56 protein-coding genes and 2 pseudogenes (2 of these 58 running past the window's edge) are annotated in these 57,136 nt (G+C 40.9%); 39 read left to right on the top strand and 19 right to left on the bottom strand.

Going from position 1 to position 57,136, the window contains the following annotated elements; genetic code table 11:
• The 4 genes from HWX15_RS04290 to HWX15_RS04275 all read right to left on the bottom strand — a co-directional run.
• Positions 1-170 carry the 5' end (the start) of a DUF1700 domain-containing protein gene (locus tag HWX15_RS04290; protein ID WP_175880372.1) on the bottom strand. The gene continues 424 nt to the left of window position 1, outside the view, so 170 of the gene's 594 nt are visible here — the first part of the coding sequence; it begins with the start codon at positions 168-170; its stop codon lies off the left edge, out of view.
• On the bottom strand, positions 157-483 hold the full coding sequence (locus HWX15_RS04285) for a PadR family transcriptional regulator (protein ID WP_057487947.1): 327 nt from the start codon (positions 481-483) through the stop codon (positions 157-159). The genes HWX15_RS04290 and HWX15_RS04285 overlap by 14 nt, the downstream gene beginning before the upstream one ends.
• Positions 484-642: 159 nt before the next feature.
• Entirely contained in the window at positions 643-2,988 is a 2,346-nt protein-coding gene (locus HWX15_RS09880) for a sbcc family protein (protein ID WP_254867337.1), read from the bottom strand.
• 203 nt (positions 2,989-3,191) lie between these two features.
• The gene (locus HWX15_RS04275; protein WP_175880371.1) at positions 3,192-4,358 is read right to left on the bottom strand and encodes a CynX/NimT family MFS transporter; all 1,167 of its coding nucleotides are present in this window, start codon (positions 4,356-4,358) and stop codon (positions 3,192-3,194) included.
• Between the two features lie 154 nt (positions 4,359-4,512).
• Here HWX15_RS04275 and HWX15_RS04270 point away from each other — a divergent pair, with 154 nt between their 5' ends.
• Together HWX15_RS04270 and HWX15_RS04265 are read left to right on the top strand one after the other, a co-directional pair.
• Entirely contained in the window at positions 4,513-5,343 is an 831-nt protein-coding gene (locus tag HWX15_RS04270) for a glycosyltransferase (RefSeq protein ID WP_173307362.1), read from the top strand.
• A gap of 85 nt (positions 5,344-5,428) precedes the next feature.
• Positions 5,429-7,279 carry a polysaccharide biosynthesis protein gene (locus HWX15_RS04265; RefSeq protein ID WP_175880370.1) on the top strand — a complete coding sequence of 617 codons (1,851 nt, stop codon included), beginning with the start codon at positions 5,429-5,431 and terminating at the stop codon, positions 7,277-7,279.
• Positions 7,280-7,391: 112 nt separating this feature from the next.
• On the opposite strand, the gene HWX15_RS04260 is transcribed toward HWX15_RS04265, so the two are convergent.
• From HWX15_RS04260 to sdaAB, 3 genes are read right to left on the bottom strand one after another with little or no spacing between them, the layout of a single operon-like run.
• Positions 7,392-8,024 carry an HAD family hydrolase gene (locus HWX15_RS04260; RefSeq protein ID WP_175880369.1) on the bottom strand — a complete coding sequence of 211 codons (633 nt, stop codon included), beginning with the start codon at positions 8,022-8,024 and terminating at the stop codon, positions 7,392-7,394.
• A gap of 21 nt (positions 8,025-8,045) precedes the next feature.
• On the bottom strand, positions 8,046-8,918 hold the full coding sequence (sdaAA, locus tag HWX15_RS04255) for an L-serine ammonia-lyase, iron-sulfur-dependent, subunit alpha (protein WP_000500041.1): 873 nt from the start codon (positions 8,916-8,918) through the stop codon (positions 8,046-8,048).
• An 8-nt stretch (positions 8,919-8,926) separates the two neighbouring features.
• Positions 8,927-9,598 (bottom strand): L-serine ammonia-lyase, iron-sulfur-dependent subunit beta, encoded by a 672-nt coding sequence (gene sdaAB / locus HWX15_RS04250; protein WP_000838912.1) that lies wholly within the window; start codon positions 9,596-9,598, stop codon positions 8,927-8,929.
• Between the two features lie 241 nt (positions 9,599-9,839).
• Between sdaAB and apf the strand changes: the two genes are divergently transcribed.
• From apf to HWX15_RS04235, 3 genes are all read left to right on the top strand, one after another.
• Positions 9,840-10,463 (top strand): aggregation-promoting factor, encoded by a 624-nt coding sequence (gene apf, locus HWX15_RS04245; RefSeq protein ID WP_175880368.1) that lies wholly within the window; start codon positions 9,840-9,842, stop codon positions 10,461-10,463.
• Positions 10,464-10,600: 137 nt separating this feature from the next.
• Complete coding sequence (locus tag HWX15_RS04240) at positions 10,601-11,473, top strand: helix-turn-helix domain-containing protein (RefSeq protein ID WP_173307358.1); 873 nt, start codon at positions 10,601-10,603, stop codon at positions 11,471-11,473.
• A gap of 417 nt (positions 11,474-11,890) precedes the next feature.
• Positions 11,891-12,472 carry a hypothetical protein gene (locus tag HWX15_RS04235; protein ID WP_050252532.1) on the top strand — a complete coding sequence of 194 codons (582 nt, stop codon included), beginning with the start codon at positions 11,891-11,893 and terminating at the stop codon, positions 12,470-12,472.
• Between the two features lie 397 nt (positions 12,473-12,869).
• Here the strand turns inward: HWX15_RS04235 and HWX15_RS04230 are convergent, their stop codons facing one another.
• A complete protein-coding gene (locus HWX15_RS04230; RefSeq protein WP_175880367.1) occupies positions 12,870-13,733 on the bottom strand; it encodes a helix-turn-helix domain-containing protein in 864 nt (287 codons plus the stop codon).
• 322 nt (positions 13,734-14,055) lie between these two features.
• Between HWX15_RS04230 and HWX15_RS04225 the strand changes: the two genes are divergently transcribed.
• The 9 genes from HWX15_RS04225 to mnmG all read left to right on the top strand — a co-directional run bounded on the left by HWX15_RS04225 (position 14,056) and on the right by mnmG (position 25,334).
• The gene (locus tag HWX15_RS04225; protein ID WP_175880366.1) at positions 14,056-14,643 is read left to right on the top strand and encodes a hypothetical protein; all 588 of its coding nucleotides are present in this window, start codon (positions 14,056-14,058) and stop codon (positions 14,641-14,643) included.
• A gap of 284 nt (positions 14,644-14,927) precedes the next feature.
• Positions 14,928-17,036, top strand: coding sequence for a bacteriocin-associated integral membrane family protein (locus HWX15_RS04220; RefSeq protein ID WP_175880365.1), 2,109 nt, complete (start codon positions 14,928-14,930; stop codon positions 17,034-17,036).
• On the top strand, positions 17,033-17,674 hold the full coding sequence (locus HWX15_RS04215; protein ID WP_175880364.1) for an ABC transporter ATP-binding protein: 642 nt from the start codon (positions 17,033-17,035) through the stop codon (positions 17,672-17,674). Before HWX15_RS04220 ends, HWX15_RS04215 begins: the two co-directional genes overlap by 4 nt.
• 206 nt (positions 17,675-17,880) lie before the next feature.
• On the top strand, positions 17,881-18,687 hold the full coding sequence (locus HWX15_RS04210; RefSeq protein ID WP_175880363.1) for an ABC transporter substrate-binding protein: 807 nt from the start codon (positions 17,881-17,883) through the stop codon (positions 18,685-18,687).
• 16 nt (positions 18,688-18,703) lie between these two features.
• Entirely contained in the window at positions 18,704-19,900 is a 1,197-nt protein-coding gene (locus HWX15_RS04205; RefSeq protein WP_004242043.1) for an argininosuccinate synthase, read from the top strand.
• 28 nt (positions 19,901-19,928) lie between these two features.
• Positions 19,929-21,320 (top strand): argininosuccinate lyase, encoded by a 1,392-nt coding sequence (gene argH / locus HWX15_RS04200; protein WP_175880362.1) that lies wholly within the window; start codon positions 19,929-19,931, stop codon positions 21,318-21,320.
• Positions 21,321-21,693: 373 nt separating this feature from the next.
• The gene (gene mnmA, locus HWX15_RS04195) at positions 21,694-22,815 is read left to right on the top strand and encodes a tRNA 2-thiouridine(34) synthase MnmA (protein ID WP_175880361.1); all 1,122 of its coding nucleotides are present in this window, start codon (positions 21,694-21,696) and stop codon (positions 22,813-22,815) included.
• Between the two features lie 140 nt (positions 22,816-22,955).
• Positions 22,956-23,411, top strand: coding sequence for an NUDIX hydrolase (locus HWX15_RS04190; protein WP_175880360.1), 456 nt, complete (start codon positions 22,956-22,958; stop codon positions 23,409-23,411).
• A 9-nt stretch (positions 23,412-23,420) separates the two neighbouring features.
• A complete protein-coding gene (mnmG, locus tag HWX15_RS04185; protein WP_175880359.1) occupies positions 23,421-25,334 on the top strand; it encodes a tRNA uridine-5-carboxymethylaminomethyl(34) synthesis enzyme MnmG in 1,914 nt (637 codons plus the stop codon).
• 199 nt (positions 25,335-25,533) lie between these two features.
• Here the strand turns inward: mnmG and rnjA are convergent, their stop codons facing one another.
• Both rnjA and HWX15_RS04175 read right to left on the bottom strand, forming a co-directional pair.
• On the bottom strand, positions 25,534-27,213 hold the full coding sequence (rnjA, locus tag HWX15_RS04180; RefSeq protein ID WP_101782088.1) for a ribonuclease J1: 1,680 nt from the start codon (positions 27,211-27,213) through the stop codon (positions 25,534-25,536).
• Between the two features lies 1 nt (position 27,214).
• A complete protein-coding gene (locus HWX15_RS04175; RefSeq protein WP_000639572.1) occupies positions 27,215-27,448 on the bottom strand; it encodes a DNA-dependent RNA polymerase subunit epsilon in 234 nt (77 codons plus the stop codon).
• A 280-nt stretch (positions 27,449-27,728) separates the two neighbouring features.
• Here HWX15_RS04175 and HWX15_RS04170 point away from each other — a divergent pair, with 280 nt between their 5' ends.
• The 10 genes from HWX15_RS04170 (at position 27,729) to HWX15_RS04125 (ending at position 35,194) form a co-directional block, all read left to right on the top strand.
• Positions 27,729-27,944, top strand: coding sequence for a hypothetical protein (locus HWX15_RS04170; RefSeq protein ID WP_175880358.1), 216 nt, complete (start codon positions 27,729-27,731; stop codon positions 27,942-27,944).
• Between the two features lie 503 nt (positions 27,945-28,447).
• Positions 28,448-29,131, top strand: coding sequence for a tRNA (adenosine(37)-N6)-threonylcarbamoyltransferase complex dimerization subunit type 1 TsaB (tsaB, locus tag HWX15_RS04165; protein ID WP_175880357.1), 684 nt, complete (start codon positions 28,448-28,450; stop codon positions 29,129-29,131).
• Positions 29,128-29,565 (top strand): ribosomal protein S18-alanine N-acetyltransferase, encoded by a 438-nt coding sequence (gene rimI, locus HWX15_RS04160; protein ID WP_175880356.1) that lies wholly within the window; start codon positions 29,128-29,130, stop codon positions 29,563-29,565. The genes tsaB and rimI overlap by 4 nt, the downstream gene beginning before the upstream one ends.
• Complete coding sequence (gene tsaD / locus HWX15_RS04155; RefSeq protein WP_175880355.1) at positions 29,555-30,565, top strand: tRNA (adenosine(37)-N6)-threonylcarbamoyltransferase complex transferase subunit TsaD; 1,011 nt, start codon at positions 29,555-29,557, stop codon at positions 30,563-30,565. Before rimI ends, tsaD begins: the two co-directional genes overlap by 11 nt.
• Before the next feature lie 103 nt (positions 30,566-30,668).
• Complete coding sequence (locus HWX15_RS04150; protein ID WP_175880354.1) at positions 30,669-31,532, top strand: XRE/MutR family transcriptional regulator; 864 nt, start codon at positions 30,669-30,671, stop codon at positions 31,530-31,532.
• Positions 31,533-31,895: 363 nt separating this feature from the next.
• Positions 31,896-32,237, top strand: a complete 342-nt coding sequence (locus HWX15_RS04145) for a hypothetical protein (RefSeq protein WP_050242651.1) — start codon at positions 31,896-31,898, stop codon at positions 32,235-32,237.
• A 13-nt stretch (positions 32,238-32,250) separates the two neighbouring features.
• A complete protein-coding gene (locus HWX15_RS04140) occupies positions 32,251-32,535 on the top strand; it encodes a bacteriocin immunity family protein (protein ID WP_175880353.1) in 285 nt (94 codons plus the stop codon).
• Between the two features lie 150 nt (positions 32,536-32,685).
• Positions 32,686-33,912 (top strand): MFS transporter, encoded by a 1,227-nt coding sequence (locus HWX15_RS04135; protein WP_175880352.1) that lies wholly within the window; start codon positions 32,686-32,688, stop codon positions 33,910-33,912.
• 273 nt (positions 33,913-34,185) lie between these two features.
• Entirely contained in the window at positions 34,186-34,881 is a 696-nt protein-coding gene (locus tag HWX15_RS04130) for an AzlC family ABC transporter permease (RefSeq protein WP_175880351.1), read from the top strand.
• Positions 34,871-35,194, top strand: a complete 324-nt coding sequence (locus tag HWX15_RS04125; protein WP_049513063.1) for an AzlD domain-containing protein — start codon at positions 34,871-34,873, stop codon at positions 35,192-35,194. The genes HWX15_RS04130 and HWX15_RS04125 overlap by 11 nt, the downstream gene beginning before the upstream one ends.
• A gap of 18 nt (positions 35,195-35,212) precedes the next feature.
• Here HWX15_RS04125 and HWX15_RS04120 read toward each other — a convergent pair whose 3' ends face one another.
• Positions 35,213-35,356, bottom strand: a complete 144-nt coding sequence (locus HWX15_RS04120) for a hypothetical protein (protein WP_153299911.1) — start codon at positions 35,354-35,356, stop codon at positions 35,213-35,215.
• Between the two features lie 94 nt (positions 35,357-35,450).
• On the opposite strand from HWX15_RS04120, the gene HWX15_RS04115 reads away from it, so the two are divergent.
• The 8 genes and pseudogenes from HWX15_RS04115 to HWX15_RS04080 all read left to right on the top strand — a co-directional run.
• Complete coding sequence (locus HWX15_RS04115) at positions 35,451-36,281, top strand: amino acid ABC transporter substrate-binding protein (RefSeq protein ID WP_000724930.1); 831 nt, start codon at positions 35,451-35,453, stop codon at positions 36,279-36,281.
• A gap of 153 nt (positions 36,282-36,434) precedes the next feature.
• Positions 36,435-37,289 carry a MetQ/NlpA family ABC transporter substrate-binding protein gene (locus HWX15_RS04110; protein WP_050207619.1) on the top strand — a complete coding sequence of 285 codons (855 nt, stop codon included), beginning with the start codon at positions 36,435-36,437 and terminating at the stop codon, positions 37,287-37,289.
• A 96-nt stretch (positions 37,290-37,385) separates the two neighbouring features.
• The gene (locus HWX15_RS04105; RefSeq protein ID WP_000231811.1) at positions 37,386-38,759 is read left to right on the top strand and encodes a M20 family metallopeptidase; all 1,374 of its coding nucleotides are present in this window, start codon (positions 37,386-37,388) and stop codon (positions 38,757-38,759) included.
• Positions 38,752-39,813 carry a methionine ABC transporter ATP-binding protein gene (locus HWX15_RS04100; protein ID WP_069288539.1) on the top strand — a complete coding sequence of 354 codons (1,062 nt, stop codon included), beginning with the start codon at positions 38,752-38,754 and terminating at the stop codon, positions 39,811-39,813. Before HWX15_RS04105 ends, HWX15_RS04100 begins: the two co-directional genes overlap by 8 nt.
• Position 39,814: 1 nt before the next feature.
• On the top strand, positions 39,815-40,507 hold the full coding sequence (locus tag HWX15_RS04095) for a methionine ABC transporter permease (RefSeq protein WP_175880350.1): 693 nt from the start codon (positions 39,815-39,817) through the stop codon (positions 40,505-40,507).
• A gap of 261 nt (positions 40,508-40,768) precedes the next feature.
• Positions 40,769-41,506 carry an Rgg family transcriptional regulator gene (locus tag HWX15_RS04090; protein WP_254867336.1) on the top strand — a complete coding sequence of 246 codons (738 nt, stop codon included), beginning with the start codon at positions 40,769-40,771 and terminating at the stop codon, positions 41,504-41,506.
• Positions 41,507-41,690: 184 nt separating this feature from the next.
• Positions 41,691-42,935, top strand: a complete 1,245-nt coding sequence (locus HWX15_RS04085; protein ID WP_175880348.1) for an MFS transporter — start codon at positions 41,691-41,693, stop codon at positions 42,933-42,935.
• Positions 42,936-42,952: 17 nt separating this feature from the next.
• Positions 42,953-43,191, top strand: a pseudogene (locus tag HWX15_RS04080) (ABC transporter permease); the annotation flags it as partial.
• 29 nt (positions 43,192-43,220) lie between these two features.
• Here HWX15_RS04080 and HWX15_RS04075 read toward each other — a convergent pair.
• On the bottom strand, positions 43,221-43,790 hold the full coding sequence (locus HWX15_RS04075; protein WP_175880347.1) for an MptD family putative ECF transporter S component: 570 nt from the start codon (positions 43,788-43,790) through the stop codon (positions 43,221-43,223).
• A gap of 154 nt (positions 43,791-43,944) precedes the next feature.
• Here HWX15_RS04075 and HWX15_RS04070 point away from each other — a divergent pair.
• The 3 genes and pseudogenes from HWX15_RS04070 to nrdI all read left to right on the top strand — a co-directional run.
• Positions 43,945-44,145: pseudogene (locus HWX15_RS04070) on the top strand (helix-turn-helix domain-containing protein); the annotation flags it as partial.
• Between the two features lie 60 nt (positions 44,146-44,205).
• Entirely contained in the window at positions 44,206-44,739 is a 534-nt protein-coding gene (locus HWX15_RS04065) for an ABC transporter permease (RefSeq protein WP_175880346.1), read from the top strand.
• A 77-nt stretch (positions 44,740-44,816) separates the two neighbouring features.
• A complete protein-coding gene (nrdI, locus tag HWX15_RS04060; protein ID WP_175880345.1) occupies positions 44,817-45,287 on the top strand; it encodes a class Ib ribonucleoside-diphosphate reductase assembly flavoprotein NrdI in 471 nt (156 codons plus the stop codon).
• Between the two features lie 284 nt (positions 45,288-45,571).
• Here nrdI and HWX15_RS04055 read toward each other — a convergent pair whose 3' ends face one another.
• From HWX15_RS04055 to HWX15_RS04045, 3 genes are all read right to left on the bottom strand, one after another.
• Entirely contained in the window at positions 45,572-46,834 is a 1,263-nt protein-coding gene (locus HWX15_RS04055; RefSeq protein ID WP_175880344.1) for an NRAMP family divalent metal transporter, read from the bottom strand.
• Positions 46,835-47,049: 215 nt separating this feature from the next.
• A complete protein-coding gene (locus tag HWX15_RS04050; protein ID WP_175880343.1) occupies positions 47,050-47,508 on the bottom strand; it encodes a DUF3021 domain-containing protein in 459 nt (152 codons plus the stop codon).
• Positions 47,505-47,945, bottom strand: a complete 441-nt coding sequence (locus HWX15_RS04045) for a LytTR family DNA-binding domain-containing protein (RefSeq protein ID WP_175880342.1) — start codon at positions 47,943-47,945, stop codon at positions 47,505-47,507. The genes HWX15_RS04050 and HWX15_RS04045 overlap by 4 nt, the downstream gene beginning before the upstream one ends.
• A gap of 206 nt (positions 47,946-48,151) precedes the next feature.
• Between HWX15_RS04045 and mutL the strand changes: the two genes are divergently transcribed.
• The 3 genes from mutL to HWX15_RS04030 are packed head-to-tail and all read left to right on the top strand — an operon-like array spanning position 48,152 to position 51,283.
• Positions 48,152-50,101, top strand: coding sequence for a DNA mismatch repair endonuclease MutL (gene mutL, locus HWX15_RS04040; RefSeq protein ID WP_175880341.1), 1,950 nt, complete (start codon positions 48,152-48,154; stop codon positions 50,099-50,101).
• A gap of 15 nt (positions 50,102-50,116) precedes the next feature.
• Complete coding sequence (gene ruvA / locus HWX15_RS04035) at positions 50,117-50,710, top strand: Holliday junction branch migration protein RuvA (RefSeq protein ID WP_049525129.1); 594 nt, start codon at positions 50,117-50,119, stop codon at positions 50,708-50,710.
• Positions 50,711-50,719: 9 nt separating this feature from the next.
• A complete protein-coding gene (locus HWX15_RS04030; RefSeq protein ID WP_175880340.1) occupies positions 50,720-51,283 on the top strand; it encodes a DNA-3-methyladenine glycosylase I in 564 nt (187 codons plus the stop codon).
• An 84-nt stretch (positions 51,284-51,367) separates the two neighbouring features.
• On the opposite strand, the gene HWX15_RS04025 is transcribed toward HWX15_RS04030, so the two are convergent.
• The 4 genes from HWX15_RS04025 to HWX15_RS04010 form a co-directional block, all read right to left on the bottom strand.
• Positions 51,368-51,631 (bottom strand): SemiSWEET family transporter, encoded by a 264-nt coding sequence (locus HWX15_RS04025; RefSeq protein WP_000166114.1) that lies wholly within the window; start codon positions 51,629-51,631, stop codon positions 51,368-51,370.
• Between the two features lie 105 nt (positions 51,632-51,736).
• A complete protein-coding gene (locus tag HWX15_RS04020) occupies positions 51,737-52,771 on the bottom strand; it encodes a S66 family peptidase (RefSeq protein WP_175880339.1) in 1,035 nt (344 codons plus the stop codon).
• A 142-nt stretch (positions 52,772-52,913) separates the two neighbouring features.
• Positions 52,914-53,591 (bottom strand): DUF1129 domain-containing protein, encoded by a 678-nt coding sequence (locus HWX15_RS04015; protein ID WP_175880338.1) that lies wholly within the window; start codon positions 53,589-53,591, stop codon positions 52,914-52,916.
• Between the two features lie 11 nt (positions 53,592-53,602).
• Entirely contained in the window at positions 53,603-54,547 is a 945-nt protein-coding gene (locus HWX15_RS04010) for a magnesium transporter CorA family protein (RefSeq protein WP_000815623.1), read from the bottom strand.
• 131 nt (positions 54,548-54,678) lie between these two features.
• Here HWX15_RS04010 and uvrA point away from each other — a divergent pair, with 131 nt between their 5' ends.
• Positions 54,679-57,136, top strand: partial view of an excinuclease ABC subunit UvrA gene (gene uvrA, locus HWX15_RS04005; protein ID WP_175880337.1) — the 5' portion only. It continues 374 nt past the right edge of the window; only the first 2,458 of its 2,832 coding nucleotides appear in the window; it begins with the start codon at positions 54,679-54,681; its stop codon lies beyond the right edge, outside the window.

Below are 57,136 nucleotides of genomic sequence, written 5' to 3'. Positions count from 1 at the left end.
TCGTGGGCTGCTTCTTTGGGAGTTCCCAAACTGGCGATGAGTTCTTCTTCTCCTTCGACTCCAGCATCGTCAAAGAGCTCTCTGAAATAGTCCATGGCTTCGATACGGTCAGCTTCAGGTAGTTTCTTGAGATAAAGTTCTAGCTGAGTCAGGTATTCAGTTCTTGTCATGGCGGATACTCCCTTCTATGATGCCATTGATGGTGTCTGTATAGAGTGTCCATTCATCTTTTAGGGTAAAGAGCTGCTCTATACCACCATTTGTCAAGGAGTAGTATTTGCGCATGCGACCTTGGAACTCTCTAGAATAGGTTGTCAGAAAGCTATTGCCTTCCAATTTTTTGAGAATGGGATAGAGTGTGGATTCTTTGATATTAGCGATCAGCTTAATGGTCTGGCTAATCTCATAACCATAAGAATCCCCTTTTTCCAGTACGGCCAAGATGAGAAATTCAATCAAGGCAGAGGATGTTGGAAAGTACATGGGAAACCTCCTTTTCTAATGTGTAGGATTTTTATATATAATTTTTCTACACATACATTGTACATCTAAAAGAAAGCCCTGTCAAGAGAAATGTGTAAAATTTTTATATATAAAAAAACTTCTAGGAAAAACTAGAAGTTTAGAGGATTTTATCCGTCTTTATCTAAACTTTATCGTAGATTTTTTATAATCAATATTTTCATCCAATAGTTTTAGTAAAGGAGTTACATACTCAGGATTCGGAAACTTGGGACCGAAAATGACTTCACCGATTTGAATTGAATTTTTTCGTTCTATATAAAGTTTACCTACTCCAGAGGATTTGTCAATTTTGATTTCCTTATTACTTGGGTCTAGATTAGCATAGCGTAAGATACGAAGTTCGTTTTCATATTTGTAATCGACAGATTTAAATAAGTAGCGAATTTCTTCGATACATTCAGAGATGGCATCTTGATAATTCTTCTCCGTGATTTTTGAACCGATATCTAGTTTTTCTTTTAAACTATTCAACAATTTTTCTAATTCTTCTATTTCCGACTTCTCAAATAGTTCAGTTCGTTCTAGTTTTAAATTTTCCTCTGTATGCTTAACATAGGCAATTCGGTAGAGATAATCACTATTCCTTTTTGAATCACTATCTTTTTCTACAGAATTCGGTTCAGTTCCCTCATCATTAACAGTATCGACCGAATTTTCACTTTCACTCCGAAAGATAGATTTTTCAAAACCACTATTTAATTCAGATTTCAGTAAATACATCTTATCAGAGAATTCTAAAAAGTTTTTTTCTTGACGCCAAGAAACATCATTGAAGGAAGTAAATCTAGAAAAATCATCTTCTCGAAGTACCAGACAAACACCTTTAGCATCATCACCATACTGGGACCACATGGCCAAATCATCCGTTTTGTTTGTAAAACTCATTAAAAACCATGAGCTTGGTTCCAAAACATCTCGTCTATCTAAGCCCAATATCTGTTCTATGACGATTCCTTCTTCAGGATCATTCATATAATTAGCATTATATAAGCGAGTTTTTCCAGATACTGAAAAATCCTTCTTATCATTCCCCTCTTGATTTAACATAATTTGGAGAGTGCTTCCCTTGGTGTAGTGGCCGAATTTAAGCATCTGATTTTTATCTTCGTCTTTTAGTCCCAGTTGATACTTAATTTTTTGAACAAGTTGATAAATTGATAGCAAGTTCTTTATTTCACTCGAGTTTTCTTTATAACGCTCTGCCCATGTTTGTAAAATAGCATATTTAGTATTCTTTAAAAGACCTTCTTTTAGGATAAAATTGAATAGCTTGTACTCCTCTCTATAACAAACATTATCATCACGAAAAAATAGATCATCAAAATTTTGTAACATAAATTTTGAGAACTGTTCATAGAGTTTTTTAATTATTTTTGTTGTTTGAAGACGTTCATCTAACTCCGTTTGATGATTAAATAAGCTTGCTAATAGTATACTATATATAAAAGCAATTTCTTCGGATTTTGGAAATTTTTGCTGCAATTTTTCTAATTTCTCGACAGTATCCTCGATTTTCTTTAACTCGGTCTGCTTGATTAATAAAACAAACGAAAATCTAGCATACTGCAAAGCTATGACAGGTGACTCAAGAAATTTTTGCTGCAATTCCTGTAATTTCTCAGCAGTAGTCTCCAGTTCGTTCAATACGGTCTGCTCGAACGATAAAAGGAGCAAAGTCCTAGCAAATGCTCCTGCTATATCATGCGATTCAGGGAATTTTTGCTGCAATTTCTCTAATTTTTCAGCAGTAGTCTCTAGTTCTTTCAACACAGTCTGCTTGATTGATAAAAGGAGCAAAGTCTTAGCAAATGCTTCTGCTATATCATGCGATTCAGGGAATTTTTGCTGCAATTTCTCTAATTTTTCAGCAGTAGACTCTAGTTCCTTCAACACAGTCTGCTTGATTGATAAAAGGAGCAAAGTCTTAGCAAATGCTTCTGCTATATCATGCGATTCAGGAAATTTTTGCTGTAATCCTTGTAATTTCTCGACAGTAGCTTCGAGTTCTTTTAATACAGTCTGCTTGTCTGATAAAATGAACAAAAACCTAGCATAGTGCAAAGCTATATCATTCGATTTAGGGAATTTTTGCTGCAATTTCTCTAATTTTTCAGCAGTAGTCTCTAGTTCCCTCAATACAGTCTGCTCGAATGATAAAAGGAGCAAAGTCCCAGCTAATGCTTCCGCTATATCATTCGATTCAGGGAATTTTTGTTGCAATTTCTCTAATTTTTTAGCAGTAGTCTCCAGTTCCTTCAACACAATCTGTTTGGTTGATAAATAAAACAAAGTCTTAGCATACCGCACCGCAATGTCTTCTGATTCAGGGTATTGCTCGTAAATTATTCTTGCTTTTTCTGCTAGAGCTTCACAGGCAGTCTTATCTGTATCCTTTGCCGATAAGTCAAAGAGCTTATCTAACTCTGTTAAACTTTGCTCCAAATTGTATTTTTGTTCATCCATTCTACGTACCTCGTTTAAAATAGTAGCTATATTAGAAACTAATTTATTTTTAGTATGACAATTAGTGTCTATACATTTTATTATATCAAAAATGTCATCTTTCTACTAACAGATGGATAGTACTTTTTGTTGGTATAAGCACCAAAAAAGCCAGACTCTGTCTAGCTTTGCATTATTTATAGTTGTGATAGTTTTTAGAAAAATTAAAGGATTTTATCAGCTCTGTCCACTGTAAAGAGAGCCACAGTCATCAGAATATCGACGAGCAAGAGGGCAGCTACAGCTGGTACCCAAGAGTGGAACAGGTCAAAACTGTAACCAAAGAGGGTTGGCCCAAAGGCTGCTAGGATATAGCCTCCTGTTTGAGAAAGGCCAGATAATTGGGCAGTCTTTTCAGGGGCGCTTGTCTTGAGTGAAAAGTTGACCATGAGATAAGGGAAGAGGGCGCTGGTTGCGGTTCCGATGAGGAGATGGATGGCAAGCCAGTAAAAGAAATTACCGACTGGGAAAAAGAGCATGGAAATGCCGACCACACCAGCTAGTGAGACCAGAGTAAGCATGAGCTGACGGTTGCGAGTTGACAAGCTGGTTGTCAGGCTTGGGATGGTCATTGAAAAAGGAATGCTGATCAGCGAGAAGATAGATGTCAGCAAACCAGCTTCGTGACTGGATAGGCCTGCGTGGATAGCCATGGTAGGTAGCCAGGTCATAGCGGTGTAAAAGAGCAAGGATTGAAAACCTGCAAAGACAATCACTGCCCAGACCTGTTTATTACGCATAACCTTTGTTTTGCTTTTTTGTTTGGTTTGTGGAGCCAGTCTGTGATTATAGCGGTGATTAGGCAGCCAGACCAAAAAGGTTGCTAGGCAGAGCAGGGTGAGGAGGATGATAAGCCCTTTCCAAGAACTGGCTTGTGTAATAGGCACAGCCAGATAGGAGGCCAAAGCCGTTGCAATCCCCATAGAGGTTACATATAAGGTGGTCAGAAAACCAATCTTCTTTGGTTGATTGGCTTGGATGAGACTAGGAAGCAGCACATTGATGACTGCGATACTTGCCCCAACCATCAAGGTTCCTAGATAGAGCAGGGGCAGATTGATTAGTCGAATAAGTGAGCCAATGGTCAAGAAGAAGAGGCTGTAGGTAAAGAGATGCTCCAAGCCGATTTTCTGAGCCAGTCGGGTAGAAAAGAGTGAGAAGAGGGTAAACATGAGGAGAGGAAGGCTGGTCAAGACACCAAGTGAACTAACTTCTACCCCCAGCCCTTGCGAAATATCTCCCAAAATAATGGGTAAAACAGTAAAAGGAGTCCGCAAGGAAACACCAATCAGGATAATACCTGGAACAAAAAAGAGTGATTGCTTTTTCATATAATACCTCTTCTAGCTGATTTTAATAACAGCTTATTTTAAGGTTTTTTCACTATAATGTCAAGTAAGGTTTCTGGCTTTCAAGATAAAAATGGGAAAGTCTTGAAAATTATGATAAAATAGTGGAAGGAAATCTATACATTGGAGAAAAACTGTGTCTGAAAAGCAAAAAATCAGCGTATTGATGTCGGTCTATATCAAGGAAAATCCGACATTTTTAAAGGATGCTATTGAGAGTGTTCAAAATCAGACTCTGAAACCGAGCGAGTTGGTTCTGGTTGAGGATGGGCCTTTGACACCTGAGCTCTATCAAGTATTAGACCAGCTTGAAGCTGAGTCTGATATTCCAGTGAAACGCTATCCTCTTGAGCAGAATCAAGGTTTGGGTCTGGCTCTTCGTCAGGGTGTTTTGCAGTGTCAGTATGATATTATTGCCCGTATGGATACGGATGATATAGCAGTTCCAGACCGTTTTGAGAAACAGGTTCAGCTAATGGAGAAGGACAAGCTCGACCTATTAGGTGGACATATTGCAGAGTTTATTGACAATCCTGATGAGATTGTTTCTTACCGTCGTGTTCCAACTCAGCATGCAGATATTGTAGCTTATCAAAGGATGAGAAGTGCCTTTAACCACATGACTGTCATGTTCAAGAAGGACATGGTTCTCAAGGCAGGCAACTATGAGGATGGCCTTTATATGGAGGATGACCTCCTCTGGCTCAATATGATTGCTGCAGGAGCCAAGACTGGAAATCTGGATCAAATCTTGTGTCAGGTTCGTGTTGGAGCAGGGATGTTTGAGCGTCGTGGGGGACTGCGTTACCTTAAACTCTATCGTCAGGCTCGTCAGCGCATGCTGAACCGAGGGCAAATTTCTTACATGGAGTATGCCAAGAGTGTTGCCATTCAGATGGTTGTTGCTCTTTGTCCAGGATTTGTCCGACAGTTTATTTTTATGAAACTGTTACGAAAAAGCAAGTAAAAGATTGTAGCAAATCGTAAACTGGAGAAAAAGTGTTATAATAACAATATAAATATCCAGCTCTTTTAAGGAGGAGTAAATTTCTATGAATAAAAAACTCACAGATTATGTGATTGATCTGGTGGAAATTTTAAATAAACAACAAAAACAAGTCTTCTGGGGCATATTTGATATTTTGAGTATGGTGGTTTCCATCATTGTATCTTATATCTTATTTTACGGACTAATTAACCCAGCACCTGTTGACTACATTATCTATACGAGTTTGGCCTTCTTGTTTTATCAATTGATGATTGCATTTTGGGGCTTGAACGCTAGTATCAGTCGTTACAGCAAGATCACAGATTTTATGAAAATCTTTTTTGGTGTGACTGCCAGCAGTGTCTTGTCATATAGTATCTGCTATGCCTTCTTGCCACTCTTCTCCATCCGTTTCATCATTCTCTTTATCTTGTTGAGTACTTTCTTGATTTTATTGCCACGGATTACTTGGCAGTTAATCTACTCTAGACGCAAAAAAGGCAGTGGTGATGGAGAACACCGTCGGACCTTCTTGATCGGTGCTGGTGATGGCGGAGCCCTCTTTATGGATAGCTACCAACATCCAACCAGTGATTTGGAACTGGTCGGTATTTTGGATAAGGACGCTAAGAAAAAGGGCCAAAAACTTGGTGGAATCCCTGTTTTGGGTTCATATGATGATCTGCCGGAATTAGCCAAACGCCACCAAATCGAGCGTGTTATCGTTGCGATTCCGTCGCTTGACCCGTCAGAATATGAGCGTATCTTGCAGATGTGTAATAAGCTGGGTGTCAAGTGTTACAAGATGCCTAAGGTTGAAACCGTTGTTCAGGGACTTCACCAAGCAGCTACTGGCTTCCAAAAAATTGATATTACGGACCTTTTAGGTCGTCAGGAAATTCGTCTTGACGAATCGCGTCTGGGTACAGAACTAACTGGAAAAACAATCTTGGTTACAGGTGCTGGCGGCTCAATCGGTTCTGAAATCTGTCGCCAAGTTAGTCGTTTCAATCCTGAACGCATCGTCTTGCTTGGTCACGGTGAAAATTCAATCTACCTTGTTTATCACGAATTGATTCGTAAGTTCCAAGGGATTGATTATGTGCCAGTTATAGCAGATATTCAAGACTACGACCGTCTCTTGCAAGTATTTGAGCAGTACAAGCCAGCTATTGTTTATCATGCTGCTGCCCACAAGCACGTTCCGATGATGGAGCGCAATCCAAAAGAAGCCTTCAAAAACAATATCCGTGGAACCTACAATGTTGCTAGAGCCGTTGATGAAGCTAAGGTACCTAAGATGGTTATGATTTCGACGGATAAGGCGGTCAATCCACCCAATGTTATGGGAGCAACCAAGCGCGTGGCGGAGTTGATTGTCACTGGCTTTAACCAACGTAGCCAATCGACCTACTGTGCAGTTCGTTTTGGGAATGTTCTTGGTAGTCGTGGTAGTGTCATTCCAGTCTTTGAACGCCAGATTGCTGAAGGTGGTCCTGTAACGGTCACAGACTTCCGCATGACCCGTTACTTTATGACCATTCCAGAAGCTAGCCGTCTGGTTATCCACGCTGGTGCTTATGCCAAGGATGGAGAAGTCTTTATCCTTGATATGGGCAAACCAGTCAAGATTTATGACTTGGCCAAGAAAATGGTCCTTCTAAGTGGACACACCGAAAGCGAAATTCCAATTGTTGAAGTTGGAATCCGTCCAGGTGAAAAACTCTACGAAGAACTCTTGGTATCAACCGAACTGGTTGATAATCAAGTTATGGATAAAATTTTCGTTGGTAAGGTCAATGTCATGCCTCTAGAAGCTATCGACCAAAAAATTGAAGAGTTCCGAACTCTCAGTGGAGATGAATTGAAGCAAGCCATTATCGCCTTTGCCAATCAAACAACCCACGTTGAATAAAAAAGAAAAGCGCATATTATCAAGTTGTTCATAAGAACCTTGGTAATATGCGTTTTGTTATGTATAGATTTACTTCATTTTCTTCTGAAATGGGGTTGCCGCTCAGTCTATGTTATTGAAAATACTCTAAAACTTCTATGGGTTTGTGAGCGATATAATCAGGCTGATAGTTTAGTAGATCTGCTTGCTCTCCAAATCCCCAAGTGACAGCCAATTTCTGAATGCCTGTTTCTTGAGCTCCAAGCATATCAAACTTGGTATCTCCAATGATGATGGCTTGTTCCGGTGCTAGTTGATGTATCTGTAAGGCTTGGCGAATGACATCTGCCTTATGAGGTGCTTCAGGGCTGGAACCATAAATGCTATCAAAGAAATGATGGATCCCCAAGTTTTTTGTCATGTCTTGAGCGGTAGGGGTATTCTTTGTAGTGGTGATATAAAGAGGGTAATTGCTCGATAACTTCTCAAGCAAATCTACAATCTGAGGAAAGAGTTGAGCTTCATGGATTCCTTTTTTCTTGTAGTAAGAACGGTATATCTGGACAGCCTCAGAAATTTGTTCTTTAGGCAGGCAGGTCGCAAAACTACTTTCGAGGGGCGGTCCCATAAAACCACGAATCGTTTTGGCATCAGGACTAGGCACTCCTAACTCCTTAAAGGTATGGGTAAAGGCATTGTGAATCCCGATAGAACTATCAACGAGGGTGCCGTCCAGATCGAAAAAGATAGCTGTGATAGAGGTCATGGTTTCTCCTATTTGATAAGCTTATTCTCCGAAAATTTCTTTTTGGAGGCGACGACCAGTAGGGGTGGCAGCGAGTCCACCCTCAGCTGTTTCACGAAAGGCAGTTGGCATGCTTGCTCCCACTTGGTACATGGCATCGATCACTTCATCCACAGGAATTTTAGATTCGATACCTGCCAAGGCCATGTCTGCTGCGATAAAGGCAAAGCTGGCTCCCATGGCATTGCGTTTGACACAGGGAACTTCAACCAAACCGGCAACAGGGTCACAGATGAGGCCCAGCATATTTTTAATGACAAAGGCAATGGCCTGACTGGCCTGATAAGGTGTTCCACCAGCAGCTAGAGTCAAGGCGGCGGCACTCATAGCAGAGGCAGAGCCGACTTCGGCCTGACAGCCACCTTCAGCACCCGAGATAGAGGCGTTGTTTGCGATGACTAGTCCAAAGGCACCAGCAGCAAAGAGGAAATCCAGCTGTTGCTCGTGGCTGAGGTCTAATTTTTCAATAGCAGCAGTGAGAACGGAAGGCAGACAGCCAGCACTTCCAGCAGTCGGAGTGGCACAGACCAAGCCCATTTTGGCATTGTGCTCATTGACTGCAATGGCATTTCGGGCAGCAGAGAGAATCGTGTAATCTGACAGAGTTTTTCCGTTTTTGATGTAATGATCCAGTTTGGCAGCATCTCCACCTGTCAGGCCACTACGAGATTTATTTTCATTGAGGCCAAGTTGGACAGAGGCTTTCATGACTTCCAGATTGCGTTCCATGAGAAGGAAGACTTCTTCACGTTCGCGACCGGTCAATTCAAACTCTGTTGTAATCATGAGTTCTGCGACATTTCCTTGAAAGTCCAGATCTGCTTGCTCGACCAATTCTTTGATAGAATAAAACATGCTTCCTCCTATTTAAAGAAATTGACATTGTGGAGATGAGGGATTTTTCGAATTTCTTCGATGGCCTCATCACAGTTGCGACTGTCAACTTCGATAATCATAATGGCTTTTTCACCAGCTTTTTCACGAGTGACATTCATCTGGGCGATATTGATACCATAGCGTGAAAGTGCCTCTGTTACGAGGGCAATCATACCTGGAATATCTTGATGAACGATGATGATAGTTGGTGTATTCATATTGAGAGAGACGGCAAAGCCATTGAGTTCGGTGACCTGAATATTTCCTCCACCGATAGAAATACCAGTCACGCTGATAGTCTTGTGGGCATTTTTGACGGTAATTTTAGTGGTGTTTGGATGAGGAGCATTACTGTCTTTCTGAATGGTCCAGACAATCTTAATACCGCGCTTGTGGGCAATCTCCAGACTGTTTGGAATTTCAGGATCATCTGTATCCATGCCCAAAATGCCTGCAACAAGGGCTAGGTCTGTCCCGTGACCACGATAGGTCTTGGCAAATGAGTTAAATAGTTGGAATTCGACTTCTGTCGGAGTATCATCAAAAATGGAAGAGACAATCTTCCCAATACGAACAGCACCAGCAGTATGACTACTAGATGGGCCAATCATAACTGGTCCGATGATATCAAAGACAGATTGAAAACGAAGTGATTTCATCAGTTTCCCCTTATAAAAATTCTTATCTCTATTATATCAAAGAATGAGGGTCTTGGCTTTAATTGTAGATGAAAACCTTTCTAATACCTTAAATAGCATAAAAATAGTATCTTTTATGACAAAAAACACCTTATTTAGGGAAATAAAAAATAATTTTGTAATATTTCTACATAAAAGTGTCAAGAAACGGTAATATTTAAAGGGTATCATAGAATTATAGAAAGAAGGAGAATTTTCAAATATGAAATCAACAACTAAAAAGATTAAAACAACTCTTGCAGGAGTAGCTGCCTTGTTTGCAGTATTTGCTCCATCATTTGTATCTGCTCAAGAATCATCAACTTACACTGTTAAAGAAGGTGATACACTTTCAGAAATCGCTGAAACTCACAACACAACAGTTGAAAAATTGGCAGAAAACAACCACATCGACAACATTCATTTGATTTATGTTGGTCAAGAGTTGGTTATCGATGGTCCTGTAGCACCTGTTGCAACACCAGCGCCAGCTACTTATGAAGCTCCAGCAGCTCAAGATGAGGCTGTTTCAGCTCCAGTGGCAGAAACTACAGAGGTAGAGGAAGAAGCTCCAGTAGTAAGCGAAACAGTAGCAGAAGAAACGGTTGCTTCAACTGTAAGCGGATCTGAAGCAGAAGCTAAAGAATGGATTGCTCAAAAAGAATCAGGCGGTAGCTACACAGCTACCAACGGACGTTACATCGGACGTTACCAATTGACAGATTCATACTTGAACGGTGACTACTCAGCAGAAAACCAAGAACGTGTAGCAGATGCCTACGTTGCAGGACGTTACGGTTCATGGACAGCCGCTAAAAACTTCTGGCTTAACAATGGCTGGTATTAAGAAATAGGGAAAGAGCTTTGAATGGCTCTTTTTTCTTACATTTTGAGAAGTCTGTTCACTCTTTGTAGACAATATGTCATAATCTTCTCAAAAAAGTAGTATAATGTTTTTATAGAATATAAATAGTGGTGATTAGCATGCATGCATTATTAGCAACAAGATTAAAAAATAAGCGAAAAGAACTGGGCTGGTCGCAAAAAGAGTTGGCAGAAGGAATTTGCCAACAAACTCAGATAAGTCGAATGGAACAAGGCAAATATATGCCAGGAGCAGATTTGTTATATAAATTATCTGAAAAAATGGGCTTAAATATGGACTATTTCTTTTCAGGAGAAATTTCGAAAGAGTTTCTAGGCTTGTCTGCTTTCAAGAGGTTGTCTGAAACATTGTTGGAAAATCAAGATTATGCCTCTTTGAAATATGCTTTTGAGGGAGAAAGAAAGCAACAGACTTCCTTATCTTTTGATGAAAAGATTTATCTGGACTGGATAGATGCTATTCTAACCTATCAATGTGAACATCAATTAAAACTAGCTATTTCAAAAATAGAGGACATCCTCAGTAGGATTAGTATTGATAAAGTGGATTATTTGTATATTTTGAATACCCTGCTGATTTTCTTAGGCTATGATGAGGATAAGGAGAAATTTGAACAACTATATGATCAGGTTTCCGTAGCCCTTTCAAAAATCGATACCAGTGTGCGTGAACAAATTGAGTTGTATATCAAAATAAAATACAATTATTGTTACCACCTTTGGAAACAGGAGGAGATGGACAAGTCCAGAGCCCTATTATTGGAGATAATTGAATTTTGTAACAAATATCATAGTAGCTTTAGGTTAGCAGATTTATATTGTTTGTTGGGAAATGTAACAGAAAATCTTGATATTTCTGTTGCTAAGGACTATTATATGAAAGCTAAGGTGCTCTATCTAATTGAAAATAATGAAGTTATGGCACTCAAGGTAGAACAATATCTGATGGATAAGCAGTCAGAGAATGTATAAGGATAGCAGAAGCTATCTTTTTTATGTGTAGAATATAACTATCATTCTTTTTTAAAAAAATATATTGATTTTGCTTCAGGAGCCTTGACAATTGATGTATTTTATTTTATAATAATAATATAGATGAAAGAAGGTGACGAGATGGGGAAATTAAAATTCGGATATTTGAAAACGCTGTCTGTATTGATTGTTGTGCTATTTCTACTGAGTAATAGTCGGAGTTTTATTAGTACTACTCTAGTTGCTCAAGGTATTGATACAGGAGCGTACTATTCTCCTAGTTAAGAGTAAATCCGTTGTTTAAAATGAAATAAGATAGAAGGAAGGTGAGTCCAATGAGCTATGATTTTTGAAAATGAATGAATTTATCTGTTTCTATGAAACAGTCGAAGATATAGAGAATGCGAGGAAAACATCATGAAAAAAATGTTCAAACATACAATTCTTTTTACTACATTATTCACTGTAGTTTCTAGTAATTTACCTGCAGTTACAGTCTTGGCCAATGAACATAATACGGATCAACATTTAGCTACTACTCAAGTTACCCCAAAACAAATGTCTGAACGAGAAAAAGAATTATTTATTGAAGAAGTAAAACAGAATCACCCAACAGTTTCAGAATCATTTATTCGTGAGGCATTAGAAAGACAACTAGTTGGTGATTATTCTATCCCTCGAGAAAGCCCTATAATGTTTCGTTCAGCATGGCAGGGAGTTACAGTAGACCAAATGGGAGCCTTGCTTGATGTAGCTTTGGGAACATTATTAGGTGCAGGAGTTGGAGGGCTTACAGCAGCTATTACTAAAGTCGGAAAACATGAAGCAAAAACTCAATTGAAAAAAGTATTACTTAAATATGGTTTATTAAGCGGTATTATCAGTGATAAAGTGTTAGATTATGCTTTAAATTTAACATCCCCAGGCTACCATATTGCTAACTATTGGGATAATCACGATAAATATCCTGGTAACGGTAGAATAAATTTTGAATGGTAATTCTTATGAAAAATAAAATTTTAATCATTGTCTATCTTTTAACCTCGCTGTTCATCAGTTTTGTAATCTTTTCAATTTTACATATTGATTTTAAATGGTGGACAACTTTGGCTATAAGTGCAGGATTTATTTACACCTACTTAAAATTTAGTAAAAAATAAAAAGAGGTTGCACTGACTAAAGAAAATTAGAATATATATTAGAGGTAAACAGATAGTCGTAGGGAAATTAAGAGTTCTATTGATGAGCCTGGATTTTCTTATAACGTTATCTAACAAACTGACCTATGAAACTTCAAAAATTTAAAAACCACACGGTATTCCTTTCAACTTGATTATGTTCAAGATTGGGGTTACAGTGTGGTTTTATTTAGAAGTTAGTTTTTTCTAATCTCTTTTTATATTTCCTTCGGTTGATAATAGGTTTCTACTTCTTTTTTGAGATGAGACAGCATAGAAGTTTCCTCGGTCAGCTCCAGAAGTGAGAAACCTTTTTGGATAAGTCTAGCGTCATCCCTACAAATCCCGATGCGGACATAGCAGATAGCAAGCCTATCGTAGCTTTTCTTTTTCTTGGCATCCTCTAGTAAAGTATAGCAGATTTGTTGACACATGTTTTTGTCTTGATGGTATAAGTAAATGGTGGACAGATTGAGTAGGATTGCCATTCGTAAGTCATATAAATGTTGATAGTTTTTATAGACTTCCAAGCGTTGCAAGATTTTTCCAGTAATGAGATGGAGGTGATCAATGGGAAAGCTGAAAAGGATGGTATTGAGGATTTTTAGGTCATTTTCATACCATGTATCTTGTTTTTCAATTTTTTCCCAAAGTTTTTTGACAGTCTGTTTCACTTGGTCTGACAGTTGCTCTGTACCATGTTGACGGATATGAATGACAATTTCCAGCATATCCCTTATTTCTTCTATAGGCAGGTCGTGGTGGGTCTTGAGATAGTCTTGGCATGTTTCAAAAAAATCAACTAGACTATTACTACCAATGATGGAAGTCATATTGAGATAAGTTTGCATGATTTCTGTTCGTTGGCTCGGTTGATAGAGATGGCAGATGTAGTCAAACTCTTCAAAACTCATATTGATTTGCCGGAGAAGAAATTCCATGTTTTCATATTTGGGAGTTGCTTTGCCACTTTCAATCTTTGATAGGCTAGTTCTTGAGAGGACATTTCCACAGACCTCTTCTTGAGTCAAGCCTTTTGACTCACGTATTTCTTTATAGATATTTCCGAAATCATAACGCATAATTTTCTCCTTTTCGTGAAAAAAGTTAACAAATAATAAAATCCAATTAAAAATATTGTATCATAGTAATATAAAAAGTAAAGAAGAAAGCTAAAATAAGTTTGGTGTAATTTTAAGATGGGGTTAATGAGTACTATGATGTAACTAGAAAAGGGGTGGAAAAATGTTTAAAAATAAGGAACTTTTTCGAGTAGTCATGATATTTGTGATAGGAATTATCCTCATTTTAATGACACCCGTCTTATTTAAGGTTATGATGGACCTATTTTCAAAATAAACACGACTCTGCTTTAGGTAGAGTAGTGAATCAGGAGGTTAAGTGATGAACTACAATTTAAAATATCTCTTATCAGGAATATTTATTATAGTCTTTATCGGTTTCCTAGTCTGGATGCGTTATGTTAATCAGAGGAAGGAAGAAGAGCATTCGGATGTGTCTTTTGAAACGAGGTTAGATAGTGAAGTCAAGAACTTGTATAAACAATTAGTATTGGGTGAGGAACCTCACTATTTCTTAGCTTATCGCTACTTACACCCTTGGTTTAATCTAGCGATTTTACCACCAACAGTTGAAATTTTCTTAACTAAAATAGCGCTGGTGATGGTGACTCCAGATGAACTACTGATAAGAAATCTTGGGAATGGGATGACTTTCACAAGTGAGCATCATCGTGATTTGCGGCAAGGACTTATCCGCATTCCAAAATCAGAGATGAAAGAATTTGAGATTCGTAACTGGAAAAAATTTTTTGTATTTGGCGATTTTTTGACAATTAAAACAAGCCAACATAGCTATTATTTACAGGTTAGAGATGATGGACTTCAAAAAGGAAGTCTTTCTACCAAACATTTCTCCGACTTGAAACGACAAGATTTTCTCGGGTTATTGACAGATAAAAGAACATTCTGATAGACGATTGCCCTAGGGTTTATTGTAAATTTTACAAATGAGCTGTAAACACTAGAATCCATTCAGAAAGGCAATTCCTATGAAAAATAAAATTTTAATCATTGTTTATATTTTAGCCTCGCTAATCATCAGTTTTATAGTCTTTTCACTTTTGCATATTGATTTTAAATGGTGGACAACTTTGGCTATAAGTGCAGGATTTATTTACACCTATTTAAAATTTAGTAAAAAATAAAAAGTACCTGCACCTATCTCGCTTTCGTCTCTTCACGGGAGGTATTTCTATGAAAAAAATCAGTCATCTTTGTATGCTCCTGCTCTTGCTGTGTACTACGTTTTTTGTCCTGAATGTAAATGTTACACGTGAAATAGTGCGGATTCAGGATATGGGCAAGACAACTTATTCATTTGACTTGTACTTGAAAGATGTCACTAAACCGACAGAAACTATTCTCCAATTTTTTGAAGAGGTTGCAAGTCAAGACAAGGTCTCTATTATCAAAGTAGATAATGGCGATGAGGCCGTCAAGGCTGGTGTTTTTAATAAGGAAACCTTCCCTTATCAGGAGTTCGGTCTGACTTCTCTTGATTTTTCAAAGAATGAGAAGGGAGTCTACAGTAACCAGAACCTTCCCAATAATCTAGGAACCATTCCCACCTTTTTAAAGGTGAAACTCATTCGACTCCAGACCTTCCAATCCTATATTGAGGATAAATCCCATACTGTAAATGGGCGCTACATGATTACCTCCAGCAAAGAGATAGATCGTGATACCATTCTACAAAAGTGGAGTGATTTTTTCCAGATAGATAAGACGATTTTATTAGAACCCACTTACCGAAGTCAGGTTGGAGTGCTAAATCAAGAGTTGTTACTATCTATCATTATCTTTATCTTGGCAATCTTGCTTGTGATTTTAATGACAGTTTATCAGCCGATGATGGAGATGAAACGAGTGGGGGTTCAAAAGTTACTTGGTTTTCAAAGCAGAGCGATTTTAGCTGGTTTTGTAAAGACTAATTTTTATCTTCTCTTGGGTGGAAGTCTTATCATTGACTTGGGACTATTTTTAGTGCTGGACTACAGACCAAAACTTTTGTTCCCAAGTTTACTCTTATCCCAATTTCTGCTTTTACAGTTGTATTTGTTCATCAGTTGGCTGACCTACCTGATGATTCAGAAAATGACAGTCAGCTCCATGTTGAAAGGTTTTTCATCTGTCAAACTTGGTCTCATCTTCAATTATGTGATGAAAATAGGGACAACTATTTTACTGACGGCCTTACTGATTGGGGTGGGCAGAAGTTTAGAACAAGAAAACAAAGAACTTGCTTATCAGCAACAGTGGGTAAGCCAAGGTAATTACCTGACCTTAGAAACCTTCAAACTCAATGATAATCTGTGGCAAGAAGAGCTAGCAGGGTCAGGGAAATCTACAGATTATTTCTATCGATTTTATCAGGATTTGGTAGAAAAAACGCAGGCGGGCTATGTGCAGAGTAGCAGTCTTCCTGTAAAAAATTTTGTCCAATCAGAACAGATTCAGCAATATCAGTTAACAGATACGGTGGATGTTTACTATGCCAATCGCAATTTTCTAAAGAGCAAGGGATTCAAGCTACCAGATACCGGTATTAAAAAAGTTATTTTGATGCCAGCAAGTACGAAAGGTGAAGAAGATAAAAATCAGCTCTTGGGGAAGTTAATTGCCTTTCATTCGATGAAGTATGAAGAGCAGCAAAAACGAACGATAGAGGAGATGGATGTCGAGATTGCCTATTATGAAGGAGATTGGTCATTTTTCCCATATAGTGATAAGCGAAAGGAAAATCTCTCCAATCCAATTATTAGCTTGGTCAATGATTCTGATATGATGTGGGATGAGAAAGCCTCCCTGTCAACAACTGGCTTAAATAATCCGATTAAAATTGAAAATACGGTTCAACATCAAAAAGAGATTACAGAGTTAGTTGAGAAATTGTCAGATGGAAATTATTTAAAATTTTCATCGATTCAAGCCATTCAAGAGGGGATAGTTGATACCTATCGGGATTCTGTTCGTAATTTTAACGTTCTATTTGCCTTATTTGCTCTTCTCAGTATGATTGTCTCCTACTTTTTACTCGTTACTACTTTCTTGTTGAAGCGCAGGGATATCATTACCAAGAAGTTTATGGGGTGGAAACTGGTCGATCGCTACCGTCCTCTCTTAGTTCTGCTCTTGCTGGGCTATAGTCTCCCTCTTCTAGTCTTGATTTTCTTTGCCCATGCGCTCCTGCCACTCCTGCTGTTTGCAGGTTTTACATGTTTGGATATACTATTTGTGCTAGTCTTGGCTTCTAGGATGGAGAAAAGAAGTCTAGTAGAATTATTGAAAGGGGGCATCTTATGATTGAGTTGGAAAATATTACCAAAACCATTGGAGGAAAAGTGATTTTGGATCACTTGTCTCTTAGGATTGATCAGGGGGATTTGGTAGCCATTGTTGGCAAGAGTGGTAGTGGTAAGTCGACCTTGTTAAATTTATTAGGTTTGATAGATGGTGATTATGGCGGACGGTATGAGATTTTTGGTCAGACAAATCTAGCGGTCAATTCTACCAAGTCGCAAACAATAATCCGTGAACATGTCTCTTATCTGTTTCAAAATTTTGCCCTGATTGATGATGAAACGGTCGAGTACAATCTCATGCTGGCGCTGAAATATGTGAAATTGTCTAAGAAAGACAAGCTCAAAAAGGTGGAAGAGATTTTAGAGAGAGTAGGTTTGTCAGCTACTTTGCATCAAAAGGTCTCCGAGTTGTCTGGTGGCGAACAACAACGAATTGCAGTTGCTAGAGCAATCTTAAAACCCAGCCAGCTGATTTTAGCCGATGAACCAACAGGTTCTCTGGATCCTGAAAATAGAGATTTGGTCTTGAAGTTTCTCTTAGAGATGAATCGCGAGGGGAAAACAGTCATTATCGTGACCCACGATGCTTATGTAGCCCAACAATGTCATCGGATCATTGAATTGGGCGAGGGGAAATGAGTTCGTTCAGCTCCTTTTGACTGACTGAATACTCATGTTTTTCAGAGAGAAATAGCATAAATACGCCTAGGAATGACATTTTTATGTAATTTTCCTAGGTTTTTCTGTTTTAAATTGAAAAAAATTACAATTTAGGCTTGACAAAGGATGAAGATAGGTGTATTATTTATACAAACAAAAGGAATAAACATAAAGGAGGCTTTGTTATGAATAAGATGAAGAAGGTGTTGATGACGATGTTTGGTTTAGTGATGCTCCCCCTACTATTTGCTTGTAGTAACAATCAATCGGCTGGAATTGAAGCCATCAAGTCCAAAGGAAAATTGGTTGTAGCCCTCAATCCAGATTTTGCTCCATTTGAATACCAAAAAGTGGTTGATGGGAAAAATCAGATTGTGGGTTCAGATATCGAATTAGCCAAGGCTATCGCAACAGAACTAGGTGTCGAATTGGAACTATCTCCCATGAGTTTTGACAATGTACTGGCTAGTGTTCAATCAGGAAAAGCCGATCTTGCCATATCTGGTGTTTCTAAGACAGATGAACGGAGTAAGGTGTTCGATTTTTCAACTCCCTACTATACTTCAAAAAATAAGCTCATTGTCAAAAAATCTGATTTAGCCACTTATCAGTCTGTCAACGACTTGGCGCAGAAAAAGGTCGGAGCGCAGAAAGGTTCGATTCAAGAGACGATGGCGAAAGATTTGCTACAAAATTCTTCCCTCGTATTTCTGCCTAAAAATGGGAATTTAATCACAGATTTAAAATCAGGACAAGTGGATGCCGTTATTTTTGAAGAACCAGTTGCCAAGGGATTTGTGGAAAATAATCCTGATTTAGCAATCGCAGACCTCAATTTTGAAAAAGAGCAAGATGATTCCTACGCGGTCGCCATGAAAAAAGATAGCAAGGAATTGAAAGAGGCAATCGATAAAACCATTCAAAAGTTGAAGGATTCTGGGGAATTAGACAAACTCATTGAGGATGCCTTTAAAGCGTCCATTGAAAAATAGAAAGAAGGAAAAGAACATGAGTAAAGAAAAAGTAATTTTGGCCTATTCTGGCGGTTTGGATACATCAGTTGCTATTACCTGGCTAAAGAAAGACTATGATGTTGTTGCAGTTTGTATGGATGTGGGTGAAGGGAAAGACTTAGATTTCATCCATGATAAGGCTCTTAAGGTTGGGGCAGTCGAATCTTATGTCATTGATGTTAAGGACGAATTTGCTACAGATTATGTGCTAGTGGCTCTCCAGTCACATGCCTACTATGAACAAAAGTACCCCTTGGTATCTGCCTTGAGCCGCCCTCTTATTTCTAAAAAATTGGTTGAAATAGCGCATCAGACAGGAGCGACTACCATTGCTCATGGTTGTACAGGTAAGGGGAATGACCAAGTACGTTTTGAAGTATCGATTGCAGCCTTGGATCCCAATTTAAAAGTGATTGCGCCAGTTCGTGAATGGAAATGGTCTCGGGAGGAAGAAATTCATTATGCCAAGGAAAATGGGGTGCCTGTTCCTGCTGATCTTGACAATCCCTACTCTGTTGACCAAAATCTTTGGGGACGTGCCAATGAGTGTGGTATTTTGGAAAATCCATGGAATCAGGCTCCAGAAGAAGCCTTTGGCATCACAACTTCTCCAGAGCAAGCTCCAGATACGCCAGAATACATTGAGATTGAGTTTAGTGAAGGTGTCCCTGTTTCCCTCAATGGAGAAGGGCTAAAATTGGCAGATTTGATTCAAAAACTCAATGAAATAGCTGGAAAACATGGGGTCGGACGGATTGACCACGTGGAAAATCGCTTGGTTGGGATTAAATCAAGAGAGATCTATGAGTGTCCAGGTGCAGTGACCTTGCTGACAGCTCATAAGGAAATTGAGGATTTGACGCTTGTGAGAGAAGTGGCTCATTTTAAACCAATCATAGAAAATGAATTATCAAATCTCATTTATAATGCTTTGTGGTTTAGTCCGGCTACACAAGCCTTGATTGCTTATATTAAAGAAACTCAAAAAGTTGTCAATGGGACTGCAAAAGTCAAACTCTATAAGGGAAGTGCTCAGGTCGTGGCTCGGAAATCACCAAATTCTCTTTACGATGAAAATTTGGCGACGTATACCAGTGCAGATACCTTTGACCAAGATGCAGCTGTTGGCTTTATTAAGTTGTGGGGACTTCCAACCAAGGTTCATTCTGAGGTTCAAAAAAGCGCCAAATAGGACGATTGACTAGAGAGGTGGATGTGATATGGCTAAGAATACAAAATTATGGGGTGGTCGCTTTGAAGGTACTGTCGAAGACTGGGTAGAGCGCTTTGGTGCGAGTATATCTTTTGACCAGAAATTAGCTAAATTTGACTTGATTGGTTCTTTAGCCCACGTTCAGATGTTGGGTCAGACGGGCATTTTGAGTTTGAAGGAGTCAGAAAAGATTCAAGAAGGGTTGAAAGAGCTTTTAGAAGAGCTAGAGGCAGGCCAACTTGACTTTGATATCGCAAACGAAGATATTCATATGAATATGGAAGTGTTGCTGACAGAAAAAATTGGTCCCCTTGCAGGGAAGTTACATACAGCTCGTTCTCGAAATGACCAAGTTGCGACAGATATGCACTTGTATCTCAAGGAACAACTAGGCCATGTCCTAGATAAACTGGCTCATCTCAAGGGTGTTTTATTAGACTTGGCGGAAAATCATGTAGAGACGATCATGCCGGGCTATACCCATCTGCAACATGCCCAGCCTATTAGTTTTGCCCACCACCTGATGGCTTACTACAATATGTTTCAAAGAGACAGTGAACGTTTTGAATTTAACCAGAAGCATACAGACTTATGCCCTCTAGGTGCGGCAGCTTTGGCAGGAACGACTTTCCCCATTGATCGCCAATTGTCTAGCGATTTGCTGGAGTTTAAGCAACCTTATACAAATTCTTTGGATGCTGTTAGTGACCGCGATTTTATCTTAGAATTTCTATCCAATGCCAGCATACTCATGATGCACATGAGCCGTTTTTGCGAAGAAATGATCAATTGGTGTAGTTTTGAGTACCAATTCATTACCTTGTCAGATACGTTTACAACAGGTTCCTCTATTATGCCACAAAAGAAAAATCCAGATATGGCTGAGTTGATTCGAGGAAAGACTGGTAGAGTTTATGGGAATCTGTTTGGACTATTGACAGTCATGAAATCCTTGCCCTTAGCTTATAATAAGGATTTGCAAGAGGATAAGGAAGGGATGTTTGACACGGTCGAAACGATTTTAAATTCCCTTGATGTATTGGCAGGTATGTTGTCCAGCTTGCAGGTAAACAAGGAAAAAATGCAAGAGTCTACAGAGAAGGACTTTTCAAATGCAACTGAGTTGGCAGATTATTTGGCAGGGAAAGGCTTGCCATTTAGAGAAGCTCATGAGGTTGTGGGAAGATTAGTGCTAGACTCTATCAAGTCTGCTAAAAATATTCAAGATTGGAGTCTGGAGGAATTACAAACCTATCATTCCCTCATTGCCGAGGATATTTATGTCTACTTGCAACCTAAAACTGCTGTTCAAAGACGAAATTCCTTGGGAGGTACAGGATTTGACCAAGTGAAATACCAGATTGCAGTTGCTAAGAAAGCGAATGAAGCTAGAAAGTGATAGATTGATAGTTTCAGAATAAGAGGTTGGCAGATTGACAGCCTCTTTCTTGTCTTCTCTAACCAAGCGTGTTATAATGAATACTGCTCAAGCGACCTTCAATCGTTAAGCACACACGACCTTCAATCGTGAACTAGTCATTTCGTTTATCTTTTATTACGTCGTTAACTCGAAATGAGATGCAAGCTGAGCTTGTCTGATTTATAACCTCAATCAGTCTCCCAGACTGATTGAGCGAACTCAAGTTATGCCTGCGACTCGTTGCCTAGTCCTAAAAGCAAACGAAAAGACTATACTCGAAGAAATTCTATTGAAAGTCATAGTAAATAGAATTTTGAGGGGTATAAATAAACGAATAGATGGGAGACTTACCATGAGTGATAGCTCTAAAACACGTGTTGTTGTGGGGATGAGTGGTGGTGTTGATTCGTCGGTGACGGCTCTTTTGCTCAAGGAGCAGGGCTACGATGTGATCGGTATCTTCATGAAGAACTGGGATGACACAGATGAAAACGGCGTCTGTACGGCGACCGAAGATTACAAGGATGTGGCTGCGGTGGCAGACCAGATTGGTATTCCTTACTACTCTGTCAACTTTGAAAAAGAGTACTGGGACCGCGTTTTTGAGTATTTCCTAGCGGAATACCGTGCGGGACGCACGCCAAATCCAGATGTTATGTGTAACAAGGAAATCAAGTTCAAGGCCTTTTTGGACTATGCCATGACCTTGGGGGCAGACTATGTAGCGACTGGGCATTATGCTAGAGTAGCGCGTGATGAGGATGGCACTGTTCACATGCTTCGTGGTGTGGACAATGGCAAAGATCAGACCTATTTCCTTAGCCAGCTTTCGCAAGAACAACTTCAAAAAACCATGTTCCCTTTGGGGCATTTGGAAAAGCCTGAAGTTCGCAGACTAGCAGAAGAAGCAGGACTTGCGACTGCCAAGAAGAAAGACTCGACAGGGATTTGCTTTATCGGAGAAAAGAACTTTAAAAACTTCCTCAGCAACTACCTACCAGCTCAGCCTGGTCGCATGATGACTGTGGATGGTCGCGATATGGGCGAGCATGCAGGTCTTATGTATTATACGATTGGTCAGCGTGGAGGTCTCGGTATCGGTGGACAACACGGCGGTGACAATGCTCCTTGGTTCGTTGTCGGAAAAGACCTAAGCAAGAATATCCTCTATGTCGGCCAAGGTTTCTATCATGATTCGCTTATGTCAACCAGCCTAGAGGCTAGTCAAGTCCACTTTACTCGTGAGATGCCAGAGGAATTTACGCTAGAATGCACAGCAAAATTCCGCTACCGTCAGCCTGATTCTAAGGTGACCGTCTATGTCAAAGGAGATAAGGCAGAGGTTATCTTTGCAGAACCGCAACGCGCCATCACACCAGGACAGGCAGTTGTCTTTTACGATGGCGATGAGTGTCTAGGTGGTGGCTTGATTGACAATGCTTACCGCGATGGACAAGTTTGTCAGTACATTTAGATTGACAAATTTTCTCAATTTGCTACAATAATAGAAGCAATAGAAATGATGGTCAAAGCTCATGGATGTTGCAGGCTTTTTTGTCCTGCACTTCTTCGGAGTTTTGACTGTTTTTGTGTCGTTTAGAGGAAAGGAAAAAGATGCCTCAACAAGACTTTCGGACAAAAGTAGGAAATACGGTTTTTGGTGTTCGGGCAACAGCCTTGATTCTTCAAAATCGCAAGCTTCTAGTCACCAAAGATAAGGGCAAGTATTACACTATCGGCGGTGCCATTCAAGTCAATGAAAGCACAGAAGGCGCGGTAGTCCGTGAAGTGAGGGAAGAACTGGGTGTCAAAGCTCAAGCTGGTCAGCTAGCTTTTGTGGTTGAAAATCGTTTTGAACAGGACGGTGTTTATTATCACAATATCGAGTTTCATTATCTAGTGGATTTGCTTGAGGATGCTCCGTTGACCATGCAGGAAGATGAGAAAAGGCAGTCCTGTGAGTGGATTGACTTAGACAAGCTTAAGGGTATCAATCTAGTTCCAGCCTTTTTAAAAACAGCCCTACCAACTTGGGACGGCCAACTAAGACACATTCATCTTGAGAAATAGGAGAGAAACATGACTTATCATTTTACAGAAGAATACGATATTATTGTAATTGGTGCGGGACACGCTGGGGTCGAGGCTTCCTTGGCCGCTAGCCGTATGGGCTGTAAGGTCTTGCTTGCGACTATCAACATTGAAATGCTGGCTTTCATGCCTTGTAACCCCTCTATCGGTGGTTCTGCCAAGGGAATTGTCGTTCGTGAAGTCGATGCCCTCGGTGGTGAAATGGCTAAAACCATTGACAAGACTTACATCCAGATGAAGATGCTCAATACAGGGAAGGGGCCAGCTGTCCGTGCTCTTCGTGCGCAGGCTGACAAGGAGCTTTACTCTAAGGAAATGCGCAAGACAGTTGAAAATCAAGAGAATCTGACCCTTCGTCAAACCATGATTGATGAGATTTTGGTGGAAGACGGCAAGGTTGTCGGTGTTCGTACAGCGACCCATCAAGAGTATGCTGCCAAGGCTGTTATCGTGACGACAGGGACGGCCCTTCGTGGGGAAATTATCATCGGAGACCTCAAGTACTCATCAGGCCCTAACCACAGCCTAGCTTCTATTAACCTTGCTGACAATCTCAAGGAACTGGGCCTCGAGATCGGTCGTTTCAAGACAGGAACCCCTCCACGTGTCAAGGCTTCTTCAATCAACTACGACGTGACAGAGATTCAGCCAGGAGACGAAGCGCCTAATCATTTCTCATACACTTCACGAGATGAGGATTATGTCAAGGATCAAGTGCCATGCTGGTTGACCTATACCAATGGTACCAGTCATGAGATTATCCAAAACAACCTCCACCGTGCGCCTATGTTTACAGGTGTGGTCAAGGGAGTGGGACCTCGTTACTGTCCGTCGATTGAAGACAAGATTGTGCGCTTTGCGGATAAGGAACGTCACCAACTCTTCCTTGAGCCAGAAGGGCGCAATACTGAGGAAGTCTATGTTCAAGGACTTTCAACCAGTCTGCCTGAGGATGTCCAGCGTGAGCTGGTTCATTCCATCAAAGGTTTGGAAAATGCAGAGATGATGCGAACAGGTTATGCCATTGAGTACGACATGGTCTTGCCTCACCAGTTGCGTGCGACTCTGGAAACCAAGAAAATCTCCGGACTTTTCACTGCTGGTCAAACAAATGGAACGTCAGGTTACGAAGAGGCAGCAGGCCAAGGGATTATCGCGGGTATCAACGCGGCTCTGAAAGTCCAAGGCAAGCCTGAGTTGATTTTGAAGCGCAGTGACGGTTATATCGGGGTGATGATTGATGACTTGGTGACAAAGGGAACGATTGAACCCTACCGTCTCTTGACCAGTCGTGCTGAATACCGTCTCATTCTCCGTCACGACAATGCCGATATGCGTTTGACTGAGATGGGACGCGAGATTGGCCTTGTGGATGATGAACGCTGGGCTCGTTTTGAAATCAAGAAAAATCAATTTGACAATGAGATGAAGCGCCTAGACAGCATCAAACTCAAGCCAGTCAAGGAAACCAATGCCAAGGTTGAGGAGATGGGCTTCAAGCCGTTGACCGATGCAGTGACAGCCAAGGAATTCCTTCGCCGTCCAGAAGTGTCTTACCAAGATGTGGTGGCTTTCATCGGACCAGCAACAGAGGACTTGGATGACAAGATTATCGAATTGATTGAGACAGAAATCAAGTACGAAGGCTATATTTCCAAAGCCATGGATCAGGTTGCCAAGATGAAACGCATGGAAGAAAAGCGCATTCCAGCCAATATCGACTGGGATGACATTGATTCTATTGCAACCGAAGCTCGTCAGAAGTTCAAACTTATCAATCCAGAAACCATCGGCCAAGCCAGCCGTATTTCGGGAGTAAACCCAGCAGATATTTCTATTTTGATGGTGTATCTTGAAGGTAAAAATCGTAGTATTTCTAAAACTCTTCAAAAATCAAAATAATACGTCGTCGGCTTCTTACGAATGAATTCAAAGCTTGGCTTTGATTCATCTACAGTCTCCCATAGTTCCCCGAACTATGGGAGCTAACTCAAGTTATGCTTTCGCCTAGCCTTCTAGTCTGATTTCGATTTTTATTGAGTTTTAATCTAAAAAGAAAGCATAGAAAAAACAGCTCCGAAGACGGGGCTGTTTTCTTGCTTTATTCTTCATCTGGTGTGAGGATCATCGGGATGATGATCGGTTCACGTTCTGTATTTTCATAAAGGAAGGGGCGAATAGCGTTGACAATGGCACCATTGACAGATTGCACGCTAGCGTCCTTGTTTTTCAGTGCGATACGAATTGCATTGAAGAGGATACGCTGGCTTTGGCGAATCAAGTCGCCAGACTCTCTCATGTAGACAAAGCCTCGGCTGAGGATGTCTGGACCAGACAGAATCATCTGCGATTTGAAGTCAACAGTTGCGACTGCCAGAACGACACCGTCTTCAGATAGATCGCGACGATCTTTGAGGACAGCTGCGCCGATTTCACCGATACGATTTCCATCGACATAGATATCTTGGGCGTTGAAATGGCCTGCGATACGAGCAGAATCTGCGGTAAGGGCAAGCACATCACCATTGCTCATGATAAAGATATTGTCCTTCTCAACACCAGTATCCACTGCTAGTCCAGCGTGGACTTTTTGCATGCGGTATTCACCGTGGACAGGCATGAAGTATTTTGGCTTAATCAAGCGGAGCATGAGTTTTTGCTCTTGCTGGCCACCGTGTCCAGATGTATGGATATTGTTCACTTTACCGTGGATAACTTCGACACCAGCTTCTGAAATGATGTTAATCAGCTTGTTGACGCTAGTCGTATTTCCAGGGATTGGACTTGAAGAGAAGATAACGGTATCACCTGGTTGGAGTTGCACCTGACGGTGGGTTCCGTTGGCGATACGAGAGAGGGCTGCCATCGGCTCGCCCTGACTACCTGTACAGAGGATAAGAATCTCGCCTGCAGGGTAGTCTTTGATTTCATTTGGCTCGATAAAGGTTCCCTTAGGAGCTTTGATGTAGCCAAGCTCGATTCCGTTGACAATGGCCTTTTCCATAGAACGACCAAAGACAGCGATCTTGCGCCCAGTCTTAACAGCAGCTTCTGTTGCTTGCTGGAGACGGAAGATATTTGAGGCAAAGGATGCAAAGATGATACGTCCTTCAATGCCTTGGATAATCTTCATGATGGACTGACCAACGACTTTTTCAGAGTTGGTAAAGGTTGGCACTTCTGCATTTGTCGAGTCAGACAGGAGACAGAGTACACCGTCTTCACCAAGAGCTGCCATACGGTGCAAATCTGCTGGTTCACCAACTGGTGTTAAGTCAAACTTGAAGTCACCCGTACAGACAATTTTCCCTTGAGGAGTATGAATGACAATCCCCAAAGGTTCTGGAATAGAGTGAGTCGTTCTAAAGAAAGTTGCCTTGAGATTTTTAAAGGTCAACTCAGTGTTGTGGTTGATTTCGTAAAGTTTGGCGTTGCGCAAGAGGCCGTGTTCTTCGAGTTTCCCACGGATCAAAGCCAAGGCAAGCGGTCCAGCATAGATAGGGACATTTGCTTGCTTGAGCAGGAATGGAATCCCACCAATGTGGTCCTCGTGTCCGTGTGTAATCAAAACAGCCTTGACGCGGTCGATATTGTCTACTATGTAAGAGTAGTCAGGAATGACATAGTCGATACCCAGCAAGTCATCTTCTGGGAATTTAATCCCAGCATCGACGATGATAATCTCATCTTGGTATTCAATTCCGTAAGTGTTTTTCCCGATTTCTCCCAGACCACCGATGGCAAAAACGCCGACTTCTTCAGGTTTAAGAGTATAGGCCATATTAGAACTCCGTAATTTCGAAGGCGCCAGTTTCTTTTTCGTAATCTAGCAATTTGTCAGACAAGAGTTCGATATACTCGATATTGTACTCTGGGCGATTTTCTTCGACAAGTTGGCGAGCAGCGATACGGCCCTCAAGTTCTGAGCTGGCATCGATGTCTAGGTATAGTGCGCGTGTAGTTTCACGACGTGGGCTACGTTCTTTTGTTTCTTGATAAAAAACTTTGTAAATCATATAGTTCCTTTCTATTTTACAGGTCAGCTTATTCCAAACTTTTAGCAGATATTTGCTTGATTTCATTCCATTTTGTGTCTAGATTGACCTTGATTCGTTACAATTATTTCAATTATACCACAAAATGAAAGATTAGTAAAAGACGGAAACGAGAAAGTCATGGGACGATTTATTTGGTAAGCGTTTGCAAAAACAAAGAAAATGTGTTATATTGATAACGGAAGTGAAATTTATTGCTTGTCATAATTCCATATAGATTTTAAGTCAAGGAGGATGGCCTATGTATAACTTATTTGCTTTTGCTATCGGAGCTCGCTTGGTAGCTTTTATTGCTTTTGTTGCTTGCGTTTATGCGGGGAATCTTCTATTTGCCAAACTGGAACAACGACAAACCAAGTTCTTGTGGAAGATTACCTTTGTGACTCTCTACTCGCTTTTTCTCCTCCTCGTAACCTATGTCGTTTGGTTTGTATTTTACTTTGGATTAAATGCTTAAATGCCCTGCTCATGCTGGGGCATTTTTGTTTGGGGATAAAGAAAATTCCACCCCATCTATCAAGATGAGGCAGTTTTTGCATTTTTCTAAAATGACATGACAATGGAATTTTCAGAGCTTATTATTTTTATGGGAGTCATTGTTCTGTTCAAAAATAGAGTTGAAGCATAAAAATAAAACAATACAAACAGATAAATCGATTGGTAAAGGGATAGTAGTAATGTTTAAATCATTGAGAATGCTGAGAAAACTGTAAGAGATGAAGACAATAAAATTTATCCTTCTAAAAATGTGTTTCTTATCTAGCATGACTTACCAAACTTTTTACGGAGATCCTTTCAATTTTCTTGTTCACTTTTATATTCGGAAAAGAAAAGGAAAAGTGAGCATTTTTTTAAATTATTTTTAGTTAAGTGTGGGACTCTTGTGTGGGGGTAAAGAAAATTCCCATGTGCCAGCTTTTGTAGTATAATAGTAAGCAGACAAAAAGATAGGAATGTGTTATGAAAGTATTAGCTTTTGATACGTCCAGCAAGGCTCTTTCTCTCGCTATTTTAGAGAACAAGCAAGTTCTTGCTGAGACGACGATTAATATCAAGAAAAATCACAGTATTACCCTCATGCCTGCCATCGATTTTTTGATGGCAAGTTTGGATTGGACGCCCAAGGATTTGGACCGAATCGTGGTGGCAGAAGGACCAGGTAGCTACACAGGCTTGCGAATTGCGGTCGCAACTGCCAAGACTTTGGCTCATACTCTGAACATTGAGTTAGTTGGTATGTCTAGCCTCGTGGCTCTGGTGCCCTACCAACAAGAAGGCTTGTTCGTTCCTTTGATGGATGCGCGTCGCAACAATGTTTACGCAGGATTTTATGAAAATGCTAAACCTGTCATGCCAGAAGCACACCTGCCTTTTGAGCGAGTGATTGAGCTAATCAAGGGTGCTAGTCAGGTAACATTTGTCGGAGAAGTTGGCCCCTTTGTGGAGCAGATTCAAGAACACTTGCCAAGGACTAATTACAAAGAAACCTTGCCAAATGCAGCTAATCTAGCTCTCTGGGCCTGGGACAAGGAAGCAGACTCCTTGCATGATTTTGTGCCGAACTACCTCAAGCGTGTCGAGGCTGAGGAAAACTGGCTCAAGAACCACACCGAGTCTGGCGAGTCTTACATTAAACGCCTATGATAGAAATCAAACGAATCCAACAGCAGCCTAACTTGGCTCAAGCCATCTACGCTGTTATGATAGCTGTTTACCCAGTCAGTCCTTGGACACTGGAACAAATCCAAGCAGACCTGTCCCAAGACCAGACTTGGTATGCTCTGGCTTATGATGGGGCAGAAGTGATTGGATTTCTAGCTGTGCAGGAAAATATTTTTGAGGCAGAAGTCTTGCAAATCGCTGTTAAAGGAGCCTATCAGGGTCAGGGGATTGCCTCGGCCTTGTTTGCTCAATTGCCGACAGACAAGGAGATTTTCCTAGAAGTCAGAAAGTCAAATCAACGAGCGCAAGCATTTTACAAGAAAGAAAAGATGGCAGTCATCGCTGAGCGAAAGGCCTACTACCATGACCCAGTCGAGGACGCCATTATCATGAAGAGAGAAATAGATGAAAGATAGATATATTTTAGCATTTGAGACATCCTGTGATGAGACCAGTGTCGCCGTCTTGAAAAACGACGATGAGCTCTTGTCCAATGTCATTGCTAGTCAAATTGAGAGTCACAAACGTTTTGGGGGCGTAGTGCCTGAAGTAGCCAGTCGTCACCATGTCGAGGTCATTACAGCCTGTATCGAGGAGGCACTGGCAGAAGCAGGGATTACCGAAGACGATGTAACAGCTGTGGCGGTTACCTATGGACCGGGCTTGGTTGGAGCCTTGCTAGTTGGCTTGTCAGCTGCCAAGGCCTTTGCTTGGGCACATGGGCTTCCACTTATCCCTGTTAATCACATGGCTGGCCACCTCATGGCAGCTCAGAGTGTGGAACCTTTGGAGTTTCCCCTGCTAGCCCTCTTGGTCAGTGGTGGACACACAGAGTTGGTTTATGTTTCGGAGGTTGGTGATTACAAGATTGTTGGTGAAACGCGAGATGATGCGGTTGGTGAGGCCTATGATAAGGTCGGCCGTGTCATGGGCTTGACCTATCCTGCAGGTCGTGAGATTGATGAGCTAGCTCATCAGGGGCAGGATATTTATGATTTTCCTCGAGCCATGATTAAGGAAGATAATCTGGAGTTTTCATTCTCAGGTTTGAAATCGGCCTTTATCAACCTTCACCACAATGCCGAGCAAAAGGGAGAAAGCTTGTCCACAGAGGATTTGTGTGCTTCCTTCCAAGCAGCTGTCTTGGATATTCTTATGGCAAAAACTAAGAAGGCTTTGGAGAAATACCCTGTTAAAACTCTAGTTGTGGCAGGTGGCGTGGCAGCCAATAAAGGTCTCAGAGAACGCCTAGCAACTGAAATCACAGATGTCAATGTCATCATTCCACCTCTGCGCCTTTGCGGAGACAATGCAGGAATGATTGCCTATGCCAGCGTCAGCGAGTGGAACAAAGAAAACTTCGCAAGCTTGGATCTCAATGCCAAACCAAGTCTCGCTTTTGATACTATAGAATAAAGAGTCAGCTTAAGGCTGGCTTTTTCAATCACCAAAGTGTCAGAATATTTTGACAAAACTATAAAAATAATGATATAATATGCAAAAGCTAGGAGGTGGTAGGATGATTGAAAAAATGGAATTGGGGGAATTTTACAAGGAATTACGTTTGGCTAGAAAGCTCAAGCAGTCAGATGTGGCTTGTGACGGGCTAACAGCTTCTCAGTTGTCCAAGTTTGAGCTAGGGCAGTCCATGTTGTCTGCTGATAAGCTCATATTAGCCATCCAAGGAATCAATATGAATTTTGATGAGTTTGGGCACAAGCTCAACAACTATCAAGAATCTCCACATATGCAGATTGGTAGGAGGGTTGTGGATCGCTTTGCCCACCAAGATATAGCTGGCTTAGAGCAACTGTTGGAGGAAGTCGAGCAAGGACAGATGGCAGAGACCTATCGTTGTTTGAATGCCATTGTGATTAAAAATGCTATTCATTCCTTAGATAAAAATTATCCCCTAGCAGAGGAGGATAGCGAGTTTTTGACCACTTATCTCTATGCTATTGAGTCTTGGACATGGTTTGAACTCTACCTTTTTTGCAATACTATGCCCTTCTTGAGTAACCAAGATTTGATATTTTTATCAACTTCTTTACTTGAGAAATCCAAAGAATTTAAAGAGTTAGTACACAATCGATTGTATATGAAGCAAGGGCTCTTAAATATCTTATCAGAGTTCATGGAGCGTAAACTTTTCTCCTACATCCCAATCTTTGAAGCCGAGTTGGAGAGCATGCTGCGTCCATACGATGTTTTTGAAAAAGTATTGTGGCAATTTTTAAAGAAAATGCAGATTTTTCTTCAAACCAAAGGAAACAATCAAAAAGAGATTGAACACTTTATCCAATCTCTGCAAGTATTAGAAAATCCACAATTGATAGCCCTTTTTAAATTGCGCTTGCAGCAATACAAAGAACTTATCGATTAGTTAGAAATGGCAAAATGATAATAATATCAGCAACGATTGTCAATAATGTTAAAATTTGTTTCTTCATAGTTGCTCCACTCCTTAATTAGTAATAACTTTATTATACCAGGGAAATAATCAAATCTACCAAAATCGCAAATCTGAAATTTCTATAAGAAAAAATATCAAATATGCGATTTTCTAAAATAAGCCAATTTCTGTGTTATACTATCCTTGTAAAGCACTTGAAGCAAATCCTAGGTCGCAGAAGTGGTTTACAAATGAAGAAAGATTTTCCTACAATCAAAGTGCAATCTTACTATTGATATTGGAAATGATAGTTTATATTTACATCAAATTACTTATTAGAAAGGTGCAACTAATATGAGAGTTAAATTTTTACTAAAAACGGGAATTATTCTAGCTGGCTTTGTTTTCGTAAATACAGTAGCATTGAACACAACAACTGTCTTTGCTGACAGTCCTTCGGTTGAAGAAGTAGAGTCCAGAGCCCGAATTCAAGATAGAACTGTTGTCTTAACTTATGATCTAGTGGATAACTCAGAGGATTATTGGGTTTATAAATATAGAGCAGCACCCTACGACTTTTACTATAATACAAAGACTAAGAAATGGAAGTCTGTACAATATATTTCTAATTTGGAACACACTGTAAATGTTATGGTGGATGGTTGGGCTAAATATGGTCCTTGGCGTCCTAGATAAGATGAGGTAAACGATGGGAAAACAGAGTCAGTTACAAATTTTAATTCATTCCCTGTACAATAATAAAGAAATTAGCTTGACGGAAGAATTTAGGAAGCAATTGCTGGAGACAGCGAAACAGTTTTCTAGTAGTAATGAAGATTTGCTAGCTGTACGTCTCTCATTTGCCATCTCTAAAGAATTATTGGGCTTTAAAGGTGAACCGCCGACAGAGTTGTTGGATTTAGCAAAATTTGTACAAAAGAAAGAAGCTAAATACAAGCAGGGAATAGTGTGGTCTGGTATTTTTAAAATATGATTCATTATAAAATACGGTATTAACGGTTATATAATGAATGAATCTAACATGAAAAATATATAAGCGAGACTTGGATTTCAATGCCAAACCAAGTCTTGTTTTTGATACACTGGAATAAAAATTCCAACTGGAACTTAAAAAGGAGTTGTGATGAAAGTATTTCTTCAAAATAGAGATTTTAGGCAATTAACTGTCAACCAGTGGATTTCAACGCTTGGGGATACGATTTTTTATCTGGCCTTTTTGAATTATGTGGCAGATGCCTCTTTTGCCCCTTTGGCGATTTTACTTATCACGATTTCAGAAACCCTGCCCCAAGTTCTACAAATCTTTCTGGGAGTTTTGGCGGATTTTCAACATCATCGTGTCTTGAAATACACAGTCATTAGTTTTGCAAAATTTTTGCTTTACTCTATCGTTTCTTTATCACTTTCAGGGCAGTCCTTTTCCTTAGTATTAGTAGCATTTATTTGTCTGATTAACCTCTTGTCTGACACATTGAGTTATTTTTCAGGCGCCATGCTCACTCCGATTTTCATTAGAATTATTGGACAAGACCATTTGGCAGAAGCTATTGGGTTTAAACAGTCAACTGTTAGTTTAGTGAAAACAATCAGTAATATTCTAGGAGGAGTCTTACTAGGTATTCTATCCATCCAGTTTATTTCCTTACTGAACGCTCTTACATTTTTAATCGCATTTTTAGGTATCCTATTCATAAAAACTGACCTCTTGAAAGTAGAAAAAACGATTAGCTATCAAGAAGGACTCTCTGTAAAATCCTTTTGCCAGCATTTGCTCCAATCATCGAAATTGATATGGAATATGAATCAGGTGCTCTTGGTTTTGTTTATTATTTCTATTAGTCAAGCAGTGATAAATGTTACAGTTCCTGTCTCTACTCTGTTTTTGAGAAATCAACCCTTTTTGAATTTACAAACAGGTCAATCTCTTGCCCTGCTATCCACTTTTGAACTGTCAGCCCTGATTGTCGGAAGCCTTGTAAGTGGCTATCTGAAAAATACGATTTCTATAAAAGCAGCTCTCTATGCCTCGCTTGTCATCCAGTTGTTTCTTCTAGTAGGATTTGCCACAGTTCGTTTTGACTGGATTCTCATCTTTAGTGCCTTGGATGCCTTTTTCGCAGGTATTCTCTCTCCTAGATTGCAAGAACTCGTCTTTAAACAAATACCTGAGGAGTCAATGGGAGCAGTTCAATCTTCTATCGGGGCTATTACGGTTGTTTTACCTAGCTTATTTACAATAGCTTTGGTAACCATTGCTACTAGCTTTGGAACTCTGGCAGTTAGCTTTGTTTTATTACTATTTCTTCTAGTTGCCTTTTTCATGCTTCTGAATATTCGTGAAAGTATTTAGTGGAGAATTTGTCTAATATATGTTTGAGACTGGATTGCCAGTCTTTTTATAATGGTCAAAATCAGCAGACTTTTTTCTCTTTCCTGAATGTGTTATAATAGTCCATGCTGTGGCTGAAGTCTTTTCAGCCTACTTATACTCTTCGAAAATCTCTTCAAACCGCGTCAGCTTCTATCTGCAACCTCAAAACAATGTTTTGAGCAACCTGCGGCTAGCTTTCTAGTTTGCTCTTTGATTTTCATTGAGTATTATTAAGACAATATGAGGAGAAAGATGAAAGAAAAAGGATTTTGGGAAGGGGCACAGGCAGCCATGCCAACGGCCCTTGGCTATGTCAGTATCGGGCTGGCCTGTGGGATTATTGGTGCGCCCTATGTGACACCTGTGGAGATGGGCTTGATGAGCCTCTTTGTTTATGCTGGGAGTGCCCAGTTTGCCATGCTGGCACTGATTGCGGTTCAAGCACCTGTAGCAGCTATTGCGATGACGGTCTTTTTGATCAATTTGCGTCTCTTTTTGCTGAGCTTACATGCGTCGACCTATTTCCGTCATACCAGTCTCTGGCAAAATATCGGTATGTCTAGTATCTTGACAGATGAGACCTATGGCGTTTTGATGGGCGAATTAGCCCATGCAGACAAGGTCAATCCTATGTGGATGCACGGAAACAATCTTAACAGCTATGTGGCTTGGTTTGTGGGAACAGTTGCCGGAACGGCTCTGGGTGGTCTGCTTCCAAATCCAGAAATCTTTGGATTGGATTTTGCCCTGGTTGGGATGTTCATTGGAATTTTTGCTTCGCAATTCCAGATTATGCAAAGACGAATTCCTGTCCGCAATCTGCTGATTATCCTAGCAGTTGTTGCGGTGTCCTTCTTTTTACTCTTGACAGTGGTGTCTCAGTCACTAGCTGTTCTGTTTGCGACCTTGCTAGGTTGTACAATGGGGGTGGTTTTAGATGGTCAGTAAGTATCTTTTATTAGCAGTTATTTTCTCTGGTCTTGTGACCTGGATTCCCCGTATAATTCCCTTCATCTTGGTCAAGTATAAGGGCTTGCCTGCGATCGTTGAGCGTTTTTTGAAGTTCTTGCCCGTTTCTATTATCTTTGCCTTGATTCTTTCAAGCGTAGTGACAGGCAAGGTTGGGAGCTTTCCTCAAATCAAATGGCTGGACTTCTTAGCAGTCTTTCCAACAGCTTGGGTAGCCTTTCGCTACCGCAATCTAGTCGGAACGGTTCTCTTTGGAGTGGTCCTAATTGCAGTTTTACGTTTGGTCTTTTAATACTCTCCGAAAATCTCTTCAAACCACGTCAGCTTTGCCTTTCCGTAGGTATATGTAACTGACTTCGTCAGTCTTATCTCCAACCTCAAAACAGTGTTTTGAGCAACCTGCGGCTAGCTTCCTAGTTTGCTCTTTGATTTTCATTGAGTATAAATCAGCCATAAAGAAAACCTATCACAGAGATAGATATCATATAATGGCGTAAATGGTCTTTTTCTGTTAAGATTATAAGGTATTCTATTTTGGAGGAAATGACATGAAAAAAATCGTTAAATACTCATCTCTTGCGGCCCTTGCGCTTGTTGCTGCAGGTGTTTTAGCAGCTTGCTCAGGTGGTGCTAAGAAAGAAGGAGAAGCAGCTAGCAAGAAAGAAATCATCGTTGCAACCAATGGTTCGCCAAAACCATTTATCTATGAAGAAAATGGCGAATTGACTGGTTACGAGATTGAAGTCGTTCGCGCTATCTTTAAAGATTCTGACAAATATGATGTCAAGTTTGAAAAGACAGAATGGTCAGGTGTATTTGCTGGTCTTGACGCTGACCGTTACAATATGGCTGTCAACAATCTTAGCTACACTAAAGAACGTGCGGAGAAATACCTTTATGCCGCACCAATTGCCCAAAACCCTAATGTCCTTGTAGTGAAGAAAGACGACTCTAGCATCAAGTCTCTCGCTGATATCGGTGGAAAATCGACGGAAGTCGTTCAAGCCACTACATCAGCTAAGCAGTTAGAAGCATACAACGCTGAACACCCGGACAACCCAACTATCCTTAACTATACTAAGGCAGACTTCCAACAAATCATGGTACGTTTGAGCGATGGCCAATTTGACTACAAGATTTTTGATAAAATTGGTGTTGAAACAGTGATCAAGAACCAAGGTTTGGACAACTTGAAAGTTATCGAACTTCCAAGCGACCAACAACCGTACGTTTACCCACTTCTTGCTCAAGGTCAAGATGAGTTGAAATCATTTGTAGACAAACGCATTAAAGAACTCTACAAAGATGGAACGCTTGAAAAATTGTCTAAACAATTCTTTGGCGACACTTATCTACCAGCAGAAGCTGATATTAAATAATTTTTTGAAGTCATCCATTCTGAGTAAGATGGGTGATTTCTCAGTTTTTAGGGATATAGTTTTAAACTATATATCTGATTATCTAATAACAATTTGTGCAATTGAAGAAAGTATGAGATACTAGTACGGTATTATTTTTAAGGAGAAAGAATCATGAAAATTAAAAAATGGCTTGGCCTAGCAGCCCTTGCTACAGTCGCAGGTTTGGCTCTTGCAGCTTGCGGAAACTCAGAAAAGAAAGCAGACAATGCAACAACTATTAAAATCGCAACTGTCAACCGTAGCGGTTCTGAAGAAGCTCGTTGGGATAAAGTTCAAGAATTGGTTAAAAAAGACGGAATCACTTTGGAATTTACAGAGTTCACAGACTACTCACAACCAAACAAGGCAACTGCTGATGGTGAAGTAGACTTGAACGCTTTCCAACACTATAACTTCTTGAACAACTGGAACAAAGAAAACGGAAAAGACCTTGTAGCGATTGCTGATACTTACATCTCTCCAATCCGCCTTTACTCAGGTTTGAATGGAAGTGACAACAAGTACACTAAAGTAGAAGATATCCCAGCAAACGGAGAAATCGCTGTACCGAATGACGCTACAAACGAAAGCCGTGCGCTTTACTTGCTTCAATCAGCTGGCTTGATTAAATTGGACGTTTCAGGAACTGCTCTTGCAACAGTTGCTAACATCAAAGAAAATCCAAAGAACTTGAAAATCACTGAATTGGACGCTAGCCAAACAGCTCGTTCATTGTCATCAGTTGACGCTGCTGTTGTAAACAATACCTTCGTTACAGAAGCAAAATTGGACTACAAGAAAGCACTTTTCAAAGAACAAGCTGATGAAAACTCAAAACAATGGTACAACATCATCGTTGCGAAAAAAGATTGGGAAACATCACCTAAGGCTGATGCTATCAAGAAAGTGATCGCAGCTTACCACACAGATGACGTGAAAAAAGTTATCGAAGAAACATCAGACGGTTTGGATCAACCAGTTTGGTAATAAGAAACAGGGAGGTGGGAGAGAAAATTCCACCTCTTGCTTTTGTATAGAGCATGGATTGTCAGGAAGAGTAGTTCATAGAAAGGTAGAGAGAATATGGTTTTTCCTAGCGAACAAGAACAGATAGAAAAATTTGAAAAGGATCATGTAGCCCAGCATTATTTTGAGGTTTTGCGTACCTTGATTTCTAAGAAGTCGGTCTTTGCCCAGCAGGTTGGACTCAAGGAAGTCGCAAACTATCTGGGTGAGATTTTCAAGCGTGTTGGGGCTGAAGTGGAGATTGATGAGACTTACACGGCGCCTTTTGTCATGGCGCATTTCAAGAGTTCGCGTCCAGATGCCAAGACCTTGATTTTCTATAACCACTATGACACTGTGCCAGCGGACGGAGATCAAGTGTGGACAGAGGATCCCTTTACGCTTTCGGTGCGCAATGGCTTCATGTATGGGCGTGGGGTTGACGATGATAAGGGTCATATCACAGCTCGTTTGAGTGCTTTGAGAAAATACATGCAGCACCACGATGACCTGCCTGTCAATATCAGCTTTATCATGGAGGGTGCGGAGGAATCGGCTTCGACAGACCTAGATAAGTATCTGGAAAAACATGCGGATAAACTCCGTGGTGCAGATTTGTTGGTCTGGGAACAAGGGACCAAAAATGCCTTGGAACAACTGGAAATTTCTGGTGGCAATAAGGGGATTGTGACCTTTGATGCCAAGGTGAAAAGCGCTGATGTGGATATTCACTCTAGTTATGGTGGGGTTGTGGAATCAGCTCCTTGGTATCTCCTCCAAGCCTTACAGTCTCTTCGCGCTGCAGATGGCCGTATCTTGGTTGAAGGTTTGTACGAAGAAGTACAAGAGCCAAATGAACGAGAAATGGCCTTGCTAGAAACTTATGGTCAACGAAACCCAGAGGAAGTTAGTCGGATCTATGGATTGGAGTTGCCTCTTTTACAGGAGGAGCGGATGGCCTTTCTAAAACGTTTCTTTTTCGAGCCAGCGCTTAATATCGAAGGGATTCAGTCAGGTTATCAAGGTCAGGGTGTTAAGACTATTTTGCCAGCAGAAGCCAGTGCCAAGCTAGAGGTTCGTCTGGTTCCGGGCTTAGAACCGCATGATGTTCTGGAAAAAATTCGGAAACAGCTAGACAAAAATGGCTTTGATAAGGTAGAATTATACTATACCTTGGGAGAGATGAGCTATCGAAGCGATATGAGCGCACCAGCCATTCTCAATGTGATTGAGTTGGCCAAGAAATTCTATCCACAGGGCGTTTCAGTCTTGCCGACGACAGCTGGGACAGGGCCTATGCATACGGTCTTTGATGCCCTAGAGGTGCCAATGGTGGCCTTCGGTCTAGGAAATGCCAATAGCCGAGACCACGGTGGAGATGAAAATGTGCGAATCGCCGATTATTACACCCATATTGAATTAGTAGAGGAGCTGATTAGAAGCTATGAGTAGAGATATTATCAAGTTAGATCAGATCGATGTGACTTTTCACCAAAAGAAGAGAACCATCACAGCGGTCAAGGATGTGACCATTCACATCCAAGAAGGGGATATCTACGGAATCGTTGGATATTCTGGAGCAGGGAAATCAACCCTTGTACGGGTAATTAACCTCTTGCAAAAACCATCTGCAGGCAAAATTACCATTGACGACGATGTGATTTTTGATGGTAAGGTGATCTTGACGGCAGAACAGTTGCGTCGTAAACGTCAGGATATCGGGATGATTTTCCAGCATTTTAATCTGATGAGTCAGAAGACAGCAGAGGAGAATGTAGCCTTTGCCCTTAAACACTCTGGACTTAGCAAGGAAGAAAAGAAGGCTAAAGTAGCTAAGTTGTTGGACTTGGTTGGCTTGGCAGACCGTGCTGAAAACTATCCTTCACAACTATCTGGAGGGCAAAAACAGCGTGTGGCTATTGCGCGTGCCTTGGCAAATGACCCAAAAATCTTGATTTCAGATGAGTCAACGTCTGCCCTTGACCCTAAGACAACCAAGCAGATTTTGGCCTTGTTGCAAGATTTGAACCAAAAATTAGGCTTAACTGTTGTCTTGATTACGCATGAAATGCAGATTGTCAAAGATATTGCCAACCGTGTGGCAGTTATGCAGGATGGTCATTTGATTGAGGAGGGTAGTGTCCTTGAAATCTTCTCAGACCCTAAACAACCTTTGACTCAAGACTTTATCTCAACAGCTACAGGTATTGACGAAGCCATGGTCAAAATCGAGAAGCAAGAAATCGTGGAACACTTGTCTGAAAACAGCCTTTTGGTGCAACTCAAGTATGCAGGTGCTTCAACAGACGAGCCACTTTTGAATGAATTATACAAGCGTTACCAAGTAACGGCTAATATCCTTTATGGAAATATCGAAATCCTAGATGGTACTCCTGTTGGAGAATTAGTTGTGGTCTTGTCAGGGGAAAAAGAAGCCTTGGCAAGCGCCCAAGAAGCCATTCGTCAAGCAGGCGTACAGCTAAAAGTATTGAAGGGAGGACAGTAAGATGGGATCATTGATTCAAACCTATTTACCAAATGTCTATAAAATGGGCTGGGCTGGTCAAGCAGGCTGGGGAACAGCCATCTACCTAACTCTTTATATGACAGTTCTGTCCTTTATCATCGGAGGTTTCTTGGGGCTAGTGGCAGGCCTTTTCCTTGTCTTGACAGCGCCAGGTGGTGTCTTGGAAAATAAGGTTGTCTTTTGGATTTTGGATAAGATTACCTCTATTTTCCGTGCGGTACCATTTATCATTCTCTTGGCAGTCTTGTCACCCTTCTCTCATCTAATCGTAGGAACAAGCATTGGTCCAAATGCGGCTATCGTACCGCTATCTTTTGCAGTCTTTGCCTTCTTTGCCCGTCAGGTGCAGGTTGTCTTGGCTGAGCTAGATGGTGGTGTTATTGAGGCGGCTCAAGCGAGCGGAGCGACATTCTGGGATATCGTAGGTGTTTATCTATCCGAAGGTCTTCCAGATTTGATTCGTGTGACGACTGTAACCTTGATTTCCCTTGTTGGTGAAACGGCTATGGCTGGTGCGGTTGGAGCTGGTGGTATTGGTAACGTAGCCATCGCTTATGGATTTAACCGCTACAATCACGATGTGACCATCTTGGCAACCATCATTATCATTTTGATTATCTTTACAATCCAATTCTTGGGAGATTTCTTGACTAAGAAATTGAGCCATAAATAAAAAAGAGTTAGGGTATCTGTACATCATTCATAGGAGTTGCCGTATAGCCAAGACTTAAAATTTTCTGTACTGGTTGCTATCAATCGTCGCTTTTATGAGTTAGAGAGTTAAGAATTGTGGGGAGTCAATATGCAAAATCTGGGAGAAGTTTTTAAAGAATTGAGAAAGAGTCGAAATGTATCTCTACAGGAGGCGACGGGAGGAGAGTTTACTTATTCCATGCTGAGCAAATTTGAGCGTGGAGAAGCAGACTTATCATCTATGAAATTGATTACTGCCCTAGATAACATCCACTCTGATTTGAATGAATTTATGTACTTGGTACGTGGTTTTTCTCAGAAAAAGGTTTTGGCTTTTCAAGAAAATCTTTGGGATTTATATGACAGAGAAGGGATTGATTCTCTCCATTCCTTGTATGAAGAGACGACTCAAAAGTATAGATCAAGTGGTGAAACAAGCTATCTTTTACAAATGATTCGTATCAAAAGCCTTCTTGTGTTTTTTGATTCAGAAATAAGAGCAACGGATGAAGAACTGACTTTTCTCTATGACTATTTTTTTACTATTGACATCTGGGGAAATTATGAATTGGAACTATTTTCAACGATTTCTACTTTGTTTCCTCTGCCCCTTTATTTTAAATATTCTAGGGAGATGTTACAAAAGACGGATTTATTAGGCTCTTTACCTAGTAACAAAGTCGGTATCGATACCATTTTGATGAATGGACTTTTTAAAGCGATAGAGGAAAAGGATAAATTAAAAGCAGACTATTTTGTTTTTCAGATTGAAAAACGAGAATTGCCAGAATCTCAAGCTTATCTTAAAATCATTTATATGATTGCTAAAGGGTATTATGATACTATTTTTAATGTAAAAAATAAGGGTCTTGAAAAAATCCAGAGAGGCATTACAATCTTACAAGATTTAGAGTATATAGATGGTGCAAGATACTATGAAAACTATTTTGCAAATCAGCTTTCAAATAAAGATTTGTAATATATTCTCGTTACATCGACTGATGAAAAATAAATAGGCTTGTAGATGGATTGATAATTAGCAGTTTCTAGGCGCTAGAGTTCCTATTTTCAGAAAAAATATATTACAAAAAAGTGGGGAGTCCCGCTTTTTTTGTTAGACTGATTTCAATAGAATACTCTTTGAAATGTGAGAAAGGCCTATTATGAAACTATTCTTAAGACATCATTTATTTAGAATACTGACCTTATCAAGGTTTTTAAGCTCAAGTGGAGCTTATATTTATAATCTGGTATTTATCGTTTATGCTGCGAGTCTACCCTTTAAAAATATAGCTGTATTTATGGCGAATATGATTACGATTTTACCTTTCCTATTTACTTTTTATGTTGGTATTAAGGCTGATCATACTCGAAATAAAGCAGGGACAATTATCTGGGTTGGTTGTGTGCAAAGTCTCCTATTTCTTTTGATTGCTAGTGTGATTCATGATCAGAACTTCGTAACGTTTGCTTTTATCTGTATGGTTAATATCTGTTCAGATATTTTATCGGATTATACAGCAGGACTTCGTATGCCGATTATCCAGCATAATATTTCTGAAGATAAGCTCTATGAAGCTTATTCCTTTACTCAGTTTGTCTCCTATTTATCAAATCTAGGAGGTCAAGCCTTAGGAGTGTGGTTACTCACAACAAGCCACCAAAATTTTTCTTTTGTTGCAATTGTGAATGCTGGCTTCTTTTTACTATCTTCTCTCATTTTATTCAAAAATAGAAGAGAATTGACGTATTTGTCTGTAAGTGTAGAGGATAAGTCGATTAGTTTACTTCAACAAGTTAAGGCAATCTATGCGGACATGGATAATATATTTAGACAGAGAGAAAGTAAATCATTGCTTAAAATTATCCTTGTCATTTTGGTAATGAATACTTTAGGAGGAGCTGTTGGAGGTATTTATCACTTTTACTTATTAGACCATACTATCTATCATCTCAGCTATGCTCAATCCCTATTTTTAATTGAATGTGTTAGCTTAGGAGGAGCTATTCTTGGTAGCCTAACCCCAAATGATTATTTTGGAAAATTGTCGTTTTCAAGCTTGTTATCACTCAATGCAAGTCTGTTTGTATTACTTGCTACTGCTAATATTTTAGATTTTTCTCCTCTAGTAGGTGTTGTTTGCTTAGCCTTTGTCATGTATTTGATGTCGAAATCAATGCCTAAATTAGATACTCTGTTATTGTCTAATTTGAGTGCGGATGTATTAGCTAGAAGTAATAATCTCTTGAGTATGATTTTTTCCCTAACATTACCCTTGGGGATGTCTGTATTTTCCTTCTTAGCTTTGCAAGATATCAGCCTTTGTTGGTGGGTATTTTTGGTAGTGAGTGTGATAGGGTTGGTTTTATCTCTAGAAAAAAGAAGTTTTTCAGGTAAAAAATTTTAACCTAGGGGAAATCAGGCTTACTAGAAGGTCTTCCAGATTTGATCCGTGTGACGACTGTGACCTTGATTTCCCTTGTTGGGGAAACGGCTATGGCGGGGGCAGTTGGAGCTGGTGGTATCGGTAACGTGGCCATCGCTTATGGATTTAACCGCTACAATCACGATGTGACCATCTTGGCAACCATCATTATCATTTTTATTATCTTTGCGATCCAATTCTTGGGAGATTTCTTGACTAAGTCTTGAGCCATAAATAAAAAAGAGCCTCATGGCTCTTTTTTATTGACTAGATTTTCTGCGCAAATTTTTTACTCAAGGCTTGTCCAATCAAGGCACCCACTAGGGCTCCGATGACAATACTTGCGATAAATAGAAGGACAGTTCCAGGATTTGGCGCGACCATGATACGGTCGATATATTCTTGCGATTTTCCTCTTGCTAGAAGGGTTGCTATATAGGCTTGGGGTGCAATCCACATAAGTAAGATTGGACCAGTTGAGCTAAAGGCGAAAATAACGAAAGAAAGAAAGTTCTTTGTTTGATCCTTGTATTTTCCTAAATGAGCTACTCCATCTGCTAGGAGGCCACAGATAATTCCCGGAAGGAAGGCACCAGCACCGTGTTTAGATCCCAAGAAAAAGAGAGCCATGACAAGGCCGATAGTGGTAATGGCTCCAAAGCGCGGAACTTTTGCGACCAGGATCATATAGACACTACCGCCGACAAGGGCAGTAAAGGCAGGCGCATAAAACATGTTTCCAGTTTGGTCGAGGAGATTGCCCAAAAGGACACCAATCCCCATGCAGAGGAAGTAAAGAACTGCAAAAAGCAGTGTAGTTAAGATAGATTTTTTCATGAATTGTCTCCTGATAATTTTTTCACAATTCTCATTGTACCACGGTTTGATGGGATTGTAAATGGGGAGAAAGTGTTATTGTTTGCTTGTCAAACTAAATTTTTTATAGATTTGTTAATAGTAGATGGTTAGATTGTTTTACTGTAACGCTTAAACCAATTCTACCTTCGCAGAGTTACTAAACAAACAACGTATTAAGGCTGCCCAGCAGCTCTTGCTTTCAACCAGTGACAGTATCGAAGATATTTGTTATGCTGTTGGTTACAGTAACCTTGGATATTTCTATAAAGTGTTCCGAAAATTGTGCGGAAAATCGCCAAAAGCCTACCGAAAACAGGTAGAAACGATACTGTAAGATTTGTATTCCTTTACAAAATGTGCTATAATAAAAATAATATTATTAGGAGGTTCTATCATGAAAAAGAAACCGATTTATCTATGGGTCTTGCTAATCTTGTCTGCTCTTATTTCAGCAATGTCTCTGTTTGGAATGTTGAGCCCCTTACCTAGCAAAGAAGCCCTTCGTGCCGCTCAGAAACAAGTTGCAGGGGTCAGTGCCCAGCAATTAGAAGACAACATCAATTACAGCTATAGAGTAGCAGAATCAACTCATTCTATTTTTAATATGGCCTTGATTGTGCTATCTGCTATTTTAGTTGTAGTTGCGATTGTCTTCCTTGTTCGTAAGAATTTGCAATATGCAAACTATACTTATGTCGGCTATGTTTTGCTAGCCATTATTGGTTCGATTTATGGCTATGTTAGTTTACAGGACGCTGTGCAGTTGGTTCACGATGAGACCATGCGTTTAGGGATAAGTGTTATTTCACAAGCCGTTAGCATTCTCTCTATCGTCATCAATATTCTCTTCCTAGCCCTTGTCTTCTATAAGATGTGGCGTCAGCAGAAAGCCTTGGCAGAAGAAGAGGAAACAGAAGAACTTGCTTAAGTATTGACAAAAAAGAACTATCAAGATACAATCTTGGTAGTTCTTTTTCGATTAAAAATAAAATCATGGAGGTACATATGAAGACAATTTCTTTAGTTTATATTAGTTTGAGTGGCAACACTGAAAGTTTTGTGACGCGCTTGAAAGACCATCTCTTATCCCAGTACAAAGGGATTGAGGTTCAAAAGATTCATATCAAGGATTTGGTCAAGGAAGGTCACGATTTCTATGAAATGGACCATCCCTATGTCGCTTTTTTGCCGACCTACCTCGAAGGTGGGAATGGCGTTGATAACGGAGATGTTGAGATTTTGACGACACCCGTTGGGGATTTTATCGCCTATGGTGACAATGCTAGTAAGTGTTTTGGTGTGGTTGGTTCAGGAAATCGTAATTTTAATAACCAATACTGCCTGACAGCCAAGCAATATAGTCAACGTTTTGGCTTTCCTGTCTTGGCTGACTTTGAAATGCGAGGCATGCTGGAAGATATCAAACGTGTCGCAGCGATTATCGCAGATTTGTATGAGTTGGAAAAGGAGAATTAAAGTCAATATAAGAGGCGCTTGGGATTTTTCAACTGTTTTTTGAGTATAAACAGTCTTTGAGAACGTAAAAAAGCATAAGTTCAGGTCTTCAAAAACTTGTTCTTATGCTTTTTATCATAGAAATATTTGCTGCATTTTCTCTTGAAATGCAACCTTATACTCAATGAAAATCAAAGAGCAAACTAGGAAACTAGCCGCAGGCTGTACTTGAGTACGGCAAGGCGACGTTGACGTGGTTTGAATTTGATTTACGAAGAGTATTATCTTCATCTCGCGCTTGTCAGTTAACCTGCTTTTCCGATTGCGAGTGCGTAGATAAAGAAGATGGCAAAGCCAAAGAGGAAAAGCAATCCTGCAATGGCAAGGTGTTTGAGCCAAGAAGGAAGATTTTTGTTTTCACGCGTTACCAAGGCATAATTCAAAAGAGCAAAGAAAGGTGTTGTCAGGAAAGAGCCAATCATGGCAAAGCGGAGCATGGTTGACACCTGACCAGCGAAGAACTTGATAATGACGATACCGATGATAGCAGTGATGGTCATCCAGATGTTCAAAGATTTACGATTGTCTTCTTTTTGACTGATTAGCAGTCGGAGAGATTCCTGATTAACGCGAGAATAGCCATCAATAACAGTGATAACTGTTCCAAAGATACAGAGGAAGGCAATAAAGGTAATCAAGTAGCGGGACCATTCGCCAAGAACAGAGGCATACATGCCCACGAATTGGGAGATGTATTTGGCTGAAGCAGCTTCAACCGCCTGCCCTGTAGGATACTGAATCAGTGCTCCCAGTGCCACAAAGAAGACGGCTAGGATAGCTGTTCCAATATAACCAGTGTTAAAGTCAAACAGAGCGTCTTCTGTGTTAAAGTTGACGGTCTTTCTCTTTTCAGCTGACCAAAGTGAATTGATAGCTGAAATTTCAATAGGAGCCGGCATCCATCCTAGGAGGGAGACGATGAAGGGCAGAGCTGCCATTTGCCAAGGTGTCTTCTCGACAAAATCAGAACTGTATTCTGGATGCTTGACCGCCGCAATGATAACTGCAAGAACAGTCGCAATGGTTAAGGCAGACATAATCCATTTGACCATACCATCTAAGAGTTTGTAGCCTCCAAAGAGTAACATAGCCCAAATAATTGCAACGAGAATGAGGGACCACTGAGTGATGCTAAGACCGATCATTGGGAAGGCGCTGGCGATGATAGCTGAGCACAGAATGGCAACACCAGCCGTGTTGACCATAGCCGAAAAGACATTGAGGATAAAGAAAATCCAGAGATAGAGTTTTCCTTTTTCGGCATAACCTTCAACCAAAGTCTTTCCAGTATCAGCTGTGTATTCAGCACCAAAACGGAAAAATGGATATTTAAAGATATTGGCTAAGATGACCAAGAGGAGTAGCGACCACCCATAAGAACCACCAGCTTGAGTGGAAGATACAATGTGAGAACCTCCAACAGCGGCAGAAGCCATTAGGATTCCAGGTCCCATTGCTTTTAGTTTACTTGACCAGGTTGATTGATTTAAGGAAATAGCTTGCGACATGATAAATACTCCTTTTTGAATTTTCAGAATAATCTGGATATGTAATCTATATTCTACAAAAAACTTTGGGAAAATGCAAGAATATTTTGAAAAAAGATAGAAAATTACAGAAAATTTACAAAGAAGATCTGAAAATAACTGCTATGATAGCAAGGTGCAGCAGGATAAAGAAAAACCGAGGAGTTTCTTTCTCGGTTTTGCTTATTATGAGTTTCTTACTTTCTATGCTCCAAGAGTTGATTGATATGGTCTACTTTTTTAGCTTCTCTTTTATAGAGAATAGCCCAGATGATGAGGTAGACAATCGCAAACTCGATAATGAGCTGGAGATAGAAGATCCAGTGAAAAGGAAACCAACCTGCCAGAGTTGCTAGTGGGACAAAGCCAGCCAGCATAAGGAAGAAATGGGAAAGCGTCGCACGGAGCATGCTCCAGTCACGGCTGAATAATCGTTTACCAAAGTTGAAGAGAATACCGATAGCTGCCCAAATCAGTGTGCAGTAGAGCAAGACCAGGGCACCGTGAACCTGATACTGAGCCATCACTTGGCCGATGATAGAGTAGGGATTTAGTGGTGCGTAGGTACTCGGTGCATAAATGAGTGAAAAGATGATAGAGAGGATGAGGCCGATAAGAACACCGGTGGCTGCGTCGTGAAATACTTGTTTTTTCATAGTTCTAATTTCTCCTTGATGGTTTTTAGGTAACGGCGTGAAGAGTAGGTGAAGTTTTCATTTTTTAGAAAGATTTCTACTAGGCCGTTGGGCGTAAGCTTGAGATGAGAGATGAAGTCGATATTGATGATTTCTGATTGGGAAATTTGGATAAAATTGCTTGGCAGGAGTTCAAGGACCTGATAGAGTCGCAAATCAATGCTGTAGGTCTGACTCGCGGTTTCTGCTAGAACCTTCCGATTCTCGATATAGAAGCGTTGAATCTTGCCAATCTCAATGAGATAGACCTGATTATCGATTTTCCCTTTGATTTTTTCTGTTCGGTCCAGATTTTCTGCGAACTCGATGACTTTTTGGACTTTATCTGTCGGCTGAGGTGCTTGGACAATCAGTCTTTCCTCTTCGTAAGTTTCACTAATCTGTAGTTCTACTTTCATAAATTTCTCTCCTTTTCAGTTATACAAGGTTGTGATCACTTCCTGTATATCCTTATTAAACACTATTTTATGCCCCCTTGCAAGGGACTTTGTCTATGTGGAGGTATTTGGCTCCTATGTGGTGCTTACTTTTCTGTCCTATCTGAAATGTGGTATAATAGCACTAATCAATTGCTAGGAAAATAGATATAGAAAGGGGCTGAAAAATGTCTCATATTATTGAATTGCCAGAGGTGCTGGCAAACCAGATTGCAGCTGGAGAGGTTATCGAGCGTCCAGCTAGCGTTGTTAAGGAGCTGGTAGAAAATGCCATTGACGCTGGCTCTAGTCAGATTATCATTGAGATTGAGGAAGCTGGTCTCAAGAAGATTCAAATCACAGATAATGGTCATGGAATTGCCCACGATGAGGTAGAGCTGGCTCTGCGTCGTCATGCGACCAGCAAGATAAAAAATCAAGCAGACCTCTTTCGAATTCGGACGCTTGGTTTTCGTGGTGAAGCCCTGCCTTCTATTGCGTCTGTCAGTGTCTTGACTCTGTTGACGGCGATGGATGGCGCAAGTCACGGAACCAAGTTAGTCGCGCGTGGGGGTGAAGTTGAGGAAGTCATCCCAGCGACTAGTCCTGTGGGAACCAAGGTTTGTGTAGAGGATCTCTTCTTCAACACGCCTGCCCGCCTCAAGTATATGAAGAGTCAGCAAGCGGAGATGTCTCATATCATTGATATTGTCAACCGTCTGGGCTTGGCCCATCCTGAGATTTCTTTTAGCTTGATTAGTGATGGTAAGGAAATGACGCGAACAGCGGGAACAGGTCAATTGCGTCAAGCAATTGCAGGGATTTACGGTTTGGCGAGTGCTAAGAAGATGATTGAAATTGAGAACTCTGACCTAGATTTCGAAATTTCAGGTTTTGTGTCCTTGCCTGAGTTAACTCGAGCCAACCGCAACTATATCAGCCTCTTCATCAATGGTCGTTATATCAAGAATTTCCTACTCAATCGTGCTATTCTTGACGGTTATGGCAGTAAGCTCATGGTGGGGCGTTTTCCACTGGCTGTCATTCATATCCATATTGACCCTTATCTGGCTGATGTCAATGTGCATCCGACCAAGCAAGAGGTGCGGATTTCCAAGGAAAAAGAATTGATGGCCTTGGTTTCAGAAGCTATTTCTAATAGTCTCAAGGAGCAAACCTTGATACCTGATGCCTTGGAAAATCTTGCCAAATCGACCGTGCGCAATCGTGAGAAGGCGGAGCAGACTATTCTCCCACTCAAAGAAAATACGCTCTACTATGAGAAAACTGAGCCGACAAGACCTAGTCAAGCTGAAGTAGCTGATTATCAGGTAGAATTGACTGAGGAAGGACAGGATTTAACCCTGTTTGCCAAAGAAACCTTGGACCAATTGACCAAGCCAGCAAAACTGCATTTTGCAGAGAGAAAGCCAGCTAACTATGACCAACTAGACCATCCAGAGCTAGATTTAGCCAGTCTTGATAAGGCTTATGACAAACTGGAGCGAGAAGAATCATCAAGCTTCCCAGAATTGGAATTTTTCGGACAAATGCATGGAACCTATCTTTTTGCCCAAGGGCGAGATGGGCTTTATATCATAGACCAGCATGCGGCTCAGGAACGGGTCAAGTACGAGGAATATCGTGAAAGTATTGGCAATGTTGATCAGAGCCAGCAGCAACTCCTAGTGCCCTATATCTTTGAATTTCCTGCGGATGATGCCCTGCGTCTCAAGGAAAGAATGCCTCTCTTAGAGGAAGTGGGCGTCTTTCTAGCAGAGTACGGAGAAAATCAATTTATTCTACGTGAACATCCTATTTGGATGGCAGAAGAAGAGATTGAATCAGGCATCTATGAAATGTGCGACATGCTCCTTTTGACCAAGGAAGTTTCTATCAAGAAATATCGAGCAGAGTTGGCTATTATGATGTCCTGCAAACGGTCTATCAAGGCCAACCATCGTATTGATGATCATTCAGCTAGACAGCTGCTTTATCAGCTTTCTCAATGTGACAATCCCTATAACTGTCCCCACGGACGTCCTGTTTTGGTTCATTTTACCAAGTCGGATATGGAAAAGATGTTCCGACGCATTCAGGAAAATCACACCAGTCTCCGTGAATTAGGGAAATATTAAACTAAAAGGAAAACTATGTACGAATATTTAAAAGGAATCATTACCAAAATCACTGCTAAATACATTGTTCTTGAAACCAATGGTATCGGTTATATCCTGCATGTGGCCAATCCTTATGCCTATTCAGGTCAGGTTAATCAGGAGGCTCAGATTTATGTGCATCAAGTCGTGCGTGAGGACGCTCATCTGATTTATGGATTTCGCTCAGAAGACGAGAAAAAGCTCTTTCTCAGTCTGATTTCGGTATCTGGGATTGGTCCTGTATCAGCTCTGGCCATTATCGCTGCCGATGACAATGCTGGCTTGGTTCAAGCCATCGAAACCAAGAACATTACCTACTTAACCAAGTTTCCTAAAATTGGCAAGAAAACAGCCCAGCAGATGGTGTTGGACTTGGAAGGCAAGGTAGTAGTTGCTGGAGATGACCTTCCTGCTAAGGTCGCAGTGCAAGCAAGCGCTGAAAACCAAGAATTGGAAGAAGCCATGGAAGCCATGTTGGCACTGGGCTACAAGGCGACCGAACTCAAGAAAATCAAGAAATTCTTTGAAGGAACGACAGATACAGCTGAGAACTATATCAAGTCGGCTCTTAAAATGTTGGTTAAATAGGAGCAGAGCATGACAAAACGTTGTTCGTGGGTCAAGATGACCAATCCGCTCTACATCGCCTATCATGATGAGGAGTGGGGCCAGCCCCTCCATGATGATCAAGCATTGTTTGAGTTATTGTGTATGGAAACCTATCAGGCAGGTCTGTCTTGGGAAACGGTACTCAACAAACGCCAAGCTTTCCGAGAAGCCTTTCATGGCTATCAAATTCAAGCGGTCGCAGAAATGACAGATGCCGAATTGGAAAACTTGCTGGATAATCCAGCCATCATTCGAAATAGAGCCAAGATTTTTGCTACACGCGCTAACGCCCAAGCTTTTCTACGACTACAGGAAGAGTACGGCTCTTTTGATGCCTATCTTTGGTCTTTTGTTGAGGGGAAAACTGTCGTTAACGATGTTCCTGATTATCGCCAAGCCCCAGCTAAAACACCCTTATCTGAGAAATTAGCCAAAGATCTCAAAAAACGAGGCTTCAAGTTCACAGGCCCAGTCGCCGTATTGTCTTTTCTACAGGCTGCAGGGCTAGTTGATGACCACGAGAATGATTGTGAGTGGAAAAGCAGCAATTAGTGAGTATAGGTAATTAGAATATCTGAGAATATAGAAAAAAGCTGAGAAATTTTTCCCAGCTTTTTATATATACTATTAGATTTGTTAGAGTGAAGTCAAAAAAGTGATTCCACCTAAAATAACACCAGCTGAATTTGGAATGATTAGTATCCAATCCTTCTTAGGTTCCTTTGTCCATCCATAAATAACCCAGATTAAGCAAGATATAGCAGCTGATAAAGGTTGAAATGGTTGAGCTTTATTTCCCTGTAAATTAGCGATAATTTGAGGTATGTAGGCAATAAATACTATAATTCCAATAAAGGCACCAATAGAACCTACGATTCGATTAATTTTTTGTTTTGTCATATACACCTCCTTCAAAAGGATAACATAGAAATTAGCGAAATGCAATAAATTCAGATACAAATTGTAACGAAAACGAATACAAAAGCACAAAAATAGAGAAACTATTTATTTTTTGTTATAGTCAAAGCGAATGACTTGCTCCTTTGCATCTACATAGGCGTGAACTCCGAAGGGAACAATGGCTCTTGGAGTTGCGTGTCCGATATTCAGATTATAGACAATCGGGATATTGCTGTCAATGATATCCAATAGTGCCTCTTTATAGTCGTCATAGAAAGTTTCATCCATAGGTTTTCCTACCAAGAGTCCACTGATGACCTCGAATATCCCAGTGTCCTTTAAAGTTCGCAACATCTTTTTGAAGTCTTCTGGCTCAGGCTTTTCTTCGCTTGTTTCTAGCAAGAGGATTTTTCCTTCCCAGTCTGACAAGTCAGGGAAAAGTTTGTATTTTTGGCAGAGCTCCGTGTTGTCTGCGTATCGGGAGTTGTCAAAGATATCGTAGAGGGATTCGAGGCAGCCACCGAGGATTTTCCCCTCGAACTGGGCATTTCCTTGCAATAATTCAAAACCGGTATTTGGATGACTGACACGAGGTGTCCCCAGAGCCTTGGGACTAAAATCAGTTCGTTCCTCATACCAAACGTCACTGGAGCGGATTTCTGAGATTCTTCCCGTCTCAATCAATTCTTTAAAGTAGTGAAGGCTATAGGTTAACATTTCTTTGTCCAATTCACAAATGTCTGCTAAGAAGGATTGACCATAAAAAGTCTTGATTCCTAGTTTATGCAACATGAGGTGGTTCATGGTTGTATCCGAGAAGCCAAGAAAAATTTTTTGTTTGATAACCTTTTGGAGTTGGTTATTTTCAAAAAGATAAGGCAACAAACGATAGGTATCGTCTCCACCGATGGCACATAGGATCATATCGATGCTATCATCAGAAAAGGCATGAATCAAATCCTCTGCACGAGCTTCAGGATGGTCCTTGATAAAGTCTAAGCCTTTTAACGAATGGGGCAAAAAGATAGGATTGAGTCCCAGATCCTTGAGACGTTGGACACCTAAGTCTACTTCGTGTTTGACAAAGTCCTCTCCGATAATGCCACTAGACAAACTAACAATACCAATAGTAGAAATCATATTTTATCCTCCTAGAAATAGATTGAGCCTATTTTATCACAAAAGATTAGATAGAGCTATGTGGGATTTCAGAAGAATGCTTTTAAATCAAGAAAGAGCCGTGAAAAAGCAACCGCATCTGCAGTTGCTTTTTTCTCTATTCTTAATAGCGTGTTGGTCCTGCGCTTGCGCTGCGGATATTCAAGCGTTTCTTGAGATAGAAGCGAAGGGCTAGGAGAACTGCTCCGATAATAGCCAGTGGCACTGGAGCAAGTACTGGGTTAAGGCTAGCTGGTAGGAAGCTTGTTGCAAAGAAGACAAGCAACCAAAGGAACATAGAAGCTAGGATAACTAGTACAGATTTCCAGAAAGGTGGGCGTTGACTGCGATCCATGTCTGGTCCATAATACTGGTAAACAAAGTAGTACATCAAGTAGAAGGCAAATCCACCAACCAGTCCAACTAATAGAAGAGTAATCAATCCATAGCCGAAAGCTTGATCTGCCGCAAAGAAGGTTGTGAGGGCGCTGACGAGGGCAAAGAGGCTAGTGATGAAAAGGGCTGAGTCCATAATCATGAGTTTTGGATCATCATTTTCTTTTGGATGCTCTTTTTCATATTGTTCCTTGACAGTGAAACTATGAGCCCAGTGGGTCGGTGCGCCATAGAGGGAGCGAGCAGTCGTACCTTTAGATTGCTCCTCAAGGATTTGGGGAATAACTTCCTCAAAAATAGCCTTGATTTCAGCGTCTGTTTTCCCATCTTTGATGAATTGTTGGGTAGCGATGTGGACAAACTCTTGGTTTTTCTTAGTTAATTTTTGTAGATCAATCTGAGACATAGGAACTCCTCTTAGAACCATTTTTTATGGATGAGATAGAGAGTGAGCGAGACACTCATAGCAAAGGCGATAAATACGATTAACCAGAAGGCATTTGGCTCTCCGTTTAGGGGGATTTCATTATCCTTAAAGTTCATCCCGTAGGCAGAAAAGACCATGGTTGGGATGGACATAACGATGGTCACAAGGGCCAAGGTTTTCATGATGTTGTTCTGGTTGTTGGAAATGATAGAGGCAAAGGTCTCTGTCATAGAATGCAAGACGTTTCCATAAATATCTGCCATCTCGATGGCCTGTTGGGTTTCAATCAGGGTGTCTTCAAGCAGGTCTTCGTCCTCAAGGTATTTCTTGATATTGCTGGTTGAGCTGGTCAATTTCTTAATCACACGCTCATTTGTTTTGAGGGAAGCCTTGAAATAGACGATGGTTTTTTCCAATTCCATGAGCTCAATCAATTCTTCATTACGAGTTGATTGATGCAGTTGACTTTCGATTTGTTCACTCTTGCGGTCAATCGAACGAAGGGCTGTTAGGTAAAGCTCTGCATTGCGATAGAGAATCTGAAAGATAAAACGTGAACGCATGAAGGTGTAGAAATTACGCAAGCGACGGTTGATAAAGACATCGAGGACTGGTAATGGTTCCAAACACGTAGTGATAATGGTTTCCTCAGTGATGATAATACCAAGCGGGATGGTTACGTAGTAGGTGCGGTTATTTCTTTCCTCTGTGACTGGCACGTCTACAATGATCAGGGTATACTCGTCTTCAATTGTAATACGAGACATTTCTTCCGCATCGAGCGGTGCTCGGAGGTCGGCAATGTCGATATCGAAGGCGTTAGCGATTTCGAGTGATTCATTTTGAGTCGGATTAACGAGATTGATCCAAGTACCCGGTTCAAGCGTATCGATCTCTTTAAATTCAGTTGTTGTAGAGAGAAAAACTTGTTTCATATCCCTTATCCTTTCTCATTTTTCAGATTTTTTCACACCGTACTATTATACTACAAAATCGGCCTTTTGGGTAATAGAATCTCACTTTTTTTGGTATAATGGTAAGCAATAATGGACTAGAAAGAACAAAAATGCAAGATAAAATTGTCATTCATGGGGCGCGTGCCCATAATTTAAAAAATATTGATGTGGAGATTCCGCGAGACAAGCTGGTTGTTGTGACCGGCTTGTCAGGTTCAGGGAAATCCAGTCTGGCCTTTGATACCCTCTATGCGGAGGGACAACGTCGCTATGTAGAGAGTCTATCAGCCTACGCTCGTCAGTTCTTGGGCAATATGGAAAAACCAGATGTAGATGCCATTGATGGTCTCAGCCCAGCTATTTCCATCGACCAGAAAACGACTAGTAAAAATCCTCGCTCGACGGTGGGAACCACGACTGAAATCAATGACTATCTGCGTCTCCTCTACGCGCGTGTGGGGACGCCTTACTGTATCAACGGGCATGGGGCTATCAAGGCTTCTTCTGTGGAGCAAATCGTGGATAAGGTTTTAGAATTGCCTGAACGCCAACGCTTGCAGATTTTAGCCCCTGTCATCCGCAAGAAAAAAGGACAGCACAAGAGCGTTGTTGAAAAGATTCAGAAAGATGGGTATGTTCGGGTCCGTGTGGATGGGGAAGTCTATGATGTGACCGAAGTGCCAGAGTTGTCCAAGAGCAGGCAACACAATATTGATGTCGTGGTTGACCGTATTGTTATCAAGGAGGGTATCCGTAGTCGTCTCTTTGATTCCATTGAGGCTGCCCTTCGTATCGCAGAAGGCTATGTCATTATCGACACTATGGATGACTCTGAGTTGTTGTTCTCTGAGCATTATGCCTGCCCAGTTTGTGGCTTTACTGTGCCAGAGTTAGAGCCTCGTCTCTTCTCTTTCAATGCTCCCTTTGGCTCTTGTAGTGAGTGTGATGGCTTGGGCATCAAGCTGGAGGTGGATACTGATTTGGTAGTGCCAGATGCCAGTAAAACCTTACGTGAGGGAGCCTTAGCTCCTTGGAATCCTATCTCATCCAACTACTATCCAAATATGCTAGAGCAGGCTATGACAGCTTTTGGAGTGGATATGGATAAGCCTTTTGAGAACTTGTCAGAAGAAGATAAGAACTTGATTCTCTATGGGTCTGATGGTAAGGAATTCCATTTCCACTATGAGAATGAATTTGGCGGTGTGCGTGATATTGACATTCTGTTTGAAGGAGTTGTCAATAATATCAAGCGTCGCTATCACGAGACAAACAGCGATTACACGCGCACCCAGATGCGCCTCTACATGAATGAGCTGACCTGCGGAACTTGTCACGGCTATCGTCTCAATGATCAGGCCTTGTCTGTCCGTGTAGGTGGTGAGCAAGGGCCACATATCGGAGAAATTTCAGACCTGTCTATCGCAGACCACTTGGACTTGGTAAGCCAGTTGACTCTATCTGAAAATGAAGCCATCATTGCTCGCCCAATCCTCAAGGAAATCAAGGACCGTTTGACCTTCCTTAATAATGTGGGTCTTAACTATCTGACTCTGTCACGTTCAGCAGGAACTCTTTCAGGTGGGGAAAGTCAGCGTATTCGTTTGGCAACACAAATTGGTTCCAACCTATCAGGTGTCCTCTATATCCTAGATGAGCCGTCAATCGGTCTTCACCAGAGGGACAATGATCGTCTGATTGCCAGTCTCAAAAAGATGCGTGATTTGGGTAATACTCTCATAGTAGTGGAACATGACGAAGATACCATGCGTGAGGCTGATTATCTGATTGACGTTGGTCCCGGTGCGGGAGTATTTGGTGGGGAGATTGTCGCCGCAGGTACGCCCAAGCAGGTAGCTCGTAACAGTAAGTCTATCACAGGCCAGTACTTGTCAGGCAAACGTGCCATTCCAGTGCCAACAGAGCGCCGTGTCGGAAATGGTCGTTTTATCGAGGTGACGGGAGCGCGTGAGAACAATCTGCAAAATGTCACAGCTCGCTTCCCACTAGGAAAATTCATCGCGGTGACAGGGGTATCAGGTTCAGGGAAATCGACCCTAATCAATAGCATTCTCAAAAAAGCCATTGCTCAAAAACTCAACCGCAATTCAGACAAACCTGGTAAATTCAAGACCATAACAGGGATTGAGCATGTAGACCGCTTGATTGACATTGACCAGAGTCCAATTGGACGAACGCCGAGGTCTAACCCTGCTACCTATACAGGAGTTTTTGACGATATACGTGACCTCTTTGCTCAGACAAATGAGGCCAAGATTCGTGGTTACAAAAAGGGACGTTTCAGTTTCAATGTTAAGGGTGGTCGTTGTGAAGCCTGCTCAGGTGACGGGATTATCAAGATTGAGATGCACTTCTTGCCAGATGTTTACGTGGCTTGTGAAGTTTGCCACGGGACTCGCTACAACAGTGAAACCCTAGAAGTTCACTACAAGGAAAAGAATATCTCGCAGGTCTTGGACATGACCGTTAACGATGCGGTGGAGTTCTTCCAACACATTCCGAAAATTCAACGCAAACTTCAGACCATCAAGGATGTGGGGCTAGGCT

Source organism: Streptococcus thalassemiae (genome assembly GCF_903645285.1).
GTDB classification, from domain to species: domain Bacteria; phylum Bacillota; class Bacilli; order Lactobacillales; family Streptococcaceae; genus Streptococcus; species Streptococcus thalassemiae.
This window is presented reverse-complemented; position numbering and strand designations above follow the sequence as displayed.

Coding starts and splice junctions, on each gene's coding strand:
- HWX15_RS04285 (WP_057487947.1), bottom strand. CDS start 483: ATGTACTTTCCAACATCCTCTGCCTTGATTGAATTTCTCATCTTGGCC.
- HWX15_RS09880 (WP_254867337.1), bottom strand. CDS start 2,988: ATGGATGAACAAAAATACAATTTGGAGCAAAGTTTAACAGAGTTAGAT.
- HWX15_RS04275 (WP_175880371.1), bottom strand. CDS start 4,358: ATGAAAAAGCAATCACTCTTTTTTGTTCCAGGTATTATCCTGATTGGT.
- HWX15_RS04265 (WP_175880370.1), top strand. CDS start 5,429: ATGAATAAAAAACTCACAGATTATGTGATTGATCTGGTGGAAATTTTA.
- HWX15_RS04260 (WP_175880369.1), bottom strand. CDS start 8,024: ATGACCTCTATCACAGCTATCTTTTTCGATCTGGACGGCACCCTCGTT.
- sdaAA (WP_000500041.1), bottom strand. CDS start 8,918: ATGTTTTATTCTATCAAAGAATTGGTCGAGCAAGCAGATCTGGACTTT.
- sdaAB (WP_000838912.1), bottom strand. CDS start 9,598: ATGAAATCACTTCGTTTTCAATCTGTCTTTGATATCATCGGACCAGTT.
- apf (WP_175880368.1), top strand. CDS start 9,840: ATGAAATCAACAACTAAAAAGATTAAAACAACTCTTGCAGGAGTAGCT.
- HWX15_RS04240 (WP_173307358.1), top strand. CDS start 10,601: ATGCATGCATTATTAGCAACAAGATTAAAAAATAAGCGAAAAGAACTG.
- HWX15_RS04235 (WP_050252532.1), top strand. CDS start 11,891: ATGAAAAAAATGTTCAAACATACAATTCTTTTTACTACATTATTCACT.
- HWX15_RS04230 (WP_175880367.1), bottom strand. CDS start 13,733: ATGCGTTATGATTTCGGAAATATCTATAAAGAAATACGTGAGTCAAAA.
- HWX15_RS04225 (WP_175880366.1), top strand. CDS start 14,056: ATGAACTACAATTTAAAATATCTCTTATCAGGAATATTTATTATAGTC.
- HWX15_RS04220 (WP_175880365.1), top strand. CDS start 14,928: ATGAAAAAAATCAGTCATCTTTGTATGCTCCTGCTCTTGCTGTGTACT.
- HWX15_RS04215 (WP_175880364.1), top strand. CDS start 17,033: ATGATTGAGTTGGAAAATATTACCAAAACCATTGGAGGAAAAGTGATT.
- HWX15_RS04210 (WP_175880363.1), top strand. CDS start 17,881: ATGAATAAGATGAAGAAGGTGTTGATGACGATGTTTGGTTTAGTGATG.
- HWX15_RS04205 (WP_004242043.1), top strand. CDS start 18,704: ATGAGTAAAGAAAAAGTAATTTTGGCCTATTCTGGCGGTTTGGATACA.
- argH (WP_175880362.1), top strand. CDS start 19,929: ATGGCTAAGAATACAAAATTATGGGGTGGTCGCTTTGAAGGTACTGTC.
- mnmA (WP_175880361.1), top strand. CDS start 21,694: ATGAGTGATAGCTCTAAAACACGTGTTGTTGTGGGGATGAGTGGTGGT.
- HWX15_RS04190 (WP_175880360.1), top strand. CDS start 22,956: ATGCCTCAACAAGACTTTCGGACAAAAGTAGGAAATACGGTTTTTGGT.
- mnmG (WP_175880359.1), top strand. CDS start 23,421: ATGACTTATCATTTTACAGAAGAATACGATATTATTGTAATTGGTGCG.
- rnjA (WP_101782088.1), bottom strand. CDS start 27,213: ATGGCCTATACTCTTAAACCTGAAGAAGTCGGCGTTTTTGCCATCGGT.
- HWX15_RS04175 (WP_000639572.1), bottom strand. CDS start 27,448: ATGATTTACAAAGTTTTTTATCAAGAAACAAAAGAACGTAGCCCACGT.
- HWX15_RS04170 (WP_175880358.1), top strand. CDS start 27,729: ATGTATAACTTATTTGCTTTTGCTATCGGAGCTCGCTTGGTAGCTTTT.
- tsaB (WP_175880357.1), top strand. CDS start 28,448: ATGAAAGTATTAGCTTTTGATACGTCCAGCAAGGCTCTTTCTCTCGCT.
- rimI (WP_175880356.1), top strand. CDS start 29,128: ATGATAGAAATCAAACGAATCCAACAGCAGCCTAACTTGGCTCAAGCC.
- tsaD (WP_175880355.1), top strand. CDS start 29,555: ATGAAAGATAGATATATTTTAGCATTTGAGACATCCTGTGATGAGACC.
- HWX15_RS04150 (WP_175880354.1), top strand. CDS start 30,669: ATGATTGAAAAAATGGAATTGGGGGAATTTTACAAGGAATTACGTTTG.
- HWX15_RS04145 (WP_050242651.1), top strand. CDS start 31,896: ATGAGAGTTAAATTTTTACTAAAAACGGGAATTATTCTAGCTGGCTTT.
- HWX15_RS04140 (WP_175880353.1), top strand. CDS start 32,251: ATGGGAAAACAGAGTCAGTTACAAATTTTAATTCATTCCCTGTACAAT.
- HWX15_RS04135 (WP_175880352.1), top strand. CDS start 32,686: ATGAAAGTATTTCTTCAAAATAGAGATTTTAGGCAATTAACTGTCAAC.
- HWX15_RS04130 (WP_175880351.1), top strand. CDS start 34,186: ATGAAAGAAAAAGGATTTTGGGAAGGGGCACAGGCAGCCATGCCAACG.
- HWX15_RS04125 (WP_049513063.1), top strand. CDS start 34,871: ATGGTCAGTAAGTATCTTTTATTAGCAGTTATTTTCTCTGGTCTTGTG.
- HWX15_RS04120 (WP_153299911.1), bottom strand. CDS start 35,356: ATGGCTGATTTATACTCAATGAAAATCAAAGAGCAAACTAGGAAGCTA.
- HWX15_RS04115 (WP_000724930.1), top strand. CDS start 35,451: ATGAAAAAAATCGTTAAATACTCATCTCTTGCGGCCCTTGCGCTTGTT.
- HWX15_RS04110 (WP_050207619.1), top strand. CDS start 36,435: ATGAAAATTAAAAAATGGCTTGGCCTAGCAGCCCTTGCTACAGTCGCA.
- HWX15_RS04105 (WP_000231811.1), top strand. CDS start 37,386: ATGGTTTTTCCTAGCGAACAAGAACAGATAGAAAAATTTGAAAAGGAT.
- HWX15_RS04100 (WP_069288539.1), top strand. CDS start 38,752: ATGAGTAGAGATATTATCAAGTTAGATCAGATCGATGTGACTTTTCAC.
- HWX15_RS04095 (WP_175880350.1), top strand. CDS start 39,815: ATGGGATCATTGATTCAAACCTATTTACCAAATGTCTATAAAATGGGC.
- HWX15_RS04090 (WP_254867336.1), top strand. CDS start 40,769: ATGAAATTGATTACTGCCCTAGATAACATCCACTCTGATTTGAATGAA.
- HWX15_RS04085 (WP_175880348.1), top strand. CDS start 41,691: ATGAAACTATTCTTAAGACATCATTTATTTAGAATACTGACCTTATCA.
- HWX15_RS04075 (WP_175880347.1), bottom strand. CDS start 43,790: ATGAAAAAATCTATCTTAACTACACTGCTTTTTGCAGTTCTTTACTTC.
- HWX15_RS04065 (WP_175880346.1), top strand. CDS start 44,206: ATGAAAAAGAAACCGATTTATCTATGGGTCTTGCTAATCTTGTCTGCT.
- nrdI (WP_175880345.1), top strand. CDS start 44,817: ATGAAGACAATTTCTTTAGTTTATATTAGTTTGAGTGGCAACACTGAA.
- HWX15_RS04055 (WP_175880344.1), bottom strand. CDS start 46,834: ATGTCGCAAGCTATTTCCTTAAATCAATCAACCTGGTCAAGTAAACTA.
- HWX15_RS04050 (WP_175880343.1), bottom strand. CDS start 47,508: ATGAAAAAACAAGTATTTCACGACGCAGCCACCGGTGTTCTTATCGGC.
- HWX15_RS04045 (WP_175880342.1), bottom strand. CDS start 47,945: ATGAAAGTAGAACTACAGATTAGTGAAACTTACGAAGAGGAAAGACTG.
- mutL (WP_175880341.1), top strand. CDS start 48,152: ATGTCTCATATTATTGAATTGCCAGAGGTGCTGGCAAACCAGATTGCA.
- ruvA (WP_049525129.1), top strand. CDS start 50,117: ATGTACGAATATTTAAAAGGAATCATTACCAAAATCACTGCTAAATAC.
- HWX15_RS04030 (WP_175880340.1), top strand. CDS start 50,720: ATGACAAAACGTTGTTCGTGGGTCAAGATGACCAATCCGCTCTACATC.
- HWX15_RS04025 (WP_000166114.1), bottom strand. CDS start 51,631: ATGACAAAACAAAAAATTAATCGAATCGTAGGTTCTATTGGTGCCTTT.
- HWX15_RS04020 (WP_175880339.1), bottom strand. CDS start 52,771: ATGATTTCTACTATTGGTATTGTTAGTTTGTCTAGTGGCATTATCGGA.
- HWX15_RS04015 (WP_175880338.1), bottom strand. CDS start 53,591: ATGTCTCAGATTGATCTACAAAAATTAACTAAGAAAAACCAAGAGTTT.
- HWX15_RS04010 (WP_000815623.1), bottom strand. CDS start 54,547: ATGAAACAAGTTTTTCTCTCTACAACAACTGAATTTAAAGAGATCGAT.